Origin of the sequence: Allohoeflea poritis, from assembly GCF_027889715.1 — a bacterium.
In the GTDB taxonomy this organism is placed as follows: Bacteria; Pseudomonadota; Alphaproteobacteria; order Rhizobiales; family Rhizobiaceae; genus Hoeflea_A; species Hoeflea_A poritis.
Map to the genome: position 1 here is coordinate 57,672 of NZ_JAPJZH010000016.1, position 53,880 is coordinate 111,551.

51 protein-coding genes and 2 tRNA genes are annotated in these 53,880 nt (G+C 59.5%); 21 read left to right on the forward strand and 32 right to left on the reverse strand.

What is annotated here, in order from left to right; translation table 11 throughout:
* Window positions 1-183: 183 nt before the first annotated feature.
* From dctP to OOZ53_RS21030, 3 genes are all read left to right on the forward strand, one after another.
* Window positions 184-1,215 (forward strand): TRAP transporter substrate-binding protein DctP, encoded by a 1,032-nt coding sequence (gene dctP / locus OOZ53_RS21020; RefSeq protein WP_271091701.1) that lies wholly within the window; start codon window positions 184-186, stop codon window positions 1,213-1,215.
* Window positions 1,216-1,289: 74 nt separating this feature from the next.
* Window positions 1,290-1,784 (forward strand): TRAP transporter small permease, encoded by a 495-nt coding sequence (locus OOZ53_RS21025; RefSeq protein WP_271091702.1) that lies wholly within the window; start codon window positions 1,290-1,292, stop codon window positions 1,782-1,784.
* A 3-nt stretch (window positions 1,785-1,787) separates the two neighbouring features.
* Complete coding sequence (locus OOZ53_RS21030; RefSeq protein WP_271091703.1) at window positions 1,788-3,083, forward strand: TRAP transporter large permease; 1,296 nt, start codon at window positions 1,788-1,790, stop codon at window positions 3,081-3,083.
* 679 nt (window positions 3,084-3,762) lie between these two features.
* Here the strand turns inward: OOZ53_RS21030 and OOZ53_RS21035 are convergent.
* The 6 genes from OOZ53_RS21035 to OOZ53_RS21060 all read right to left on the reverse strand — a co-directional run bounded on the left by OOZ53_RS21035 (window position 3,763) and on the right by OOZ53_RS21060 (window position 9,462).
* Window positions 3,763-4,209, reverse strand: a complete 447-nt coding sequence (locus tag OOZ53_RS21035) for a YchJ family protein (RefSeq protein WP_271091704.1) — start codon at window positions 4,207-4,209, stop codon at window positions 3,763-3,765.
* Window positions 4,210-4,665 (reverse strand): hypothetical protein, encoded by a 456-nt coding sequence (locus OOZ53_RS21040; RefSeq protein ID WP_271091705.1) that lies wholly within the window; start codon window positions 4,663-4,665, stop codon window positions 4,210-4,212.
* 560 nt (window positions 4,666-5,225) lie between these two features.
* The gene (locus OOZ53_RS21045; RefSeq protein WP_271091706.1) at window positions 5,226-5,507 is read right to left on the reverse strand and encodes a helix-turn-helix domain-containing protein; all 282 of its coding nucleotides are present in this window, start codon (window positions 5,505-5,507) and stop codon (window positions 5,226-5,228) included.
* Window positions 5,508-5,515: 8 nt separating this feature from the next.
* The gene (locus OOZ53_RS21050; RefSeq protein ID WP_271091707.1) at window positions 5,516-7,459 is read right to left on the reverse strand and encodes an alpha/beta fold hydrolase; all 1,944 of its coding nucleotides are present in this window, start codon (window positions 7,457-7,459) and stop codon (window positions 5,516-5,518) included.
* On the reverse strand, window positions 7,456-8,421 hold the full coding sequence (locus tag OOZ53_RS21055) for a TIM barrel protein (RefSeq protein ID WP_271091708.1): 966 nt from the start codon (window positions 8,419-8,421) through the stop codon (window positions 7,456-7,458). The genes OOZ53_RS21050 and OOZ53_RS21055 overlap by 4 nt, the downstream gene beginning before the upstream one ends.
* 210 nt (window positions 8,422-8,631) lie before the next feature.
* A complete protein-coding gene (locus tag OOZ53_RS21060) occupies window positions 8,632-9,462 on the reverse strand; it encodes an aldo/keto reductase (protein WP_271091709.1) in 831 nt (276 codons plus the stop codon).
* 109 nt (window positions 9,463-9,571) lie between these two features.
* On the opposite strand from OOZ53_RS21060, the gene OOZ53_RS21065 reads away from it, so the two are divergent.
* Window positions 9,572-10,492: a LysR family transcriptional regulator gene (locus tag OOZ53_RS21065; protein ID WP_271091710.1), complete on the forward strand. Its 921-nt coding sequence runs from the start codon at window positions 9,572-9,574 to the stop codon at window positions 10,490-10,492.
* A 126-nt stretch (window positions 10,493-10,618) separates the two neighbouring features.
* Here the strand turns inward: OOZ53_RS21065 and OOZ53_RS21070 are convergent.
* A tRNA-Arg gene (locus OOZ53_RS21070) sits at window positions 10,619-10,695 on the reverse strand.
* Window positions 10,696-11,036: 341 nt separating this feature from the next.
* On the opposite strand from OOZ53_RS21070, the gene OOZ53_RS21075 reads away from it, so the two are divergent.
* Window positions 11,037-11,258, forward strand: a complete 222-nt coding sequence (locus OOZ53_RS21075) for a DNA-binding protein (RefSeq protein WP_271091711.1) — start codon at window positions 11,037-11,039, stop codon at window positions 11,256-11,258.
* A gap of 15 nt (window positions 11,259-11,273) precedes the next feature.
* Window positions 11,274-12,437: a tyrosine-type recombinase/integrase gene (locus OOZ53_RS21080; RefSeq protein WP_271091712.1), complete on the forward strand. Its 1,164-nt coding sequence runs from the start codon at window positions 11,274-11,276 to the stop codon at window positions 12,435-12,437.
* A 195-nt stretch (window positions 12,438-12,632) separates the two neighbouring features.
* On the opposite strand, the gene OOZ53_RS21085 is transcribed toward OOZ53_RS21080, so the two are convergent.
* A tRNA-Met gene (locus OOZ53_RS21085) sits at window positions 12,633-12,709 on the reverse strand.
* 146 nt (window positions 12,710-12,855) lie between these two features.
* Between OOZ53_RS21085 and OOZ53_RS21090 the strand changes: the two genes are divergently transcribed.
* Together OOZ53_RS21090 and OOZ53_RS21095 are read left to right on the forward strand one after the other, a co-directional pair.
* On the forward strand, window positions 12,856-13,815 hold the full coding sequence (locus OOZ53_RS21090; RefSeq protein ID WP_271091713.1) for a Gfo/Idh/MocA family protein: 960 nt from the start codon (window positions 12,856-12,858) through the stop codon (window positions 13,813-13,815).
* A 261-nt stretch (window positions 13,816-14,076) separates the two neighbouring features.
* Complete coding sequence (locus tag OOZ53_RS21095; RefSeq protein ID WP_271091714.1) at window positions 14,077-15,216, forward strand: DegT/DnrJ/EryC1/StrS family aminotransferase; 1,140 nt, start codon at window positions 14,077-14,079, stop codon at window positions 15,214-15,216.
* A gap of 62 nt (window positions 15,217-15,278) precedes the next feature.
* On the opposite strand, the gene mnmA is transcribed toward OOZ53_RS21095, so the two are convergent.
* The gene (gene mnmA, locus OOZ53_RS21100) at window positions 15,279-16,493 is read right to left on the reverse strand and encodes a tRNA 2-thiouridine(34) synthase MnmA (protein WP_271091715.1); all 1,215 of its coding nucleotides are present in this window, start codon (window positions 16,491-16,493) and stop codon (window positions 15,279-15,281) included.
* A 218-nt stretch (window positions 16,494-16,711) separates the two neighbouring features.
* Here mnmA and sciP point away from each other — a divergent pair, with 218 nt between their 5' ends.
* Entirely contained in the window at window positions 16,712-16,987 is a 276-nt protein-coding gene (sciP, locus tag OOZ53_RS21105) for a CtrA inhibitor SciP (protein WP_136660948.1), read from the forward strand.
* Window positions 16,988-17,036: 49 nt separating this feature from the next.
* Here sciP and OOZ53_RS21110 read toward each other — a convergent pair whose 3' ends face one another.
* Both OOZ53_RS21110 and OOZ53_RS21115 read right to left on the reverse strand, forming a co-directional pair.
* Window positions 17,037-17,528, reverse strand: coding sequence for a paraquat-inducible protein A (locus OOZ53_RS21110; RefSeq protein ID WP_271091716.1), 492 nt, complete (start codon window positions 17,526-17,528; stop codon window positions 17,037-17,039).
* Between the two features lie 171 nt (window positions 17,529-17,699).
* Window positions 17,700-18,056 (reverse strand): flagellar export protein FliJ, encoded by a 357-nt coding sequence (locus OOZ53_RS21115; protein WP_271091717.1) that lies wholly within the window; start codon window positions 18,054-18,056, stop codon window positions 17,700-17,702.
* Window positions 18,057-18,487: 431 nt separating this feature from the next.
* Between OOZ53_RS21115 and ctrA the strand changes: the two genes are divergently transcribed.
* The gene (ctrA, locus tag OOZ53_RS21120) at window positions 18,488-19,189 is read left to right on the forward strand and encodes a response regulator transcription factor CtrA (protein ID WP_136660945.1); all 702 of its coding nucleotides are present in this window, start codon (window positions 18,488-18,490) and stop codon (window positions 19,187-19,189) included.
* Between the two features lie 327 nt (window positions 19,190-19,516).
* Here the strand turns inward: ctrA and OOZ53_RS21125 are convergent, their stop codons facing one another.
* Together OOZ53_RS21125 and chpT are read right to left on the reverse strand one after the other, a co-directional pair.
* Window positions 19,517-19,882, reverse strand: coding sequence for a response regulator (locus OOZ53_RS21125; protein ID WP_271091718.1), 366 nt, complete (start codon window positions 19,880-19,882; stop codon window positions 19,517-19,519).
* Between the two features lie 175 nt (window positions 19,883-20,057).
* Window positions 20,058-20,693: a histidine phosphotransferase ChpT gene (gene chpT, locus OOZ53_RS21130; RefSeq protein WP_271091719.1), complete on the reverse strand. Its 636-nt coding sequence runs from the start codon at window positions 20,691-20,693 to the stop codon at window positions 20,058-20,060.
* 174 nt (window positions 20,694-20,867) lie between these two features.
* On the opposite strand from chpT, the gene OOZ53_RS21135 reads away from it, so the two are divergent.
* Together OOZ53_RS21135 and OOZ53_RS21140 are read left to right on the forward strand one after the other, a co-directional pair.
* Entirely contained in the window at window positions 20,868-21,467 is a 600-nt protein-coding gene (locus tag OOZ53_RS21135; protein WP_271091720.1) for a DUF1134 domain-containing protein, read from the forward strand.
* 264 nt (window positions 21,468-21,731) lie between these two features.
* A complete protein-coding gene (locus OOZ53_RS21140) occupies window positions 21,732-23,801 on the forward strand; it encodes a coiled-coil domain-containing protein (protein ID WP_271091721.1) in 2,070 nt (689 codons plus the stop codon).
* A 25-nt stretch (window positions 23,802-23,826) separates the two neighbouring features.
* Here the strand turns inward: OOZ53_RS21140 and OOZ53_RS21145 are convergent, their stop codons facing one another.
* Both OOZ53_RS21145 and OOZ53_RS21150 read right to left on the reverse strand, forming a co-directional pair.
* Entirely contained in the window at window positions 23,827-24,654 is an 828-nt protein-coding gene (locus OOZ53_RS21145) for a TrmH family RNA methyltransferase (RefSeq protein ID WP_271091722.1), read from the reverse strand.
* Window positions 24,651-25,031: a hypothetical protein gene (locus OOZ53_RS21150; protein WP_271091723.1), complete on the reverse strand. Its 381-nt coding sequence runs from the start codon at window positions 25,029-25,031 to the stop codon at window positions 24,651-24,653. Before OOZ53_RS21150 ends, OOZ53_RS21145 begins: the two co-directional genes overlap by 4 nt.
* A gap of 32 nt (window positions 25,032-25,063) precedes the next feature.
* On the opposite strand from OOZ53_RS21150, the gene OOZ53_RS21155 reads away from it, so the two are divergent.
* Together OOZ53_RS21155 and rpoH are read left to right on the forward strand one after the other, a co-directional pair.
* Window positions 25,064-26,092 carry an RluA family pseudouridine synthase gene (locus OOZ53_RS21155; RefSeq protein ID WP_271091724.1) on the forward strand — a complete coding sequence of 343 codons (1,029 nt, stop codon included), beginning with the start codon at window positions 25,064-25,066 and terminating at the stop codon, window positions 26,090-26,092.
* A gap of 213 nt (window positions 26,093-26,305) precedes the next feature.
* Window positions 26,306-27,208, forward strand: a complete 903-nt coding sequence (gene rpoH / locus OOZ53_RS21160) for an RNA polymerase sigma factor RpoH (protein ID WP_271091725.1) — start codon at window positions 26,306-26,308, stop codon at window positions 27,206-27,208.
* A gap of 24 nt (window positions 27,209-27,232) precedes the next feature.
* Here rpoH and OOZ53_RS21165 read toward each other — a convergent pair whose 3' ends face one another.
* Window positions 27,233-28,720, reverse strand: a complete 1,488-nt coding sequence (locus tag OOZ53_RS21165) for a hypothetical protein (protein WP_271091726.1) — start codon at window positions 28,718-28,720, stop codon at window positions 27,233-27,235.
* A 65-nt stretch (window positions 28,721-28,785) separates the two neighbouring features.
* A complete protein-coding gene (locus OOZ53_RS21170) occupies window positions 28,786-30,084 on the reverse strand; it encodes an adenylosuccinate synthase (RefSeq protein ID WP_271091727.1) in 1,299 nt (432 codons plus the stop codon).
* Window positions 30,085-30,310: 226 nt separating this feature from the next.
* Between OOZ53_RS21170 and OOZ53_RS21175 the strand changes: the two genes are divergently transcribed.
* Window positions 30,311-31,204 carry a DMT family transporter gene (locus OOZ53_RS21175; RefSeq protein ID WP_271091728.1) on the forward strand — a complete coding sequence of 298 codons (894 nt, stop codon included), beginning with the start codon at window positions 30,311-30,313 and terminating at the stop codon, window positions 31,202-31,204.
* On the opposite strand, the gene serA is transcribed toward OOZ53_RS21175, so the two are convergent.
* Window positions 31,201-32,796, reverse strand: a complete 1,596-nt coding sequence (gene serA, locus OOZ53_RS21180; protein WP_271091729.1) for a phosphoglycerate dehydrogenase — start codon at window positions 32,794-32,796, stop codon at window positions 31,201-31,203. The genes OOZ53_RS21175 and serA overlap by 4 nt on opposite strands.
* A gap of 67 nt (window positions 32,797-32,863) precedes the next feature.
* Window positions 32,864-34,039: a phosphoserine transaminase gene (locus tag OOZ53_RS21185; protein WP_271091730.1), complete on the reverse strand. Its 1,176-nt coding sequence runs from the start codon at window positions 34,037-34,039 to the stop codon at window positions 32,864-32,866.
* Window positions 34,040-34,251: 212 nt separating this feature from the next.
* Here OOZ53_RS21185 and OOZ53_RS21190 point away from each other — a divergent pair, with 212 nt between their 5' ends.
* Both OOZ53_RS21190 and OOZ53_RS21195 read left to right on the forward strand, forming a co-directional pair.
* Window positions 34,252-35,448 carry a hypothetical protein gene (locus OOZ53_RS21190; protein ID WP_271091731.1) on the forward strand — a complete coding sequence of 399 codons (1,197 nt, stop codon included), beginning with the start codon at window positions 34,252-34,254 and terminating at the stop codon, window positions 35,446-35,448.
* A gap of 134 nt (window positions 35,449-35,582) precedes the next feature.
* Window positions 35,583-36,194: an SH3 domain-containing protein gene (locus OOZ53_RS21195; protein WP_271091732.1), complete on the forward strand. Its 612-nt coding sequence runs from the start codon at window positions 35,583-35,585 to the stop codon at window positions 36,192-36,194.
* Between the two features lie 135 nt (window positions 36,195-36,329).
* Here OOZ53_RS21195 and OOZ53_RS21200 read toward each other — a convergent pair whose 3' ends face one another.
* From OOZ53_RS21200 to ybgC, 12 genes are all read right to left on the reverse strand, one after another.
* Window positions 36,330-37,172, reverse strand: a complete 843-nt coding sequence (locus OOZ53_RS21200; protein ID WP_271091735.1) for an outer membrane protein — start codon at window positions 37,170-37,172, stop codon at window positions 36,330-36,332.
* A 213-nt stretch (window positions 37,173-37,385) separates the two neighbouring features.
* Complete coding sequence (locus OOZ53_RS21205; protein ID WP_271091736.1) at window positions 37,386-38,246, reverse strand: outer membrane protein; 861 nt, start codon at window positions 38,244-38,246, stop codon at window positions 37,386-37,388.
* A gap of 301 nt (window positions 38,247-38,547) precedes the next feature.
* On the reverse strand, window positions 38,548-39,900 hold the full coding sequence (glmM, locus tag OOZ53_RS21210; RefSeq protein ID WP_271091737.1) for a phosphoglucosamine mutase: 1,353 nt from the start codon (window positions 39,898-39,900) through the stop codon (window positions 38,548-38,550).
* A 143-nt stretch (window positions 39,901-40,043) separates the two neighbouring features.
* Window positions 40,044-41,981, reverse strand: coding sequence for an ATP-dependent zinc metalloprotease FtsH (ftsH, locus tag OOZ53_RS21215; RefSeq protein WP_271091738.1), 1,938 nt, complete (start codon window positions 41,979-41,981; stop codon window positions 40,044-40,046).
* Between the two features lie 149 nt (window positions 41,982-42,130).
* Complete coding sequence (tilS, locus tag OOZ53_RS21220) at window positions 42,131-43,462, reverse strand: tRNA lysidine(34) synthetase TilS (protein WP_271091739.1); 1,332 nt, start codon at window positions 43,460-43,462, stop codon at window positions 42,131-42,133.
* An 11-nt stretch (window positions 43,463-43,473) separates the two neighbouring features.
* The gene (ybgF, locus tag OOZ53_RS21225; protein ID WP_271091740.1) at window positions 43,474-44,349 is read right to left on the reverse strand and encodes a tol-pal system protein YbgF; all 876 of its coding nucleotides are present in this window, start codon (window positions 44,347-44,349) and stop codon (window positions 43,474-43,476) included.
* A 55-nt stretch (window positions 44,350-44,404) separates the two neighbouring features.
* Complete coding sequence (gene pal / locus OOZ53_RS21230; RefSeq protein ID WP_271091741.1) at window positions 44,405-44,911, reverse strand: peptidoglycan-associated lipoprotein Pal; 507 nt, start codon at window positions 44,909-44,911, stop codon at window positions 44,405-44,407.
* Between the two features lie 112 nt (window positions 44,912-45,023).
* Window positions 45,024-46,361, reverse strand: a complete 1,338-nt coding sequence (gene tolB / locus OOZ53_RS21235) for a Tol-Pal system beta propeller repeat protein TolB (RefSeq protein ID WP_271091751.1) — start codon at window positions 46,359-46,361, stop codon at window positions 45,024-45,026.
* A gap of 19 nt (window positions 46,362-46,380) precedes the next feature.
* Window positions 46,381-47,436, reverse strand: coding sequence for a hypothetical protein (locus OOZ53_RS21240; RefSeq protein ID WP_271091742.1), 1,056 nt, complete (start codon window positions 47,434-47,436; stop codon window positions 46,381-46,383).
* Window positions 47,437-47,445: 9 nt separating this feature from the next.
* On the reverse strand, window positions 47,446-47,901 hold the full coding sequence (gene tolR / locus OOZ53_RS21245; protein ID WP_271091752.1) for a protein TolR: 456 nt from the start codon (window positions 47,899-47,901) through the stop codon (window positions 47,446-47,448).
* A gap of 17 nt (window positions 47,902-47,918) precedes the next feature.
* Complete coding sequence (gene tolQ, locus OOZ53_RS21250) at window positions 47,919-48,635, reverse strand: protein TolQ (RefSeq protein WP_271091743.1); 717 nt, start codon at window positions 48,633-48,635, stop codon at window positions 47,919-47,921.
* Window positions 48,636-48,923: 288 nt separating this feature from the next.
* Window positions 48,924-49,352: a tol-pal system-associated acyl-CoA thioesterase gene (ybgC, locus tag OOZ53_RS21255; RefSeq protein ID WP_425499207.1), complete on the reverse strand. Its 429-nt coding sequence runs from the start codon at window positions 49,350-49,352 to the stop codon at window positions 48,924-48,926.
* Window positions 49,353-49,521: 169 nt separating this feature from the next.
* Here ybgC and OOZ53_RS21260 point away from each other — a divergent pair, with 169 nt between their 5' ends.
* From OOZ53_RS21260 to OOZ53_RS21275, 4 genes are all read left to right on the forward strand, one after another.
* Window positions 49,522-50,742 carry an NAD-dependent epimerase/dehydratase family protein gene (locus OOZ53_RS21260; protein WP_271091745.1) on the forward strand — a complete coding sequence of 407 codons (1,221 nt, stop codon included), beginning with the start codon at window positions 49,522-49,524 and terminating at the stop codon, window positions 50,740-50,742.
* Window positions 50,743-50,758: 16 nt separating this feature from the next.
* Window positions 50,759-51,613, forward strand: coding sequence for a glycosyltransferase (locus OOZ53_RS21265; protein WP_271091746.1), 855 nt, complete (start codon window positions 50,759-50,761; stop codon window positions 51,611-51,613).
* On the forward strand, window positions 51,610-52,506 hold the full coding sequence (locus OOZ53_RS21270) for an NAD-dependent epimerase/dehydratase family protein (RefSeq protein ID WP_271091747.1): 897 nt from the start codon (window positions 51,610-51,612) through the stop codon (window positions 52,504-52,506). The genes OOZ53_RS21265 and OOZ53_RS21270 overlap by 4 nt, the downstream gene beginning before the upstream one ends.
* A 66-nt stretch (window positions 52,507-52,572) precedes the next feature.
* Window positions 52,573-52,773: a hypothetical protein gene (locus OOZ53_RS21275; protein ID WP_271091748.1), complete on the forward strand. Its 201-nt coding sequence runs from the start codon at window positions 52,573-52,575 to the stop codon at window positions 52,771-52,773.
* A 2-nt stretch (window positions 52,774-52,775) separates the two neighbouring features.
* Here the strand turns inward: OOZ53_RS21275 and OOZ53_RS21280 are convergent, their stop codons facing one another.
* Window positions 52,776-53,492, reverse strand: a complete 717-nt coding sequence (locus OOZ53_RS21280) for an ankyrin repeat domain-containing protein (RefSeq protein WP_271091749.1) — start codon at window positions 53,490-53,492, stop codon at window positions 52,776-52,778.
* Window positions 53,493-53,880 lie beyond the last annotated feature (388 nt).

Here is a 53,880-nt window from a genome sequence, read left to right on the forward strand (position 1 = left end):
CGATCCGCACTTGAACCGCCATTTTAGAGGCTTCAGCATGGTTGACAATAAACATACTACATATAATGTATCTTTTTTATGAGGCGTGACCTTGGCCGAACCCCGTTGCACCAACAAGGTGGCGGCGGGTCCGGCCGGCAGCAAACCAAACAAGACGATCGAAGCAACAAAGGGAGGTCGATCATGAAAGTTGGACGTGTGAGTATGGGCCTGGCGGTGGTGGGTTTGGCCGCCGGAATGGCGTTGTCGCCGCGGCCCGTTTCGGCGGATGAAACCGTTTGGCGCATGCATGCGGCGGCGGCGGAAACCCGCGTAGAAATTCAAAACACCCAATGGTTTGCCGACCGGGTGGGAGAACTCTCCGGCGGCAAGATCAAGATCGATTTCTATCCGGGCGGTGCGCTGGGCGTCAAAGATGCCGACATGCTGCAAACCCTGCCGCCCGGCAATGTGGTCCAGGCCGCATTGCTCTATCCGGGCTATCTTGCCAGAGACGCGGCCGAGTATGCCGTGACACTGCCGCCTGGCGTCCTGTCGCAAGCGTCCATGGTGGAAGACGCGCTCGCCACGCTGAAGACGATCTATGACCGGGTTTACAACGCGTCTGGAATTCGGCTTGTCGGATTTATCGGCCACGCGGCATCGCAGACGCACATCTTCTGCAGCGAACCGATCAATTCACTGGAGGATCTGCGCAGCCGAAAACTTCGGGTCTGGGAAGAGTTCCAGATTGCGACCTTCGGCGAATTGGGCATCGCGGCCCAGATCATCGGGCAAAACGACCTTTATGTGGCCCTGAGTACCGGCGTCGTCGACTGTGCCGTCTACCCGGCACAGGCCGCCGAGACGATTTCGCTTCAGGAAGTGGCTCCTCATGCGAGCTATCTCTTTCCGTTCGTCCTGCATCCACTAACGATCGTCGTGTCGGAAAGCGCCTATGAAAGCCTGGACGATACTCAGAAATCCGCTCTTCAGGACGCGGCGAATGAAGCAACCGAGCGCAGCTTTGAAGCCTATGTCGCCGCGCGCTACGATGCGCCCGCCATCGAACGTCTGAAGGAAAACGGGCTGACAGTTCTGCCCGACTTCAGTGCCAAGGACCAGGCCGCCTTTACCGAAGCGGCGCTGAAGGTCTGGCGCAGGAAGGCAAGCGATATCGGCGATCAGGCGGTTGCCGATGTGTCGGCTGTGACGGAAGCGCTGGGCCTGCAATAATCAACCGAACGCGCCCCGCAATTGTCAAGCTTGCGGGGTGCGCTGCACTGGGGATTCTGGCTGGTAAAACGATAATGACGATTGCATGGAGAATATTATCATTCATCGCGCGCGGGCTTGAACTGGCGGCGGTCGCGATGATGGCGGTAATGGCCGGCTTCGTGGCGCTGAGCGCAATCATGCGGTATGCTTTCAGCGCACCCTTCGCCTTTACCGAAGATATCGTCGGCCTGCTTTTCTGCGGCATTGTCTTTTCCGCGCTGGCCAATGTCGAATTCGAGAATCGCCATATCCGTATCGACCTGCTCGAAGGCGTGTTCGGCGATCGGCTGGCCGTCATCCAGTCGGCATCCCGGCACCTGCTTGCGGCCGGCTTCTATCTTTGGTTCGCAGCGGAAGCGTTGCAATACTTCTCCTTCGTCTACAAGGCCGGCTCGGCGACCGTCATCGGCAATCTGCCGCTCTATCCATGGGTCGGCCTGATCGTCCTTTGCCTGGCCACGACATTCCTGATCGTCGTCGCCAGACTGATTTCCGGAAATGGCGCGCGCGCCAGGGGCGGTGCCTGAAGCATGGTCTGGCTGTTTTTTCTCGGGGGACTGATCGTCACCGCGCTGACCGCGGCGCCTTTGGGCATAGGGCTTGCGCTTTCCGGTCTTCTCGTGCTGCATTTTCTTCTCGGCGGCGCCGGCAATCTCGGTTTCATAGCGGTTTGGAACGTCTTCAACGAATTCACGCTCAGCGCTGTCCCGCTCTACATCCTGATGGGCGAGATCCTGCTGCGCAGCGGCGTCAGCAACAGGGTCTATGAAGCGTTCTCGCCGCTGTTCCGCTTCATTCCTGGAAAATTGCTGCATACCAACATCGCCGTTTGCACGCTGTTCAGCGCGGTCAGCGGCGCCAGCATGTCCACCGCGGCCGCGGTGGGAACAGTCGCCTATCCGGAACTTGCACGCCGCGGCTATCACCGACCCTTCGTCGTTGGAACGCTCGCGGCGGGCGGAACCCTTGGTCTGCTCATTCCGCCGAGCCTGGGCTTCATCATCTATGGGGCCACACAGGGCGTCTCCATCACGGCCCTGTTCATGGCAGGCCTCGTACCCGGTTTGATGCTCGCCTTGATGTTCAGCGTCATCATCGCCGCGACGGCGCTGTTGCAGCCCAGCAAGACGCCGCTGGAGAATGCCGCCGATCTCCCGGTCGGCGTCGCCCTCATCAAGCGGCTGGCCGGCATATGGCCGCTGTTTGCCTTGATCTTCTGTGTGCTCGGCACGATCTATCTGGGTCTTGCCACACCCACGGAGGCTGCCGGCCTCGGGGTCATCGCCGCGATCGCAATCGGCATGTTCTGGGGCGATCTGCGCTGGACGCAGCTCATTGAAGCGCTCTATGGCGCAACGCGCACATTCGGTGCGGTCATGTTCGTGGCGCTTGGTGCCTTGGTGCTCGCACAAGCGTTCAGCGCGCTTGGAATTCCTCGCGACGTCATGCGGTCGCTGACCGGGATGGATCTGTCGGCCACCCAGGTGCTGATCGGCATGGTGCTGATCTACATCGCTCTCGGCTGCTTCTTCGACGGGCTTTCGCTGCTTTTGATGACGGTGCCCGTCGTTTTCCCGGTCATGACCGGATTCGGTTTCGATCCGATTTGGCTCGGCGTCGTCATCGTTATCTGTATCGAGATCGGCATGCTCACGCCGCCCGTCGGCGCCAATCTCTTCGTATTGTGCGGCATCACAAAGGGCGAGGTTTCCATCTCCCGGGCAGCGATCGCCGCCTTGCCGTTCTGGATTGCAATGCTGTGCGGTGTCGCCCTACTCGCCGTCTTCCCGCAGATCGCACTCTTTCTTCCGAACGGCGCAGGTTGAAGCAGCTAGTTAAATGCATGATGCGACGAGGCTATGCTCGGGCCGATGTAGCTTTCCAAGCCGGTGCCCACAGATCGGCCCATTCACCAGATCGGCTTTCCGTAGCCGTTTTGGATCAATAATTTCCAGTTATCGTTACGCCAGTTGCAGCCAGCAGTATCTATTCTCAACGCTCGAATGTTCAGTGCGCCAAATCGGCGACAGCATCCAGGTTCCCAACAACTCTAGCGCGCAAGGGCCTATAACCAAAACGTTTTATCTGCACGGCGTGATTCATAGTGCCTAGTTGGATCTTGTTAAAAGATTCTGTCAGAGGTCCGCAGAACTCTTTGAAGCGTGCGGCTCCATCTGCATGGCAGATGATGTTTGGACTGATCCGACTTAAAGTTTCGGGGCCTTCTACCAGAAAGTGGGCACCCGCAGGAGCCCGAGCCGGCGGCCGACATGTCGGTCAATGTCGCCGGCGATGTGGTGGGACCGAGTGCCAGGCCAACTCGGCGTTAACCGCGCACCCGCAGGAGGTCCGCCGGCGGACCGGGACCGAGCGCGCCGCCGAATTGGTCACCGCAAGGAACGCATAGGGGAAAGATGCTCAACAGGCCGAGATTGCATGGATGGGTTCCAGGTCAATCCGACATAAGCTATCGGACAGCAGATTGCCAAATTCGCGCGAGGGCGTTCATCCCTCTGGCAAGGCCTCCACGTAAAACCACCGGCCGGCCTTCTTTCTGAATAAGCTTAGTTCCCTGTGCGTATGCAGTTGGCCGCCCGCCAGGTACTTTGCCTCGAACAGCACCGTACCTTCGCGGTCGGAAGGGCCGCCGTTGCGGGCATCAACCACCTTCAGACCAGTCCAGTGGTTGTCAGACGCCCAACGGGCAACACCGTGCTCATCAAAGAACGGCTGTTTTTTGGGCCAGAGCGTGTCGCAGAGATAATCAATGCGCTTTTGTACATAAGCAGTATAGCGTGAGCGCATCAGCTCTTCGGCGGTTCGAGACTGCTGCTCTCCGTCCAGGAACCGGTTGCAACAATCAGAAAACGGCAATCCGCTTCCACAGGGACATGGATTACTCATGATGTCCTCTTGGCTGTGTCTCGGCTTCGCAAAATTGTCCTTGCTCATTCAGAGCCCGTGCCTGCCAAAATAATCATCCCAATACGCGACTGCGGCATGAAGGACATCATCCATCCATGCGGTCGACCCGCCATCAATCTCGAGTTTCAGGCCCGAGACATCAAAATCACGACTGAAGTCTTTGGAAAATGCCCCTCGATGACGTTTCGCAGCTCTCAGCCGCGGCTTGTACATGGTGATCGTCTTGTGCTTGTAGGAAACAGCCAGATCCTGCAGATAGGCCAACTCAACACAATTCACCCGGACATCCTCCTGAAAATCGCCAAGCCTCGTAAACCCAGTCGCCGTCCCGAGTTCCTTGAACACCCAATCGCAGATCAACCAGCCGGCATTGGCACATTCAAGCGCAGGTTCTCCATTCAGATCATCTCCAGCAAATGCCAATACCTTCCGCCGGAAATGCTCCAGATGAGCCCATGAATCCATGTCGAAGGTGAGTGACATTTCGGTCCTCCACTGTTGTGCTCATCCATGCGTCACACCGGTCGGTCATGTCGCTTGAATTGCCGTAACTGTTCATGACCGACCGCCGGTCACCGCGTCCGCGAATATCTGGGTCTGATTAAGCAGATCTTCACGCGAAAAAAACTAACTAACAGCGGCTTTTATACGACACACATTGCCGTCGGTAGGCCGCCATCAACGGTGTTAGTCCCGTGATCCAAGCAAGAAATCTGTTGAAAAGGTCCACACAGAACTCTCGTCGAAATTGGCTCAAACTTGATTTCATGTGGTGACCAGGTGGTGACCAACCGAATTGCTTGAGGTCCGCCTAAATTTCTGACGACTTAACTTATTGAAATTCTTTTCAAATTTGGTGCACCCGGCACGATTCGAACGTGCGACCTCTGCCTTCGGAGGATTTAATACCACCTTTCCGAAATACACGATAGAGCGCGACGCAGTACGATAAAGCCATGATTTACATTGCTTTATCCAAAAAGCGGACCGAAGTCTCTATCCAACCACAGGCCGCGATTTCCGTCCAGCTGCTTACGTAGTGCTTACACGGAGACAGGCCGGAAAGGTCTGCCGTCCGATGCCGAAGCTCTCCCAGCCTGCGTTAGTTGCGCTCCCGAAGCATGCCGTTCAAAAAGCGAAACGCCTAAGTAATCTTCGAGTTTCTGAATACGTCGGCTTACCGCAGATTGACCGACTCCAATTCTGTTTGCAGCTCGTCGAATGCTGCCACTCTCGGCAACCGTGACGACATCCAACAACTGCTTCGTCTGAAGCTTCGTTAGATCGGACAATTCCAATCGCAGCGAATCGATATCGATTGCCATGGGCTGCCTCACCGGTCTGCATTATCGGCAACCGATCGAATAGCCTCGGACACCATATCTGCGTGTTCAGTTTGCGGCCAATGGCCCGCGCTTTCGATCACTTGCAGACGCGCATTTGGAAGCAGGTCTACGAGATTTTTCGAGCTTTCGAGTGGAACGATGCCGTCTTGTGCGCCTTGCAAAACTAGCGTCGGGAGGTCGATGGCGCTCAGACGTTCGTCTGTGAAGATGCCTTTTTCATCTTTGATTGATCTCGCAAGTGAACCGATCACATATTCTCTGTTTAGAGTTGCATGTGCGTCGAGCAGCTCTCTGATCTCACCTTCGTCTGTAGGCGGCTCGAACAATACCCGACCGAGATAACGACGCATCCCGTCTAGGTTTGTCGGCAATGCGCCAGCGGCCAAATCCACCGCAGACACCTTTGCGGGCAAGCCCTTAAAGAAGGCCGGTGCGATTAGCACGAGTCCGTCCACCCGTTCAGGAAACTGTTCTGCAAATGCCAGTGATACCCAGCCGCCCATCGAATTGCCGACGAGCGTTGCCCGCTCGACGCCCCGGCGATCCATGTGCGCCACGACCTGATCGACGAAGACGTCGACATGATAGTCCATGGCGGGTTTGTCCGATGCGCCAAAGCCTAAAAGGTCCAGAGCAATCACCCGGTGATCTTCCGACAATGCTTCGAGGTTCTGCTCGAAGCGGCTCATGTCGGCGCCAAGGCCGTGGATCAGAATGATCGCATCGCCTTCGCCTTGATCAGTAAATGCTGTGCGGTGGCCAAGGGTCGGAGCGAGTTGCAGAGACCCGGTCTGCGATAGCGTCTTTTCAATGCGAAAGACATCATAAGGCGGTCGGGAAACGTCCGAACCGTCGTTGAAGACGTCCAGACGATGGAACTGCGCTTCGGTAGTATAGATCGAGCCATCGGGGCCAAAAGCAATCGCATCGGGCCATGACAGATCCGGCCCGCGCGCAACGATGGTTATGGTTCCATCGGGTTCTAGCCGACTGATCGCGTTGCGTTCCAAATCGGTAAAATGCACACGGCCTTGCGGTCCCATCGCAATGCCGTCCGCGATTACTGCCGACGCTTCGAGCCGAACTGCAGCGAGGATCTCATCATCATCCTTGTCGAAATCGCGAAGCGTTGCGGCGGGGATCGATAGCAAAGATCGGCTCCCGGCCAGCGGACGATACATCACGAAAACCGTCTCGCCGTCATGGCTAAGCGCGATGCCGTCTGTCGCCGGAGCACGCGGGGCGCCGGTCTTGTCGCCAAGATTAATGCCCTCAACGACGGGTGTGATCAGGCCGTTCTCGTCCAGGAACGGCGTACCGTTCATCACTCTGCGATGTTTACCGGTCGCGAGGTCCATAACGATGACGCCGCCGCGCACCGAGTCCGTTATGTAAGCAAAATTCGTACGCGCATCGACGCGCACATCGTTTACATAATCGGAACCTGAGACAACCTCAGGACTGAGGGGATAGCTGCGAACGACATTGCGGGTCGCGATATCGATCTCGATCAGTTTCGCGCCGCTTTTCACCACGCCTTTGCGGCGTGGTGAACCGGTGTCGAGAAGCCAGAGACGGTCTCGGCCGTCGATAGTAAGGCTCTGTATGTTCACGAAGCGGATTTGCGCGGGTCGGGTTTTCTCGTTCCAGCTGTCCGCGAGAAGTATCGTGGTCGTTCCATCGGATGCTATTTCGACGACAGCAGCTCCATGGCGCTCATCCGAGAATCCGGAATAAGGGAAGTTTACGAAGACCCGACCCGTCGAGGACACGGCAACTCCGGTGGGACGGTTGTCCTGGAAGCTGGCGATTGCTTGGAGTGCCTTATCCTCTTTTGGAGCATCAGCGAAAGTTAATTCTTGGGCAGCGAGCGATGTTCCGAAGATCAGCGCCGCGAAACTAGCAAGAGCGTGTTTCCAGAAAGATGTCATCGGCTTGCCTCCACTCCGACAGGGTCGAGACGGCGCAAGGTCTCGATGACAGCCAACTCCCCTTTCTTGCCTTCGATGGAATTCGCGAACTCGAGTCCGATATGTCCCGCAAAGCCTTTGCGCTTCAAAGCCGCGAAGATGCTGCCATAATTGATCTCGCCAACGCCGGGTTCGACGCGTCCGGGATTGTCCGCGACCTGCACATAACCCATCCGGCTCTCGACCGTATCGAGCGTATCTAGAAGATCGCCGCCATCGATCTGTTGATGATAGAAATCGTAGATCAAGCTGACGCTGTCCATGTCGACTGCATCGACGATCATGAATCCGTGCGGCACATTGGTGACGAAGGTGCCGGGCCAGCCTTTAGCATTGATCGGCTCAACCGCGAGGATCAGCCCTTCTTGTGCAGCGACATCACCGGCCCACTTCAGATTCTCGATCATGTTGCGGGTCTGGATATCGCGCGGGATCGACGGATGCGCGGTGCCGGACAGAGTGGTGACATAGGTCGAGCCTACGCGCCGCGCGACCTCGGCCGTATCGTGCACCTCCTGCATCAGGCGTTGCCGTTCGGCTTCATCGTCGAGGACAAAGGTCGGGCGATCATAAACCATCGTGTTGACCACGACGCCCATCTCCAGTCCTTGACGTTCGATCTCTCGGCCGATGCGGCGCTGCGTATCGACATCGCGGATCTTCATGAAATTGTCTTCGATCGCACGGAAGCCGACCTCGGCCATGAACGCGACCTGTCCAACGGGATCGTCGCCGCCGTGGTGCCGGAACATGCCATCGGTTGTGCTGTTGAGCCCCAGATGCGGGGCGAACTTGAGGGAGAACGCGTTTCCAGCCGGCGCGGTGGCGTTCTGAGCGCCTGCCATGCCGGGCATTGCTAGGCTTGCAGCGCCAATGGCGGCAACGCCACCGGATGCTATGAATGTCCGTCTATCCAAGGTCATTATACTGTCTCCTTTGTATGGTCATTCGCGAGCCATGATTTGAGTGCCCGGGTTGCCAATGGCATCGCGATGTAAACCATCACGGGCACCAGCATGGCGGTCAGAAGCAGGGTGCGAAGGTAAATTGGTAAACCGGTCAGGACCGGGTCGAGTATTGTGAGAAGGGCGGTAATCAGAGGATAGACGACCGCCCATGTGAGGAGCGCCTGCCTATGCATCGTCGCCTCCGATCAATTCCAAGACGCGGGCGTTCTCTTCGGCGTGCGTCGCCGAGGTTGTGCCGGGGATCGGCAAGATATTCGGCGCTCTTTCAAGCAAGTCGCGTATGGCGCGCTGCGCCGGCGTGAAGCCGTTTTGCGCGTTACCCTCGGCCAGGGGCGCGCCGTGTATCATCGGATTCGCGCCCAGCGGACCCCAGGGAATGAAGGCGATGCCGTTCCCGGCGGTGAAATCGATTACGGCCTCATCGCCGCCGTCCGCCGGGTTGTAGCGGTTCTGGACCGCGTCGATCCGGGCGACCGCCATGGAGCGCTTCAGTTGATGGAGATCGACATTCGAGACGCCGATCCGTGCAATCTTGCCTGCCGCCTGAGCCGCGGCGAGCGCGCCTATGCTATCCTCGATCGGCACATTGGGATCGACCGAATGCAGATAGTAGAGATCGATCCGCTCGACCGCCAAGCTGGCAAGGCTCTCGTCGACATGCCGGGCGAGCGCTTCGGGGCGTCCGTCGCGCTTGATGAACTCCACGCCTGGTCCGGCTTTTTCGATGCCGCCTTTGGAGGCGATGAAGACACCGCCGGCGTGCGATCCCAATGCCTCGCCGACAAGGCGTTCGGAATGATGCGGACCATAGGCCCTCGCCGAGTCAAAATGCCGAACGCCAATATCGGCGGCGCGGCGCAGGAGCGCGACGCCCGCGTCCCAGTCCTCATAGGGCCCGAAGTTCCCCGGTTGACCGGTCAGACGCATCGTCCCGAAGCCGATGCGGGGAATTGTGGTTCCGTCCTTGAAGGTGAAGTCCTTGGCGATGTTGGTCATGTCTCGTTCTCCGCATTCGAGTTGTCGCTTCGTTTCTGAGGACGAATATGACCCACCCGTATGATTTGCGGTAGGCGAGTAATGCAATTTACTGTTATACGTCTAAAGTATGAGCAAAAGCCTTGATCGCCTGACGCTGCTGCACACCTTCGTGCGCATTGCCGAGCGCGGCGCGATCAGCGCCGCGGCGCGGGATCTCGGCCTCAGCCAGGCGTCGGCCAGCCGCCAACTGGCTGAGCTGGAAGAAAGACTTGGCGTGCAGCTCGCCTTGCGCACCACCCATAACTTCTCGCTAACGGAAGCCGGGCTGGACTGTCTCGCAGACGCGCGAAACCTGTTGAGCGGCTGGGAAGCGCTGGTGGAGCGCCACGCCGATGACAATGCCTCGCTCTCCGGAAAGCTCAAGGTTGTGGCGCCGGTCGCACTTGGACAACTCGATCTCGGCGATGCTGCGCTCGCCTTTCAGGCAGCGCATCCGGATGTCGAAGTGATCTGGGACCTGCAAGATGGTCCGATCAGGTTCGCGGAGGTCGGCTGCGACCTCTGGGTGAAGATCGGCAAGGTGCCGGATGAAACGTTGATCGTCCGCCCGCTTGGAACGGTCGAGCGCTTGATCGTCGCCGCGCCCGAACTGATCCTGGGACGGGCTATTCAGCACCCCGACGATCTCGCCGATCTGCCATGCGCGGCGCTCTCCCCCTTTGAGGGCGGCACCATCCGACTCGCTGACGCGAATGGCGAACCCGCTTCGATCACTGCGAAAGTGGGCCTTGCCACCAACAACATCTTCTCGGCGAAGAAGGCGGCTCTGACGGGACTCGGTTACGCCATCATGCCACGTTGGTTCGTTGCATCGGAGCTAGTCGACGGCCGGCTCGTGGATATCCTTCCCAACTGGCGCGCCGCAGAACTGACCATCAACGCCGCTTACCTACCCGCGCGTCGGCAGACCCGGCGGCTCAAGGCTTTAATCGACCATCTCTCCGATGCGGTCGCGGCCATGCCCGGAGTGCAAACTGTTTCAGCCTAACCTGCGGTGACAAAGCTATGCCCAATTACACTTAAGAGAAAATGCTTGGGGCTTCACGTAAGCAGCGCGTAAGCAGAAATCCAGCGACGCGCAGAAATCACAAGTTATTGTTTTAAATATAAAAAATGGCGCACCCGAGAGGACTCGAACCTCTGGCCTCCGCCTTCGGAGGGCGGCGCTCTATCCAGCTGAGCTACGGGTGCATACCGTTCGCGAGATGCTTACTCCATGCTTACGCGAGATTTTCGTTGGCATGAAGAGTGAACCCGATATCCACTCAAGCCATTGTTTAGTCAGTTCCTTTTTCCAGCATCCACTAACTTCGCCAGACTTGACATCCGCCTTCGGAGGGCAGGGCTGCAAGCCCAGTTTCCAGAGTAAAGAAATGCAATCTAGCGTAAGCAATTTCACAGACGAGTCGAGTAACCGCTTGTTGGACAATCTTTCTGCGAAAGCAATTGAGTTCACGTAGCGAATGCACCTAATACTGCCGCTCAACAGCAGTCTCTGCCCCCAGATTGGCCGATCGGACAACAGCAGAAAATTGACGGAAACCAAGACAAGTCTTGAAACAGATCTTCTCTATGGAGCCAAAGCAATTGCAAAGGTATTGGGCTGCCGACCGCGCAAAATCTATCACCTTGCTGAGCGCGGCCAGATGCCAATCTGGAACGAACCCGGTATCGGCCTTGTCGCCCGCAAGTCATCGCTCGAAGCATATTTCAAAAAACGCGAGCAGCAGGCACTTGAACGTGACGGCAAATAGACTCAAACTCCCAACATGGCAAAGATCAGAAAGCGATCCTGGACAACTAAAACGGGCGAGAGACGAACCGCCTGGCAGCTAAACTATGTCGATAGCGATGGCAATCTTCAGCAAAAACAGTTTGGCACCAAACGCGATGCAGACGACGAACGAATTCGCGTCGAGGGTCAAATCGCACGCGGTGTTCATGTGCCCGACAAACGATCAGCAACGGTTGCTGATGCTGCCAAGGCGTTTCTCAGTGATTTTGAGAATCTCGTCGAAACCGGCAAGCGGGCCCGAATTACGCTGAATGGATATGATCAACATGTCCGTTTGCACCTACTGCCTTTCGAAATAGCCAATTCGAAAATCTCCCGCCTGAATGGACCGGACTGCGTCAACTACGCCCGAGAGCTTGAGAGCAACCGCAGCGACGACCTCGCCCAGCGTGTATTCTCAACATTTCGTATGATAATAGATTACTCACTTGGCCAAGGCTGTATTGGCAGCAATCCGGCGAAAGCAGTTTCGGTTCGCACGGCTTCCGGTTGGAACACCGACGATGAACCTCTCGATATCCCGCCGCTTGTGACCTTGAAAAAAGTCCTCCAGGTTTCTAGTACGTTCGACAAAAGAGGCCGCGCAGAGGCGTTCGTCAGCGTACTGCTATTTCAAGCTCTCCGAGCAAGCGAATTGCGAGCACTCACGAGACGGTCCATCGTATTGAGCAACCCGTCGCCTGAAATTCAGGTTCGGCGTAAAGCGGATCGCTGGAACAATATTGAGCGTGTGAAGACGAAAAACAGCATTCGCAACGTGCCAATTGGACCGCGCACCGTAAAAGCACTTCGAAAGTGGATGCTCGCCTGCCCTACCAGCAAAGACGGACTCATTTTTGGAAACGGCATTGGTAAGGTGGAAAGCTACGCCAACTACTACAACCGGCTGTGGGTGCCACTCCTTATTGCATCAGGAATTATTGAGGGGGGCGAACCGCCTCCCTTCGGGATGCACAGCCTGCGCCACGCCGGGATTTCGCTGTGGATCAAGAATGGCGCCACACCGAAACAAGTGAAGACATGGGCAGGTCACGCAAGCATCCAAACCACGTGGGATATTTACGGCCATCTTTGGCGTGAGTATCAGGATGAGCGAAAAGCTGCGAAGGCAGCCGAGCAGGCTCTGTTTTCCCGATAATTCCTACCGCCGGTTTCACACGAAAGCAATCCGGGGATTCATTGAACAAAGCGAGCACAAACGGCCCCTCGCATGTCAAATGCATGTCAAACGGAAAATACGTAATTCCTGACAATCGTTGAAAAATAAGGGTTTTTCGCGTTAGCGCGAAATCGGTCGTTTTTCGGAGAATATCAGCTAAGTTGTTGAAAAGATTGGTAGCGGGAGAGGGACTTGAACCCCCGACACGCGGATTATGATTCCGCTGCTCTAACCACCTGAGCTACCCCGCCATACCGGTAAGGAACGGCGCGATATAATGGCGCACGCTCGCCGGTGTCAAGCAAAAGCTTGCACATTTTGCCGCCCGCCACTTGCGCCCCCGGCCCCGCGCCGATATGGCATCGCGGGAACGACAAGCAAGGTGCAGAACAAAGCAATGAAGACCGATCCCGCCATCGCCGTCATCGGCTGCGGCTACTGGGGCAAGAACCACGTGCGAACGCTGAGCGAACTCGGCGCGCTGGCCGCCGTCGCCGACGCGGATGCCGCCCGTGCCGAGGCGCTTGCCGGGCAGTTCGGCGTTCCGGCGCGCGATATCGAACGGATCCTGGAAGACAGGGATATCGATGCGGTCGTGCTCGCCCTGCCCCCGCAATTCCATGCGCAATTGGCGCTGCAGGCGATTGCCGCCGGCAAGCATGTGCTGGTCGAAAAGCCCATCGCGCTCAATGTCGACGATGCGCAGAAGGTTGTCGATGCCGGCATCGCCACCGGCGTGACGGTCATGACCGGCCACGTGCTGCGCTTCCACCCGGCCTTCGAGGCACTTGCCGACATGGTCGCCGAGGGCGCGCTGGGCACCCTTCAGTATATCCATTCCCACCGGGTCGGCCTCGGCAAGTTTCACGCGCAGAACGATGCGCTTTGGGATATCGCCCCGCACGACCTGTCGCTCATCATTGCGCTCACCGGCGAGGAACCCAGCGACATCCGCGGCGAGGGTTCGGCCGTGCTCAATCATCTGAGCGATTTTGCCCATCTGCATCTCGCCTTTCCGGGCGGCATCCGCAGCCATGTCTTCGCCGCGCGCCTCAACCCTTATCGTGAACGCAGGCTCACCGTCATCGGCGACAAGGCCATGGCGGTTTTCGACGATGTCGCGCCCTGGGCCGAAAAGCTCGCGGTCTATGATCACAAAGTATGGAAAAGTGACGCAGGCCTCGAATTCGAGACCGCCGATCCGCGCTATGTCGCTGTTCCAGACGGCCTGCCGCTGACCCGGGAAATCCAACATTTCATTCACTGTATCCGCACCGGCGCGCCCGCCAGAACCCCCGCCGAGGAGGGGCTGGCGGTGATCCGCATCCTGTCGGCCGGCACCGTCGCCCACGACTGAAACCGTCTTTCGGCCGGCGAAAATTGCCTAAAATGCCGATCACCTGCGGTTACAAACTGCATGTTTGTGTGAATGCGGCGGGGTAGAAATATGTGTAATGACAGCGTATTAGCTAGATTTGAAGGGATTTGGCGTTATTGTTGGCGGGGTTGCAGTTATCCGGCGTGTTGGGGCCCGGATAACTGCAGACATTCCGTCGATCGCTGATTGACATTTCCACGGGCGGCCATCAGTGTTTTCCGCAGGGGGACAGACCAAAGCATGCAATTCATCGATCTTGCCGCGCAAAGGGCGCGCATTGGCGCACGCATCGAACAGGCCGTCTCGAAGGTCCTGACAGAAGGCCGTTACATTCTCGGCCCCGAGGTCTCGGAATTCGAGGCAAGGATCGCCGATTATCTGGGCGTCCGGCATGCCATCGGCTGCGCCAACGGAACCGACGCCCTGCTCGTCCCGCTGATGGCCTGGAAGATCGGCCCCGGCGATGCGGTATTCGTTCCGTCCTTCACATTCGCGGCCACGGCCGAGGTGGTGGCGCTCACCGGCGCGACGCCCGTTTTCGTCGAAATCGCCCATCAGACATACAATATAGACCCGGCGCGTCTGGAAGAGGCCATCATGGCCGTCAAGGCTGAAGGCAAGCTCAAGGCGAAGGCCGTCATTCCGGTCGACCTGTTCGGCACGCCCGCGGACTATCCCTCCATCACGGCGATCTGCGAGAAGCACGGTCTCTATGTGCTCTCGGATGCGGCCCAGAGCATTGGCGGCGCGACCCCGGAAGGCCGCTGCGGCTCGTTCGGTCATGTTTCCGCGACCAGCTTCTATCCGGCCAAGCCGCTCGGCTGCTATGGCGACGGCGGCGCCATGTTCACCAATGACGACACAATGATGGAAAAGCTCCGCTCCTATGCCTTCCACGGCAAGGGCGAGAGCCAGTACGACAATATCCATGTCGGACTCAATTCGCGCCTCGACACGATCCAGGCCGCAATACTTCTGGAAAAGCTCGCCATCTTTGACGAGGAACTGGCATCGCGCCAGAAGGTCGCCGACTACTACCGCGACAGCCTCAAGGACCATGTACGGGTTCCCCATACGCCGGACGGCCACGTCTCGGCCTGGGCGCAGTTCGCCATCGAAACGGTCGACCGCGACGCCCTCAAGGCCCATCTCGGAGAAAACGGCATCCCGTCGGTGATCTACTACGTAAAGCCGCTGCACCAGCAGCCGGCCTATGCGCATTATCCCAAGGGTCCGGGCGAGATGACGGTCACCGAGCAGTTGCCGAATTCCATCCTTTGCCTGCCGATGCATCCCTATCTGCAGCGCGAAGACCAGGATCGCATTATCGAGACGATCATCGCTTTCGTCTCCGCGCGCCAATCGGTGGCCGCCGAGTAGCGCGGTCCCAACGTCAATTGTCCGAAGGCCGGCCATTGCGCCGGCCTTTTGTTTTGAGGGCGTTACGCCGAATGAGCAGCTGCCGCCGGCGTATCCTTGGAAAGCAGCGTCTGCAGCTGACGCTCCGCCGCGTCGGTCCGCTCCGTCCGCTCGATGAAGCCCCCGCCGAAGACGCGTGCATCATCGCCATCGCTCGAATAGAGCACGCAGGCCTGTCCCGGCGCGATGCCCGCCTCGCCGTCCGCCAGCTCGACCATCAGCGTTCCGTTCCGGAACCAGGCGGTCGCCGGGCGCGGCGGGCGTGTCGAACGCACCTTTGCGAAACAGGCGAATCCCTCAGACGGCAGAGCGTCGACCGGGCCGTCGCCGAGCCAGTTGATCTCGCGCAGGAACAGCCGGTGTGTCTCCAGCGCCGAGCGCGGGCCGACAACGACACGCGCCGTTGCCGCATCGAGATGCACGACGTAAAGCGGCTCGCCCACGGCCACGCCGATACCCCGCCGCTGGCCGATCGTGTAGTGCATGATGCCGTCATGCCGGCCAAGCACGCGCCCGTCGATATGCACGATCGCGCCCGCCCGGGCAGCCTCGGGCCGCAACTTGGTGATTACATCGCTATATTTGCCCTGCGGCACGAAGCAGATGTCCTGGCTTTCGGCCTTGTCGGCCACGTTCAGCCCCATGCTCGCGGCCAGATCCCGCGTTTCTGCCTTCGACATGTTGCCGAGCGGGAAACGCAGATAGTCGATCTGTTCCTGGGTCGTGGCGAACAGGAAATAGCTCTGGTCCTTGTCGCAGTCGATCGGCCGGTAGAGCGCCCGGTGCGCCCCATTGGCGCGCGAGCGTATATAGTGGCCTGTCGCCAGCGCATCGGCGCCAAGCTCGCGCGCGGTCTTCAGAAGGTCAGCGAATTTGACGGTCTGATTGCAGGCAACGCAAGGGATCGGCGTCTCGCCTGCCACATAGCTTTCCGCGAAGGGATTGATGACCGCTTCGCGAAACCGCTGCTCATAATCGAGCACATAATGGGGGATTCCGAGCGTCTCGGAGACGCGCCGCGCGTCGTCGATATCCTGTCCCGCGCAACACGATCCTGCCCGGTGCACCGCCGCGCCATGATCGTAGAGCTGCAGCGTCACGCCGACGACGTCATAGCCCTCACGCTTCAGCAGGCCGGCGACAACGGAAGAATCAACGCCGCCCGACATGGCGACGACGACCCGCGTGTCTTCGGGCTTCTTGTCGATATCAAGTGTGTTCACGTTCTTGTTCCGCATTCAAAGGCGTTAAAGGCGCCAATCAAGCATTGGCACTGATATATGCAATTGCCCTGGCCGCGGCAAGTTCCGATGTACTTCGATATTGATTCGATCCATTGGCGGGAACGGCCCCAATTCACCGTTGCATAAAGTTGCGGCGGTTTGTTTAGACAATCTTTAAACCTCAATCTGTATGGTGTGGGGAGTTAGGTCTTTGAGTGTGTATAGAGAGTCCAATGACCGAGATGGTACGACCCAGAATAAAGTACGTGATTGGCCCGGACGGCAGTCCGCTGACAATCGCCGACCTTCCGCCCAGCACCACGCGTCGCTGGGTCATCCGCCGCAAGGCGGAAGTGGTCGCGGCTGTCAGAGGCGGACTGCTCAGCCTCGAAGAGGCTTGTGAGCGCTATACGCTGACCGTCGAGGAATTCCTCTCCTGGCAGGCTTCGATCGATGCGCATGGTCTTGCGGGCCTGCGCACCACACGCATTCAGCAATACCGGCACTGATATTGCAAAGCCGGCCGCCTGCTGGCCGGCTACCCGACTTTCTCCAAAATCAATCGCTTCTTTCGCCCACCGGTGCACTGGCGCTGCGCGCCTGCAGCATCCAGTGCGTCACTGTCACGGCCAGGGCCGAAGCGGCATAGAACCACAGGCCGGGCTGCGTGAACGCATCGGCGACGCCGCCGGTCTTTGCCGCGACGATGACCAGCGCCACGAGCAAAACATCCATCATCGACCATTTTGACAGCAGCGGTATAAAGCCGCTGAGCAGTCCGGGCCGCCGCGCTTCGCCGTTTCCGCGAACCGCCGCCTCGTAGAAAACGACGAGTATCTTGGCAACAGGAAAAACCGCCGAGAAGAGCGCGACAAGCAGCGCCAGCAGAAAGCTGCCGTCACGCCACAGTGTAACGACAATCCCGAACAGCGAAGGGGTTTCTTCGAAGAAATAGAGTTTTTCGAAGCGCACCAAGGGCAGCGTCAGGCCCAGCGCCAGGAAGAACGGTCCGGCAAAAAGCAGGGGAGGCAGCAATAATGGATAGGGCAAGGACCAACCTCGGCCGCATTGGCTGTTTGATCGCAATATGGGCGAATCATTGTGCGCGCGCAACCGAGTGCATCACACGGCCGCTTCGAAACGCGACCGGACGAGCGAAACACACCCGGGCCGTCTCAAGCCTTCGGATGCGTTCGAAATCCCGCAAGGGCGTGGACCGGATCAGCCCACTTTCGTGCTGCGTGTATTGGCGTCGCGGCTTTCAAGGGCCGCGGCCTTTTCAAGCTCGGCTTCCGCCTCTTCGACCGCCAGTTCGGCCGCATCCTGCTGCACCCGCAACTCGCGGATAGACCCCTGCAGATTGTCGGCGCGCTGGCGCGCCGCCTTGGCAAAGGTCGGATAGGCAAAATGAGTCGGATCCGAGATCCCCGCCTTTTTCTCCTCGGCGGCGATCTGATACTCAAGTTCGGCGGCCATGCGCTCGAATTCGGACATCATCAACTGAATCTGATTCAGTTGTCGACGTTTGTCGTTGACCTGAAACTCCTTCAGGCGAACAAGGCTCTCACTAGACTTCATACGCAATACTCCCGTGACGCGAGATCCCGGCATAACTGTTTTTCATCCGCCCCTCCGGCACCCGATCTCTTGCCCAAAAGCCTGGGAATCGGCCTTATTGGCCAATTTGGTAACCTTTCGTTTACGGACATCGTTAATCATAGGGCCAATCGCTTAAAACCGGGTAAATGAAAGACCGCTACAGGAACATTTCTTTCGTGAGTCTACCGAGTCGGTTATAAGCATTTCTTAATGTGATTGATTAACTTTTGGTTTTTCAATTATCATTAAGATTCAATGGGTTGCGCAATGCAACTGACGTGACAATTAAGGGTTGCCTTACTGAATTAGAATTTGTTAACCATTTGATGGCAGGTTTTCGGCAGGCAACGACTCGATCCGCAGGGTGGCATAGGCCGTTGCGGCCTTCTGCGGCGGAAAAGGGGAAATTCATGCGGGTATTATTGATCGAGGACGACAGCGCGACAGCGCAGAGCATCGAGCTGATGCTCAAGTCGGAGAGTTTCAATGTGTATACCACCGACCTCGGTGAAGAAGGCGTCGATCTCGGCAAACTGTATGATTACGACATCATCCTGCTGGATCTGAACCTGCCCGACATGTCGGGTTACGAAGTTCTGCGGACCCTGCGTCTTTCCAAAGTCAAGACACCGATCCTGATCCTGTCCGGCATGGCCGGGATAGAGGACAAGGTCAGAGGCCTCGGTTTCGGTGCCGATGACTATATGACAAAACCCTTCCACAAGGACGAGCTGATCGCCCGCATTCATGCGATTGTCCGCCGTTCGAAGGGCCACGCCCAATCGGTCATCACCACCGGCGACCTGCTGGTCAATCTCGATGCAAAGACCGTTGAAGTCAGCGGCCAGCGCGTTCATTTGACCGGCAAGGAATACCAGATGCTGGAACTGCTTTCCCTGCGCAAGGGTACGACCCTGACCAAGGAAATGTTCCTCAACCATCTCTATGGCGGCATGGATGAGCCGGAACTGAAGATTATCGACGTGTTCATCTGCAAATTGCGCAAGAAACTGGCCACTGCGGCCGGCGGCCGGAACTATATCGAGACGGTCTGGGGCCGCGGTTATGTGTTGCGCGAGCCTGAGGACAGCGAGATTCTCGAAAGCGCCTGAACCGCCAACGGCACTCCACGTCACAGCATGACCTGACCCGCCCGAAGCCCGGCTTCCGGCGGGTTTTCCTTGCCATTGCGATATTAATCCGACCGGTAAACGGCCCGTTAACGTCGATGGCGTGTGACGCTGACACTGATCCGGCGAGGCCTCATGGGCTGTGCTGAGCTTGTTGTCGGAAAAACAGATCCGCCGATATGGCGAATCAACTGATTCAAAAATGAGGGAAGACAATTGGGCAGGCGCTTCAAGGCCTCGCGGAACCGCGGGCCAGGGCTGGCCCGCCTCACCGCCATTCGTTCGGCGTCAAACGGATGATGCCGCCACTCAGGCGGCAGTCTTGGACTGGTCCGAAAAGACCTTCGTCAGGATTTCCCGATCAAAAGGCTTGAGCAGGAAATCATCGGCGCCGGCGCGTTTGCCCTGCATCATGTGCTTGAACTTGCCCTCGATCAGGCAGTAGTAGATCTTCACCTTGTCGCCACCGGGAAGTTCCCGGACCTCGCCGATGAGGTCGGTGGCGCCCGGCAGACAGGCGTCCACGATCATGACCGCCGGTACGCGGCCCTTGCAGATCGAAAGGGCTGTTTGCGCGTCGTCCGCTTCCGAGACCAGAAAACCAAGGTCGGAAAGGATGCGCTTCGCCACCTTGCGAATGATTACCGATTTATCGACCAGTATCAGCCGTTGCATCGTCATATCTCCCCAAAACAGAGACCCTCGGGCGCACGCCGCTTTCAGCCGGCTGGCGCCCACAAAGGCAGACAAATTGCCGCCCCGCCATGGGTATGACTCTAATTGTCAGAGAGTAAGAATTGGTTACCAGAAAGGATTAATTTCCGCTTAACGCACGCCCCGCGCCGACCGCTCATGCGGCAGCGAATACGACCTCATCAGCGCCGGCGGTGGTGTTGATGGTCATACCGGCTGCCTCGGCCAGAAGCACTGTGTAGTAAGGCTGGATCGAGTGGGCATCGATGGGTTCGCTGCTTTCGCCGCTGTGAATTTCCAGGAATTTCGGCGGCACGCGAACCATCTTGCCGGTCGCCTTGAGCGTAAACTTCGGCGCGGTTTCCAGATCTTCCAGGATAATGGAAATCGCGCCGCCCCGCGGGATCGAGCCATAGGCGACCAGGAACAGGTTCAGAAGGAGTTTCACCTTGTTCTTGGCGATAATGGCCCTGCTGCCCTGCCAGTCTATTTCGGTCTTGTTGTCGGCGCTGGCAAAGTCCATGACCGCTTTTTCGGCCTCGCCGGTGTCGATCGAAGCCCCGACCGAGCCGGAGGCGCCGAACGCCAGACGCGCGAATTTCAGCCGTACGGACGCATTGTGGGCACTGGTGCGAATCAGATCCATGGCGTCATCGTCGGCCCCGCCTTCATCAAGCAGTTCGAGACCGTTGTTGATGGCGCCGACCGGAGAAATAATGTCATGACACACGCGGCTGCAGAGCAAAGCCGCCAGGTCGGGTCCCGATAGCGTCAAATTGGGATTTGATGACATTGTTTGCTCCTTCTTTGGCCCGCCGGCCACATGCCAGAAATCGGTTGTTTGTGGCACTCTATATGCACGAAACGCCACAAAGACACCACAGTTGGTAAACCGACTGTTAACGTCCTCACGCGATGATACGCACGCATTATGAGCGCCGGGTTAATTCCGGGATGGAGATATAGGATGAACCGCACATCTGGTGCAATTGCCAACGCCGTCCGTCAGTTTCTGGTTGTCGTTTTTGTGATCGTGATTGGACATTCGCCCGCCATGGCACAACAGGCCCAGCCAGTGGGCTCGGAACCCTACACGATGCAGGAAATCGTCGACCAGGGGCACAATTATTTCGGTCAGGCGACCGATGGCCTGGCGCGGGTCGTGGAACGCTCGTTCGAACAATATGGCCTGCCGAATGGCTATGTGCTCGGCGAGGAAGGCTCCGGCGCCATCGTCGGAGGGCTGACCTATGGCGAAGGCCAGCTCTACACCAAGAATGCCGGCGAACACCCGGTTTTCTGGCAGGGGCCGTCGCTCGGCTTCGACTATGGCGGCCAGGGCAGCCGGGTAATGATGCTCGTCTACGAGCTTCAGAGCATCGAGGACATCTACGGTCGTTTCGCCGGTGTCAGCGGGCAGGCCTATGCGGTCGCCGGTGTCGGCATGACGGTGCTACAGGGCAGCCGCGTGGTGATTGTTCCGATCCGTACCGGTATCGGCGCTCGCATCGGTATCAATATCGGCTATCTGAAGCTGACGCCCCGCCCCACGTGGAACCCGTTCTGAGACCCGTCGGCAGGCTCTCCTGAGCAACGAACAATTGTAGATATGGCACACCCGGGCGGGAATTCGCTCCGGGTGCGTCTTGTATCGCGCATTCTTTACCCTTTTCTGATACCATAATTCATGAATTTTGGGGGTGTAATCCGAAGGCGTGTATTATTGACCTGCGATCTCGGTCGTGCAGGCCGTAACGGCGGGGGGTCGAAATACAGTTTCTTCGGCATTACCTGTATCTGGTAACGAAAAAGAAGTCCGCGGAATTATCGGGTGATTGAGTTTCTTCTCATATTCGCATTGGGGTTCCTTGCGGCGGCGATATTGGCAATGCTGATAACGCCGACCATCTATGGCCGCGTCGTCAAACTCACTGAAAAGCGGATCGAGGCCACCGTTCCTCTCAGCCTTGCCGAAATCAAGGGCAAGGCGGACCAGATGCGGGCCGGCTTTGCCAGCGAATCCGCCAAGCTCTCGACCCAGTTGCGACATGCGCAGGATCAGCTTGCGCAGAGCAATGTGCGTTCCGACAAGCTGCAGAGCGACCTTGCCACACTGGCCGGCGACAAGCAGCTCGCCGACCAGAAGATCGAGGAACTGGTCAATCATGCCGGCGAGATGCGCTCAGACACGCGCAAGAAAGAGCAGCTGATCGACAAACTCTCCGAGACGGTGCGCGAATTCGAGCGCATGAAGAAGATGGACAATTCGGAGATTGCGCGCCTGCACAACGATCTGATCACCATTTCCACCGAAGTGGAAAGCATGCGGATCGATCTGGCCGCGAGCCACACCGAAACAGTGAACCTGCGCTCGCAGATCGATCAGGTCAGTATCGAGCGCGATCAGCTTCTGAACGATATCCAGACCATTGCCGATGCCGCCCAGACAATGGAGCAGAACCTCCAGCAGGAGCAGGAGAACCACAATCAGGCCCGCATAGACCTTGCCGCCGTTCAGACCTCGCTTGCCGACCGCGATGCGCAGCTGCAGGAGACGCTGGATCTGCTCGAGCTGCAGAAGCAGCAGCTGGATGGCGAAATAAGGACCCTGGAAGGCCAGCTCAGCGTAGCCGCGGATGCGGCGAACGAGCAGGACAGGGTCTTGCATCAGGAAAGACAGGAGCACGAGACGACCCGCATCGAACTGGCGGCGGCCCAGTCAACGATTGCCGACCGGGATTCCCAGCTGATCCAGGCCGATGATGCGATGAGGGATCAGGCACGCGATTTCGGCAAACGGATCGAAGTGCAGAACAAGGAAAAATCGCGCCTGGAGTCTGATCTGGCTACCGCCCATGACAAATCGGATTCCCTGCAGAACGACCTGCAGCAGGAAAAGAAATCCCACAAGGAAACGCGGATCGAGCTGTCGGCGGGTCAGTCGCTGCTCAACGACAGAAACCGGCAGTTGGCGGAAACAAACGAACTCGTCGAGCGACATGTACAGGAATTGCGTGAGGCCAGCGAAGCAAACCGGGTCAGCCTGCAGGAATTGCGCAAGGCGCAGCGGCGCATCGACGCCTTGGAAGGCCGGGTTGAAAACACGAAGGCCGCCCTTGAAAAAAGCAAGAGCATGGAAAGGCAGGCGCGCGAGAAGATCAGCGAGCTGAAATCCGAAGCACGGGACCTTCACAAGACCTTCAAGGCCGTTACGTCGCAGGCCGACGAACTTGAACGCCGGCTCGGTCTCGAGCAGGAGCAGTCCACCCGCATCGCCGAGTCCCTCAAGACAAAGGAACAGGAGCTTGCATCGCGCGGAAAACAACTGGAGGAAGCGCTCGGCAACGCATCGCGGCGCGAAAGCCAGCTCGAACTGGTCCGCGCCGAACAGCAGGACAAGGATCGCGCCAGAGAGCATGCCGAAAAGCGTGAGCTGGAGCTGATAGACCAGATCAACCTGTTGAAGACCGAACTCAAGCAAAGCCATGCGACGTCACGGCAGTTCAAAGAACAGCTGAACAAGATGCGCAAGGATGTAAAGCAACTGCACAAGGGCGCAGAGGTCGGTGGAAACGGAGCAGCCATGTCCGCACAGGAAATCCACCCGAAAAACGGCGAGGCGGTTGAACGCAACGGCGCCGTCAACGGCCGCGTTGAAAACCTGAAGCAGCGCCATGCCGAACTGATTGACAAGATCAAGGAAGCATCCGATCCGAATGCCGATTCCGGCGTGCGCGAGGAGATCGCGGAGATCGCGGCGGCGGTGGTCGGCATTTCCGGACAGCGCGAGGGCGAAGCGTCTCCGATACACCGCATCATCTCCGACGCGCCGGCATCCGCCAACGCGCCATCAGGCCGCGTCAGCCTTGCAAGCAGGGCGAAATCAGAGCTCGAGAACTAGCGCAGACCTGAATTGCGCCCTCTCGCTAACGCACGCGGCCCAGTGCGGAAGCGATGGAAAACAAGGCGATCGCCGCTGCTGTCCCGACATTGAGACTGTCAAGACCCGGTGCCTGCGGGATTCGCGCCGTATCGATCCTTTTCAGCAGCGACTCCGGGAGCCCCTCGCCTTCCGTTCCGACCACAAGCGCGGTTCGCCGCTTCGGCTTCACATCATCGATGGCACGCACGCCTTTTGGCGAAAGCGCCAGGAGCTGAAAGCCCGCGCCATCGAGCGTATCGGCCATCTCTCCAATCCCCCCGCCCCGCGCGTAAGGCACGGTCAAAGCGGCGCCAACGGACACGCGAATGGATTTGCGGTAGAGCGGATCGCAGCATTGCCCGTCAAGGCATATGAGATCGACACCGAAGGCTGCAGCGTTGCGAAACAGACCGCCCATATTGTCGTGATTGGAGATGCCGCTGCAAACGAGTACCAGAGCGTCGTCTTTCAGACCGGCGAGCGCCTGCGCAATGTCTTGCGGTGGGTCGCTGCGGCCGATCGCCAACACACCGCGATGCATCGGAAATCCGGCAATGGCATCGATTACCTTGCGATCGCAAACCATGATGGGCGTGTCGGGATCGAATGCTTCGAGAATGTGCTCGATCCCGCTGACCCGGTTTTCGAGCACCAGGATCTTCTCGGCGCCGAACCGTCTTGATCGCGCCAGCATGCGCAGCACCACCGTTCCCTCGGCGATGAACCGGCCGGAACGCCCCACGAGATCGCGCTCGCGGATATTCCTGAAATCGGCGATCCGCTCGTCCTTGGCATCGGTAATGCGGATGAGGCGATCGGCCGGGTTGCTCATTTCAAGGAGATGTCCGCAACCGTGCGGCCAGTGGTGATGTCGATGATCAGTGCCCCAGGAGAACCATCGGCCTTACGGCCATAAAGCAGCATCCGCGCGCCATCGAGCGCCACCGTGTCGACGCTGAATCCGGATGGCAAAGACGCCGTGACGTCCAGCGGCGCGCCGGAAGGCACGGTCAAGGGCTGGGCCGCAATGGTTTCCGCTTCCGTTTCGGGTGTCATCACCTTGTAGACAACGCCGGCAAGGACGGCCATAACTCCGAGAATCATGATGCCGATGGAAACGACAAGAAGCCGGACCATCTTCTGCCGCACCCTTTCCATTTCCGGATCGAGCGGCTTTTCCTCGTCCTGCTCCAGTTCCACCTTGGTCATCACGGCCCCTGTTTTGCGCGGATTGCAGTTTTATGACTGAACCCTTTACCCAAGCGCCGGGCGAGAGGAAAGTGCTCATCGCCGATGAATCCGCATCGGGCCGGCTCGACGCATGGCTGGCGGCCGCCCTTGCCGGGGCCGTTTCCCGCAGCCGTATCCAGGCCCTGATCAAGGAAGGATCGGTGTCGGTCAATGGCAGCCCCGTGCGCGAAGCCCGCCACAAGATATCACCTGGTGACAGTGTGGAGTTGCGGCTGCCGGAGCCCGAAGATGCAACTCCGGAGCCCGAAAATATTCCGCTCGACATATTTTTCGAGGATGACGATGTCATCGTGATCGCGAAGCCGGCCGGGCTCGTGGTGCATCCGGGCGCGGGCAACCATTCCGGAACCCTGGTCAATGCGCTGCTTTATCACTGCCGGCAATCCCTGTCGGGCATCGGCGGCGTCAGGCGTCCCGGCATCGTTCACCGCCTCGACAAAAACACCAGCGGCGTCATGGTCGTCGCAAAGAACGATTTTGCCCACAACCGGCTGGCGGAGCAGTTTGCCGATCACGGCCGTAACGGCCCGCTTCGGCGTGCCTACCTCGCGCTTGTCTGGGGACGACCGGAACAGCTCAAGGGCACGATCGACGCGCCCATGGGGCGTTCGGGGTCGGACCGCACGAAACGATCCGTCCACCATGCCGGCCGGACAGACAGCCGCCATGCCGTCACCCATTATGAAGTGCGCCGGCGCTACGGCGAATCCGGCGACAGACAAGCCCTCGCCTCGCTGGTCGAATGCAGCCTGGAGACCGGCCGGACCCATCAGATCCGCGTTCACATGCAGCATATCGGGCACCCGCTGATCGGCGATCCGGAATATGGCGGCGCCTTTCGCACAAAGGTCAACAAACTGCCGGATCAGGCCGCCGCTGCCGTCACGGCCCTCAGGCGTCAGGCGCTGCACGCCTATCTCCTTCAGTTCGCTCATCCACGCGACGGGCGAACCCTTCGATTCGAAGCACCGGCTCCATCTGACATGGCGTCGGTTATCGATGCGTTATCAATGCTTTAGGCGGAATTCTCAGCTGCGCCAAATTGTCGCAGATCGGGCGCACAAATTTGACCGAATAGCCCATAGAATCAAGACCATAAAGCGATATACGCCCGACTGGCTTGATCTCGCCTTCAATCGTAACTATCTCAAACGTAAATGTGCCCGCACGACAAGGGGCATGGCGGGCTTGCCTCGAAGAGGGAGCCGAAAAAGCGAAAGAGGGGTGCTGTAATGGCCCGAAACACCTTACCGACGGTGACCGCTGGCGAAGGCGGTCTGAACCGTTATCTCGAAGAAATACGCCGTTTTCCGATGCTGGAACCGCAGCAGGAATACATGCTTGCCAAGCGGTATCACGAGCATCACGACACCGATGCAGCCCATACGCTGGTAACCAGCCATCTGCGGTTGGTGGCAAAGATCGCCATGGGGTATCGCGGCTATGGCCTGCCGATCGGGGAAGTCATTTCCGAGGGCAATGTCGGCCTGATGCAGGCGGTCAAGAAATTCGATCCGGAACGCGGTTTCCGTCTCGCCACCTACGCCATGTGGTGGATCAAGGCATCGATACAGGAATACATCCTGCGGTCCTGGTCACTGGTGAAGATGGGCACCACCGCCAATCAGAAGCGGCTCTTCTTCAACCTGCGCAAGCTGAAGGGCAAGATCCAGGCGCTGGACGACGGCGACCTGAGACCGGATCAGGTCGCGGAGATCGCCAACAAGCTCAATGTCAGCGAGGACGAGGTCGTTTCCATGAACCGCCGCCTTTCCGGCGACGCCTCGCTGAACGCGCCGATCAAGGCCGCCGAGGGCGAATCCGGCCAGTGGCAGGACTGGCTGGTCGACGACAGTGAGGACCAGGAAACATTGCTCATTCAGCAGGATGAGCTCGAAGATCGCCGTGCCATGCTGGCTTCGGCGCTCAACGTTCTCAATGACCGCGAAAAGCGGATATTCGAGGCGCGACGCTTGTCGGAAACGCCGCTGACGCTTGAAGAGCTCTCCGGCGAATTTGACATCAGCCGCGAACGGGTCCGCCAGATCGAGGTCCGTGCCTTCGAAAAGGTACAGAATGCGGTCCGCAAGGCAGCCCTGGAGCGTGCCAGCAGTCTTCAGCCTGTCGCTGAGTAAGAAAAATGCATCGCCGGCAGCGCGCTATTGCGTGCTGCTGGCGGTGCGCGCTTCCCAAGCCCGGATCACCTGATCGAACACCTCGGCGCCCGTTGTGCCCTTTTCCAGAGTCAGCAGTGCCCGGCGACCATTGCCGTAGCTGACCGGCAGGTCAATCCACCGGCGTTCCCGCAGCAGTTTCAGATTGAGCTGCACCGCCTCGACATAGTCATTCAACGCGATCATGAAGAAGCTGTCGGTGATTTTGGCCGGCACGGCGATCAGCGAATCGCCGGTGTCCTGTTCGGTCTGCTTCAGTGCGAAGTTCTGGATTGCACCTATACCATTGCCGTCGAATTCTTCCGTCAAGGCGAACACGATCTCGATCAGGTGACTGGCCGGCAGCGACTGATCCGCATTGCGCTTGATGGTCATGATCGCGCTGAGGCCCTTTCCCGGGACCGTGATCTGCGCTTCGATCGCCGGCTCCGGCGGCAGGTTATCGCCCGGCGATTCACGCACAATGCTCCAGATTACATTGCCTTGCTCCGCCGTCGGTGCCTGCTGGCCGAGACGTTCCTCGTAAAGAAACATCTTCTGGCTGACCCTGAGCGGCTCGGCGAGTGATTCGGTGTTCTGCTGCTGGGGCTCAGCAGATGCGGCAGGTGCCGGCTCGCCCGCTGGTGCGGGTTCGGGCTCCGAAAGGTCAAGCGCGGCGACGGATTTGCCTTCAGCGTCGCTCGCAAGGCTGGAGCCGGCCGCCGGCCCCTCGTCGGTCTCGGAACCGTCCGGCATAAGCCGCTGGGTGAATTTCGGCGGTCCATCCACGGCGGTACCGCCTTGTGTCTGCCCGTCCTGTCCGGATGCACCGTCGGATTGATCCTGTCCGGCATTACCCGAATCTGTCTGCACTGATGTCGTCTGCACATTGGAGGAAGATCCGCCGAATAGCGCCGACAGGCTGTCGCCGAACATCCAGATGCCGATCCCGGCGGCGACGAAGACGACAAGCGTGAGAACACCACCAAGGACAACGCCCATCGAGCTGCGGCGCCGGGGCTGCAGATAATCCGCGACCGGGCTCTCGCCCATACGGCGGGGCTCCGGTTCAATCGAATCGTCGAAGCCGCCGCCGTATTCGTCATCGTCTTCCTCATCGTCGTCATCGTCCATTTCCGGCCCGAGCGCCGGCGCTGGCCTGGCAGCAGTCCGATGGGCAGGTCTTGGCGCGGCAACCGGCTCCTCCTCGCCGATATCGTCCTCGTCGATCTGTCCGTCCGAGAGGATGTCGGCAAAGGCATCTTCATCGATGTCGGGGAATGCATCCGCATGGCGGTCCTCGATTTCAAGGATCGCTTCCTCGAGTCTCGCAAGCTGTTTGTCGCGAACCGCATCGCTGACTGGTGGGTCGATATTGTCCAGTTGGCGACGGATCGCGCCGCGGGCCTTTTCATAGACCTTCTCACGCATTTGCGGCGTGTTGTCGCTCAACCCGTCGACAGCTTTTTCAATAACCGCTACAAAATCCACCATATAACTGCTCTGTACAAATCGTCCCGGCGGGACTTAACACGTATTCTTGTCGTTCTTTCCTAAGCCTAGTCTTCAAACGGATCGGTCACAAGGATTGTGTCATCGCGTTCAGGACTTGTTGACAAAAGAGCGACCGGTGCGCCGATAAGCTCTTCGATGTGTCGCACATACTTGACCGCCTGCGCCGGCAGCTCGTTCCAGCTGCGCGCGCCGACCGTCGAGCCCTTCCAGCCCTCCAGCGTCTCGTAGATCGGCTCGACCCGCGCCTGCTGGCCCTGGCTTGCCGGCAGGAAGTCCACTTCCTGACCGTCAAGTCGGTATCCGACACAGATCTTGAGCTCGTCCAGCCCGTCCAGCACATCGAGTTTCGTCAGCGCGATGCCGGTAATCCCGTTGGTCGCCACCGCCTGGCGCACCAGAACCGCGTCGAACCACCCGCAGCGTCGCTTTCTGCCCGTTACCGTACCGAATTCATTGCCACGCTCGCCCAGGAACTGGCCGACATCATTGTTCTGCTCGGTGGGGAACGGCCCCTCCCCGACACGCGTTGTATAGGCTTTGGTTATTCCCAGAACATAGCCGACCGAACCAGGTCCCATACCCGAACCCGCGGCCGCCTGCCCCGCCACCGTGTTCGACGAGGTCACGAACGGATAAGTGCCGTGATCAATGTCAAGCAGCGTGCCCTGGGCGCCCTCGAACAGGATGCGCTTGCCGCGCCGGCGCTTCTTGTCGAGCAGCCGCCAGACGGTCTCCCTGAACGGAAGAATGCGGCCGGCAACCTCCTTGAGCTCGTTCATGATGGTGTCATGCCCGACTTCCTCCTGGCCGAGGCCGCGTCGCAGAGCATTGTGGTGCGTCAGCAGCCGGTCCACTTTCGCCGGCAACGTCTCCATATTCGCCAGGTCCATGACACGCACCGCGCGCCGGCCGACCTTGTCTTCATAGGCAGGCCCTATACCGCGCCGCGTTGTACCGATCTTGGTTCCGGAATTGGACGCGGCATCCTCGCGGATGCCGTCGAGTTCCCGGTGCAACGACAGGATAAGGGTCGCGTTGTCGGCGATGCGCAGGTTTTCCGGCGAAATGCTGACGCCCTGCTCGCCAAGCCGGTCGATTTCCGCCACAAGCGCATGCGGGTCGATAACGACGCCGTTGCCGATCACCGCCAGCTTGCCTTCCCGCACGACACCCGACGGCAAAAGCGAGAGCTTGTAGCTGATCCCGTCGATAACCAGAGTATGGCCGGCATTGTGACCGCCCTGAAACCGCACGACGACATCGGCGCGCTCCGACAGCCAGTCAACGATCTTGCCCTTGCCTTCGTCGCCCCACTGCGAGCCGACCACCACGACATTCGTCATGAATTCCCCTTGTCTGGCCGGCAGCCTGTCGCTGCCTTCGATTCAAACCGGCGCATCTATAGCGCATGTTGAATCCAAGGGAAATCTCCCGGCTGAATTAAGCTTGAACAACAGACACATGTTCGGGCGAAATTAACGGTTGTTTCTCAGCGCTTTGCCAATTGAGTGTTGACATCGCGTACCGGTTGCCAGATGTGTGCGCCTTCTTTTCCCGATGAGATTGTCCATGGCGATCAGGGCCTACATTCTGCTGACGATCACGATGCTTGGCTGGGGCGGCAACGCCATTGCCGGCAAGCTGGCGGCCGGCCATATCAGTCCGGCCCTTCTGACCAGCGGGCGCTGGCTGATCGCGCTTGCCATTCTGCTGCCCTTCGCGCTTCCGCAGATGCGCCGGGAGTGGCCGACGATCCGCCGCCATTTCTTGCTTCTGCTTGTGCTCGGCGTGGTCGGCTTCGCGCTGTTCAACAATTTCTACTATCTGGCGCTGAACTATACCAGCGCAATCAACGGCGCGATCGAACAGGCCTCCATGCCGCTGCTCGTCTTCATCGCCAACTTTCTTCTGTTCGGCCAGCGCGTCAGCGCAGGCCAGATGGTCGGCTTCTTCATTTCGCTCATCGGCGTCACCCTGGTGGCGACCCACGGCAATCTGGCCGGCATCCTGCGTCTGGATGTCGGCTATGGCGACGCACTGCTGATCCTGTCGATCGCGTTTTACGGCGCCTATACCGTGTCACTGCGCTGGATGCCGAAGCTGCATTGGTTGAGCGCCATGACGGCGCTGTCCGTCGGCGCCATTCTCGGCGGCATGCCCTTTACCGCCTGGGAGGCCTATTCCGGCAGCCTGGTCCTGCCTGATCTGCAGGGCTGGCTTGTGCTCGCTTATGCGGCGGTCTTTCCGTCCATCGTTTCACAGGCCTGCTTCATCCGGGGGGTCGAATTGATCGGCGCCAACCGGGGCGGCCTGTTCATCAACCTGGTGCCCATTTTCGGCACGTTCTTCGCCGTCACGCTGCTCGGCGAAGAACTCTTTGCCTACCACATCATCGCGCTGGTTCTCGTGCTCGGCGGCATCGCGCTCGCCGAGCACAAACCAAGCCAGACGCAGACCGGCTAGCCGATATCGAAGACCAGCGGCTTGGCGGACTCGATTTCCTCGTGGCCGCGCACCATGTCCAGCACATCCTCGCTGACCGGCTCGTCCACATAAAGCAGCGCGATGGCATCGCCGCCGGGCCGGTTTCTTCCCAGCGAGAAGTTGGCGATATTGACGCCGGCCTTGCCGAAGACCGTGCCGAGCAGGCCTATAATGCCGGGCGCATCGGCATTCGTCGTATAGACCATGTTCGCACCGACCTCGGCATCCAGATTGATGCCCTTGATCTGGATGAACCGCGGCTTGCCGTCGGAAAAGCAGGTTCCGGCGATCGAGCGGGTTTTGTTGGCGGTCCTTACAGTCAGCATAATGTAGCCGTCAAACACACCCGACTTGTCGCGCCGTGCTTCCGACAGGATGATGCCGCGTTCCTTCACCATGACCGGCGCCGATACCATGTTGACGTCCGCAACCTGCGGGCGGATGAGCCCGGCAAGCACGGCACTTGTCAATGCGTTTGTGTTCATCTGGGCAGTGGAGCCATCATAGAGGATGTCCACTTCCTTGATGGCGCTTTCCGTCACCTGCCCCACAAAGGCGCCGAGCACCTCGGCCAGCTTGACGAACGGCTTGAGACGCGGCGCCTCCTCGGCGCTGATCGACGGCATGTTGATGGCATTGGTCACCGCGCCTTTTAGAAGGTAATCGGACATCTGCTCCGCCACCTGCAGGGCGACATTTTCCTGTGCCTCGCTGGTCGATGCACCCAGATGCGGCGTGCACACGACATTCGGCAGGCCGAAAAGCGGGCTGTCCGTCGCCGGCTCGGTCTCGAACACATCGAAGCCGGCGCCCGCCACCTTGCCCGACTTCAGGGCTTCGGCGAGATCGGCTTCCATCACAAGCCCACCACGCGCGCAGTTGATGATGCGCACACCGTCCTTCATTTGGGCGATGGCTTCGGCATTGATAATGTTGCGTGTCTTGTCGGTCAGCGGCACATGCAGCGTGATGAAGTCGGCGCGCGTGAAAAGCTCGTCGAGTTCGACCTTCTCGACGCCGATTTCCTCGGCCCGCTCGACGGAAAGGAACGGATCGTAGGCGACGACCCGCATCTTGAGGCCGATGCCCCGCGCAGCGGCGATCGAACCGATATTGCCGCAACCGACGACACCCAGCGTCTTGCCGGTGAGCTCGACACCCATGAAACGGGACTTCTCCCATTTTCCCGCCTGTGTGGAAACGTCAGCGGCCGGAATCTGGCGCGCGACGGCCATCAGCAGCGCGATGGCGTGCTCGGCGGTCGTGATCGAATTACCGAAGGGTGTGTTCATGACGATGATGCCGCGACGCGACGCGGCCGGAATGTCGACATTGTCGACGCCGATGCCGGCGCGTCCGACAACCTTCAGATTGTCCGCCGCCGCGATCAGCTTCGATGTGACCTTGGTTGCCGAACGGATCGCAAGACCATCATACTGGCCGATGATCTCGAGCATTTTCTCTTTGTCCTTGCCCACATCGGGCAGGAAATCGACGTCGATGCCGCGGTCCTTGAAGATCTGGACGGCGGTTTCTGAAAGCTTGTCTGAGACAAGTACGCGCGGTGCCATGGAAGGCCTCCCTTTAAATTCGCAAACGTATATGAAAAAGGCCGCAACCGTGCGGCCCAAAACTAAGTCAGGCAGCTGACTCAAGAACCGCGATCTGCGTTTTGAAGGCCCAGTCGAGCCAGGGCATCAGCGCTTCGAGGTCCGATTTCTCGACGGTTGCGCCGGTCCAGATCCGCAGACCGGCCGGAGCATCGCGGTAGGCGCCGATATCGAGCGCAACCCCTTCGGCCTCCACAACTGCCACCAGTTCCTTGGCGAAAGCCGCCTGCCGGTCTTCGGAAAGCGCTTTGAAGCGCGGATCGACGATTGTCAGGCAGACCGAGGTATTGGACCTTGTTTCCGGCCTTTCCGCCAGAAAGTCGATCCAGGCCGTCCGCGCGACGAAATCGGCGACAACGCCGGCATTCTCGTCGGCGCGCTGCAAAAGCGCTGGCAGACCGCCGATCTGTTCGGCCCATCCGAGCGCATCCAGATAATCCTCGACGCACAACATCGAGGGCGTATTGATTGTCGCCCCCTCGAAAATGCCCTCGATCAGCCTGCCGCCCTTGGTCATGCGGAAGATCTTGGGCAGCGGCCAGGGCGGCGTGTAGGTTTCGAGGCGTTCAACGGCACGCGGGCTTAGGACAAGAACACCGTGACCGCCCTCGCCGCCGAGCACTTTCTGCCAGGAGAATGTGACCACGTCGAGCTTGTCGAAGGGCAGGTCCTGCGCGAAGGCGGCGGAGGTCGCATCGCAGATGGTCAGGCCGGCACGGTCGGACGGAATGAAATCGCCATTGGGGACCCGCACGCCCGAGGTCGTGCCGTTCCAGGTGAAGACGACGTCGCGGTTGAACTCGACCTGGTCGAGATCCGGCAGTTGGCCGTAATCGGCCTCAAGAACCTCGACATCGTCGAGCTTGAGTTGCTTGACGACGTCGCTGACCCAGCCGGAACCGAAGGATTCCCAGGCGAGCATATGGACGCCGCGGGCGCCGAGCAGCGACCAGAGTGCCATCTCGACGGCGCCGGTATCGGATGCCGGAACGATGCCGATGCGGTAGCCGTCCGGCACGCCGAGCAATGCGCGGGTCTTGTCGATGGCCTGTTTGAGCTTACCCTTGCCGACCTTGGCGCGATGGGAGCGGCCGAGGGCCGCATCACGCAACGCGTCGGGCGTCCAGCCAGGGCGCTTGGTGCAGGGTCCGGATGAAAAACGGGGATTGGCCGGACGCAGGTCCGGCTTGGCAGTCTCAGTCATGTGGCTATCCTTCCAGATAGTTGCCCCTCGTTGGGGAGGGGTGTCCCACGGACGGAGATAGCCAAAAGCGCCTTGCGGTGCAAGCTTCAATTCGGAATCGATTGTCGCAGCGCAAGATGTGCATAAGATCAGCGGTGAATTGACGCCGCCGATCCGTTCAAAAACTATTGGCCTGGTTTCAACGGCAAGCTTGGCATCTGGGAACAGGTAACGTGAACGACGACCGGTTCAAGTTAATAGACCTCAATCCGATGATCTCTCCCGATCCGGCCGTGTTGAGGCGTCAGGCGCGAAGGCCGATGAACTTCCGCGATGCCGATTTCGACGAGAAGTTTGACGACACCACCATATTCTACGATGTCTTCGAGGAACGGCCAGGATCGCTGTGCCTGATCGGCCCTCCGCTCTGGAACCTTTCCGAAACCGTTTTGAAGGGACGGTTCAGCGTTGGCGGAGAAGCGGTATCGGCCGCGCCGGAAGCCAGGGCACTGGACCGGTGCTGCGCGGTCGAACTGGCGGCCGGGCCGAACGGGCACCCCATCCTTGAGATCGAAACCGACACCGCAGCATTGCAAAGTACGATCGGCAAGTCCCACAATGATACGTTTCGCGGCTCCCGCGCGATGGTTACAATGTCAAGGGACAACGAACTGTCCTGGATCGACGAGTGGGTCCGATACCATGTCAGGATGCAGCGGGCGGACAGCTTCCTTTTCTTTGACAATCAATCGACCAAATATGACGCCCGTGAGATAGTTGATCTTGCCCGCCGGATCGACGGAATCCGGAACTTCTGGGTGGTCGACTGGCCTTTCAAGTTCGGGCCGAGTTTCGGACAGCTTCGCTTTCGAGGCCTTTTCCGTCCGGGCATCCTGACATTGCCCTTCGATCTTTGGCGCCATGGCCGCAAATACCAGCTATGGGACTCCAACTTCAGCAAATACGCGGCTTTGGAACTTGCGCGCCGCCGCTTTCTTCGCAATGCGTCATCCGTGCTCAACGCCGACATAGATGAACTGGTTCTGCCGGCATCGTCCGGGCAAACCGTGTTTGAAGCCGCCGAACAGTCGGCCAACGGCTATCTTCAATACGCCGGCACCTGGATATCATCGGCAATCGATGGTTATACACCTGGACAGGGCTTCAGACATCGCGACTTTAAATACAAGAAGCCGCAAGCCGGTCCCAGCGCCCTAAAATGGTGCGCGGTGCCGCAAAAAATCCCGCCGCAAAGCCAGTGGAAAATCCACTGCGTGACCGGCATGCAGCCCGGCACAGACGCCGGGATCGATTATCTGCATTTCACCGGCATCAACACGAACTGGAAATATGAACGATCCGTTTTCGCAACGCCGCCAGACGCCGGATACGAGGTCGACGACCGGTTGAGCGGCTTGTTCGCAGCCTGACGCTTACAACCGGTACCACTGACCTATCTCCGGCGTTGCGCGACACCCGCCGTCTTCATCAATCATTAACTTGACCGGTTACCCGCCCGGCTATCTAATATTTCCGTGCTCAACCAGTTGAACAGGACAAACCCATGAGGAAGCTATTTCTAGGGGCAGTGGTGGCCCTGATAATGCCTCTGATCGCCACGGCGGCGCTTGCACAGACGACCGGCTATACGACCGCGACCGTGCATCTTCGCGCCGGCCCGGGAACCAACTATCCGGTCATCGCAACCCTGCCCCAGAATGCAACCATCGAGGTTTATGGCTGCCAGTCCGGCTATGACTGGTGCGACATATCCTGGAATGCGGCGCGCGGCTGGATCGCGTCGTCATACATCCTTACCGTCAACAACGGTCAGAGAACCGTTCTGACACCGCAGGTTGCAGTCGCGGTGGGCATTGGCATTGTTGTCTTCAACCAGGCCTATTGGCACGCGCATTACCAGAACTATCCCTGGTACCCCTACTGGAACCGGTACTATCATCCCTACGCGCCCTATCATCCGTACCACCCGTACGGACCCTATGGACCATACGGACCGTATCATCCCTATCATCCGTACCATCCATATCATCCATATCATCCATATCACCCGTACCATCCGTACCACCCCTACGGGCCTTACGGACCGCTCTACAGCCCGCATCACGGCGGCGGACATCCCGCCCCCCATCACGGCGGTGTTTGGCACCGGCGCTGACGGATAGCCCAATAGTTGTGGCGGCACGATGCGTGCCGCCACGTCCGCGGGTGCGGTCAGAGCATTTCTGATTTTGATTGACGCAACAAAAAAGGCGGGCCGATGGGCCCGCCTGTCTTTGATACGGTCCGGTTCCTACCAGAGGGCGTAGCGCAGCGAGGCCGTTACGGCATGGGTCGAATAGCCGTTGTCGGAGCTCTGAACGCCGGTGGCGCCGGCCGCTGCCGAAACACTGTCGAAGCCATAGATGTCGCCGCTGCCGACATTGGTATATCTGTAGCCCAGATCCGCCTTCAGATTGCGGACGAACTCATAGGAAACACCGGCCATAAGCGCGTAGGTAAAGCGCCAGTCGGCCTGTCCCGCATGCGAAACCGTAACCGGCGTCGTTCCGCCGGGGCATGCGCCCACGCAGGTTTCCGACGCGACATAACTGTCGTAATCCACCAGCGTCAAACCTGCTCCGGCACCGACATAGGGCGTAAAGCCGGAATAGGTGCCGAGGTCGACATAGCCGTTTGCCATCAGGCCATAGGACTCGAAATCCGCAGCACCGCTGGTGTCACAACCGTCAGCCAACAGACCCGTACAGGGAACAGCCGCCGAACTGCTGGTCGCGCTGAAAGTGCCGCGCTGATAATTCAGCATTGCTTCACCGCGCAGCCAGTTGGTGAACTGGTAGCCGAGGCCGAGGCCGACACCCCAATCCGTCTCGAACGAGGAAGATGAATAACCAACCGCCGGACCTTCGGTGCTGGTGTTGAAATCCCAGGACCTGAAGGACGTGGCGTCGCCGCTCGTTGAAAAATCGTAGCTGACGTCACCGCGCAGATACCACCCGTTTCCCACTTCCACGGGCACGGTCCTCGGCAGTTCCGGCGCATAGATGATGTTGTCCAGATCCGCCGCAAGCGCCGCGTTCGACGCGCCCACGAGCAGCGCGGCAATCAGTGAACGGGACAATACACTTTTGATCATTAAACCAGTTCCTCTGCCAGGCTCGGAGTGTGAATCGCCACCGCGAGCTACGTCCATGAGATGACTATCGGGCAAACTGGTTAAGTTGCGGTTAAGCATGTTTGTTCACCACGTTCATTTACGGGTGATTATCCATGAACACGAAGAAAATCCTCCACAACGCAAAACCGCCCGGCTGGGCCGGGCGGTTTCATAAAAGCGTGATTGCCGGATTTACTTGTAGACCGGCGGAACGACCGGCGGCTCGTAAGGCGGCTCGCAGTCGCGGCCCGGATAGTAGCGCAGGCCGACATTGACCATGTGCGCGCTGAAACCGGAGTCCCAGCCAGGTCCTGCACCGAGCGCGTTGCCGAAGAAGTTTCCGCCCTCGATACGGCGATACTTGTATCCGGCTTCCCCGGCGAAGTCGCAGCGGAAGTAGTAGGAACCACCGGCACCGACTTCCCAGGCAAATCGCCAGGAGCCGCCGCCCTCATGGGTGACCGTCGGATCACAGTTTGTCGGATCGCCCACTTCACAGGAGGTGTTCTGCAGATCGTCCCAATTGACGTAGGAACCACCGATACCGCCGCCGACATATGGGACGAAGTGACCCCAGGCGGAGCCGTGACCCCAGAAATCAAGATCGACATAGACGCTGGCAATCAACGAGTAGGCATTCCAGCTCGACAGGTCGGTCGATACGCAATCTGCCGCGACGCCGCAGCTGCCATAGGTTGAACCGGTGAAATCGGAATCGAACAGATAGTCGAACATCAGTTCCGTTCTCAGATACCGGTTGATCTGATAACCGGCGCCGACGCCTGCGAACCAGGTGTTGTCGACGGAATGCGTGGCGAAAATGTTGGTACCGCCACCAACTGCATAGGTCGCGCCGCGGATCGCCGGCCAGGCATAGCCGACCTGCCCCTTGACATAGGCGCCCGACCAGTCGCCATCGGCAACATGGGTCGTGCCACGCATCTCGGAATGATAAACCGGTACCGGCTCCGGCGTCGGTGTTGGAATCGTGTCGGCAGCCCATGCCGGTGCGGCAACGAGTGCCGTTGTGGCTGCAATCAGGTAAACTCTCATTTTACTACTCCGCGCCCACCAAACAGGACGGACCCCCAATGCCCGCGCCGTGGCGATGTTTGAATTGCACGCTAGGAAGTGTCGCGTAAAAAGGTTAAGAGCCTGTTATCTATGTCCGTTTACCGAGGAATCGAATTTTCTGTAATAATTACAATAAGTAACAGCAAATAAAAATCGCATATTGCTGTTTCTTGGAAGCACGTTGATCAAAAAAAGATCCCCGCCGAACGCGTCACGGTCGGAGGAAGCACCGGGCGTGATGTACGTGAAGAGAGAGCCGGAAACCGGCCCTTTTTGGGTCTCAGGCGGCGCTGCGGACGCCTGAGATAACGTCGACGATCTGGTCGACAATCCGCTCGATCATGTCCTTGTCATCGCCCTCCGCCATCACGCGGATCAGCGGTTCTGTGCCCGACGGCCGGATGACTAGGCGGCCGCTTTCGGCCAGCTCTTCCTCGGCGGACCGGATGGCCTGCTGCACATGTTTGTTCTCCAGCGGCTTGCCGCCGGATATCCGGACATTCTTCAAAAGCTGCGGCACCGGCTCGAACCGGCGGCAGACCTCGCTGACGGGACGGTCCATGCGTTTGACGCAGGCGAGGATCTGCAGAGCCGCGACAAGCCCGTCACCGGTTGTCGCGAAATCAGACAGGACGATATGGCCGGACTGTTCGCCGCCGACATTAAAGCCGTTGGCGCGCATATGTTCCACCACATATCGGTCGCCCACCTTGGTGCGGGCGAGTTGCAGGTCGTGGTCCGTCAGGAACCTTTCCAGACCGAGATTGGACATGACCGTCGCGACGATGCCGCCGCCCGACAGCCTGCTGTCGCCCGACCAGGACTCGGCGATGACCGCCATCAACTGATCGCCATCGACGACGGCGCCTTTCTCGTCGACGATCAGCACACGATCGGCATCGCCATCGAGGGCGATACCGATATCGGCGCGCACCTCGTGGACCTTCTTGGCAAGCGCCACCGGATGCGTCGAGCCGCAGTCCAGATTGATATTGTGGCCGTTCGGCTCGTTTCCGAGCGTGATGACCTCGGCGCCGAGCTCCCACAGCGCCGCCGGCGCAACCTTGTAGGCGGCGCCGTTCGCGCAGTCGATGGCCACCCGCAGCCCGCTGAGCGAAACGTCGCGGGGCATCGTCCGCTTGGCAAATTCGATATAGCGGTCGTGCACGCCGTCGATACGCTTGGCCCGGCCGATGCTCTCGGACTTCGCCAGAAGCCGCGACATATCCGCCTCGATAAGCCGTTCGATCTGTATCTCGATCTCGTCGGACAGTTTGAAGCCGTCCGGCCCGAACAGCTTGATGCCGTTGTCCACATAAGGATTATGCGATGCCGAGATCATCACCCCGATGTCGGAACGCAACGAGCGTGTCAGCATGGCGACAGCCGGTGTCGGGATCGGGCCAAGAAGGAATACATCCATGCCCGAGGCGGTAAATCCCGCGACAAGCGCATTCTCCAGCATATAGCCCGAAAGGCGGGTGTCCTTGCCGATCACGACGCGATGGCGGTGGTCGCCCCTGCGGAACAGCTTGCCCGCCGCCAGCCCAACGCGCATGGCGACATCCGGCGTCATCGGAAACGTGTTAGACTTGCCGCGAATACCGTCTGTTCCGAAATACTGACGTGACATGGGTCCCTCGATTCGATCTCAATACGTGCGGCAGGTCACTACCATTCTGACCGGCCAAAGTGGATCAGATATCGTTTGCAAGTCTTTCAAACAAAAACGGCCGCATCAAGCGGCCATTTTCGCAACTTTTTCTTGACGGTCCGTTACTGGGGCTGTGGCTCCATTCCCGTATCCGGATTGTCGGGTTCTTCCTTGCCGTCCTGGCTTTTTGCGCCGGTCTTGGGCACCGCCGAACCGCGCGAAGGCGGCGTATCGTCGCCCATGTCGCGGGAAGGCTTCTCGCCGCGCAGCAGAGCGGTGATTTCGTCGCCGGACAGGGTTTCGTATTCGAGCAGGCCCTCGGCCAGTGTTTTGAAATCGTTGTTCTTCTCGGTCAGGATCCTGCGCGCCGTCGCATAGGCATCATCGATCAGGCGATGGATTTCGCTGTCGATCTTCTGCGCCGTCGACTCCGAAACGTTCTTCTGCTGCGCAACGGAATGTCCGAGGAAGACCTCCTGCTGGTTCTCGCCATAGGCGACCTGCCCGAGCTCGTCGGAAAAGCCCCATTGCGTCACCATGGCGCGGGCAAGCTTCGTCGCCTGCTCGATATCCGAAGCGGCACCGGAGGTGATGTTGTCCTTGCCGAAGGTGATTTCCTCCGCGACACGACCGCCCATCATGATGGCAAGACGCGACACCATGTATTTATAGCTCATGGAGTAGCGGTCGCCTTCGGGCAGTTGCATGACCATGCCAAGCGCCCGGCCGCGCGGAATGATGGTCGCCTTGTGGACCGGATCGGCCGATTCGACATTGAGCGCGACAATGGCATGCCCGGATTCATGATAGGCCGTGAGCTTCTTTTCCTCCTGCGTCATCGCGCTGGAGCGTCGCTCCGCACCCATCATCACCTTGTCCTTGGCATCCTCGAATTCGAGCATGGTGACAAGACGCTTGTTGCGCCGGGCGGCCATGAGAGCCGCCTCGTTGACGAGGTTCATCAGGTCGGCGCCCGAAAAGCCCGGCGTGCCGCGCGCGATCACCTTCAGATCGACATTCGGCGCCAGCGGAACATTGCGCACATGAACCTTCAGAATGCGCTCGCGGCCGATGATGTCCGGATTCGGCACCACCACCTGACGGTCGAAACGACCGGGACGCAGCAGCGCCGGATCGAGAACGTCGGGACGGTTGGTCGCGGCAATCAGGATGATGCCCTCATTGGCCTCGAAACCGTCCATTTCGACGAGCAACTGGTTGAGCGTCTGTTCGCGCTCGTCATTGCCGCCGCCGAGGCCGGCGCCGCGATGGCGTCCAACGGCGTCGATTTCGTCGATGAAGATGATGCAGGGTGCATTCTTCTTCGCCTGTTCGAACATGTCGCGCACGCGGCTGGCGCCAACGCCGACGAACATCTCGACAAAATCGGAACCCGATATGGTGAAGAACGGCACAGCCGCCTCGCCGGCCACCGAACGGGCCAGCAGCGTTTTACCGGTTCCGGGCGGTCCGACCAGAAGCACGCCGCGCGGGATGCGCCCGCCGAGCCGCTGGAACTTTTGCGGATCTCTCAGGAATTCGACGATCTCCTCGAGGTCTTCCTTGGCCTCGTCGACACCGGCGACATCGTCAAACGTCACGCGTCCGTGCGATTCGGTCAGGAGCTTCGCCTTCGACTTGCCGAAACCCATGGCGCCGCGCGACCCGCCCTGCATCTGGCGCATGAAGAAAATCCAGACACCCAGAATAAGCAGGATCGGCAGCCATGAGATCAGATAGCCGAAGAATGTGTTCGATCCGTCGACTTCCGGCTTTGCCGTTATGCCAACGCCACGGTCCTCGAGACGCTGCACGAGGCCCGAATCGCCCGGCGAATAGGTCTGGAACGATTTGTTGCCATCGGCATAGACGCCCGTAATGGTGTCGCCAACGATGGTGACATTGCGAATCTGCCCATTGTCGACGTCCTGCAGGAACTCGGAATAGCTGATTTCACGCGACGCGCTGCGCTCATTCGGCCCCTGAAACATATTGAAAAGGGCGATAAGCAACAGCGCTATGATTGCCCAGAGGGCAAAATTCCTGAAATTTGGGTTCATGCGGTACCCCGAAACAACCGGCGGCCCGCCATTTGGCGGGCATTTTCATGTGGCAATAACATAGGTCCCCGACGGTCCGTTGCCAAGACCACCCGGAGCGCAGATGCGACAAGTGCGGCAATTAATAGCCACCTGCACTGAACGCTTTGTTACAAAGGCGGTTCCGGATAGGGCGGCAAACCGAACAAAGCGGCGCATTCATCGGCCACGCTACGCTCGAAATCGGGCAGAAACAGGTCGAAATGCGTGAAGTATCGGATCATCTCAAGATAACGCGACCCGAATGCTGCCTGCCGCGTTTCCGGCGACTTTGCAGCGGCCGGCACAATCAACGCAGGCCGGGCACGGGCTGCCCTTGAAACAACCCCCGGCGGCAATTGATCCGACAGGTCCGGCGGAACAAACCCGCCGGCATCGTCCGCGGGCCCGATCAACACCGATCGCCGCTTGTAGCGACTGACCAGCCGATAGCGCCCGTCCCAGATGATCTGCCCACCCGCCGGCAACCGCATCGTCGGTATAGATCGCCGCTCGCGATAGACGAATACGCGCCGTGCCCGCCTGTCGATCACCGAGCGGCTCAGATTGACGCGCGGCGGCCCGCCGCCGGCGACCAGCCGCGCAATCTGGTCCTGCGAGCGCGAGCCCGGAAGATAGGCGCGCCCGCCGAGCAGCGCCGCCATGAGCGCCACAGCCTGCTGCAGCACGTCGGACAGGCCTTCCGGAACCAGCGGCAGTTCGGCAAGCATATCGCCATGCACGACCACATCGTCATGGAGGAACCGCGCCAGCCGCTCGCCGTCCTTGCGCCGCGCTGCGGCCATCGCATCGACCATCGACAGCAACCCGCTGTCGATTTCGGGACTGCCGCCCTCCTGCCGCACGCGCACCCGCTCGAAGCGCCGGTCATCATTGCTCGGATCGTCGATCCAGCCGATGCCGTCGCGCTCCAGCGCGGCGCGAAGATCGCCCCTGGAAACCGTCAGCAAGGGCCGCAATATCCAGCAATCGCGCCGGAAAAGCACCGCTTCGGCCATCCCCGAAAGCCCCCGGCCCATACCCCGCCTTTGCCGCATCCGTATGGTTTCGAGCTGATCGTCGCGCGTGTGCGCGCTGATCACGGCGGCTGCGCCGACGGATAAAGCCGCCTCGCGCAGCAATTCATAGCGGGCATTGCGGGCCGCGTCCTGCAGGCCGCTTTCCGGTTTTTTTCCGGTCCACTGCTTGGTGATGTGCCTTATGCCGCGCGATTTGCAGAAATCGGCGACCTGCTTCGCCTCCACGGCGGAGGCCGCTCTCAGGCCGTGATCGACGGTGACCGCGACAAGCCGCGGCCCGCCAGCGTGTCTTACATATTTGTCGAGGAGGTGCAGCAGCGCCGTCGAATCGCTGCCTCCGGAAACGGCGACGCACAGGGTCTTGGACGGCCGCAGCCTGGAAATGAATGTCTCAATCGCGACTTCCGGCTGGACCCCAGACACCTCACCCCATTCTAGCAGCTCATGCGGCTTTGCTCGACGGCGACCTTGCTTTTCACAGCATCCGATGCACTCGGATAGCGCGTAAGCACTTCGCGATAAGTGGCGCAGGCCGTATCGCGATTGTCAAGCGCCGCAAGCGACATGCCGAGCTTCAGCAACATCTCCGGGGCCTTTTGCGCGCTCGGAAACTGCTTGTGCGCAGTCAGCAACGTCTTGGCCGCTTCATGATAGGTGCCCTGCGAATACTGGGCTTCACCCAGCCAGAAATAGGCATCGGCCATTTTCGGCTCGCCCGGATGCTGGTCGATATAGTTCCGGAAGGCCGCTTCCGCCTGGGGATAATCGCCCGACAGGATGAACCCATAGGCCACGCGGTAGAGTTCCTCGGAATCGGACGCTGGCAAAGCCGCCGTCTGCGTCTGATCCTGGCCGGTTTGCCGGTCATCGACCATTTCACCGTTCTGATCGAATGTGATTGTTCCGAGATCTTGCGTGCCGTCCGACTGTTTCGCCGGATCGAGAACGACAACGTTTCGTTCGCCCTGCGGCTGCGGAGGCTCCGCCTCGGTGCGCTCGCCGCTGACATTCTCCAATTCCTGGAACCGGAACTCGTTGTCCTCCTGCATCTGGCGCATCTGCTCCTGCATCTGCAACAGCTGGAAGTTCATTTCCTCGATGCGCCCGTTGAGAATTCGGACCTGCTCCTCGAGCTGGCCGATGCGGAAGGTGGCGTCGCCCGCCTGCACCAGAACAATCGGCGCCTCGGGCACGGTTTCCGGAACCGCGATGCCGGCGGTTGCGGACATCGCTGCCCCGGCCGCATGAGCGAGCCCCGGTGCGATCGCCAGCGACAGGCAGGCGGCGAATATGCGGGAAGTTGCGATCATTGTTCTTTACCCTTGCTTTGACAGCGCTACCCCGATGCCCCTTACCATGCCTGTTCTAGCTGCCTACGCCGGAGACGACTGTTACGGCGCGGCGGTTCTGCGACCAGCAGGAAATGTCGTCGCACACGGCAACCGGCCGTTCCTTGCCGTAGGAGATCGTCTTGATCCTGTTCGACGAAATGCCCTTGGAGATCAGATAGGACCGGGTCGCCGCAGCCCGCCTTGCACCCAGCGCAAGGTTGTATTCGCGCGTACCGCGCTCGTCGGCGTGACCTTCGATCGTTACCGACTTGTCCGGATATTTCTTCAGCCATTGGGCCTGCCGGTCGAGGGTTGTTGCCGAGTCCGGCCTGATAGCCGCCGAATCGGTGTCGAAAAAGATCCGGTCGCCGACATTCAGCGTCAGGTCCTGCTGCGATCCGGGCACGGCGCCGCTGCCCCCCAGACCAAGTTCGCCCGGACTGTTCGGAAGCGTCCTCTTGGACGAGCAGCCTGCCAGGGCAAGCACGGCAACCAGCGCCAGCACAGCCGGACTGCGCGCTATGCTCATCATCAGGTTCATGGTCGTTCTCCTCGTTATGACGACACTGGAATTGTTCGGTGCCCGACTGACAGGCAAAGCGCCGCGTGACCCTTATACAGTACATTGCGGCATCGATGCGACTGGTCTGTGCCTATTTCAACAGCGGCGACCAGGCCGGATCGGAACCGTAATTGGGCGTTTCCACCCTCTGCTCGTTATAGCCGGTCAGATCGATCGAATAGAGCTGCGGCCCGGAAGCGCCCGCCGGCTGACGGAAAAACATGATCACCCGACCGTTCGGCGACCAGGTCGGTCCCTCATTGTGGAAACCCGTCGTCAGGATGCGCTCGCCGGAACCGTCCGGTCGCATGACGCCGATCGAGAATTTGCCGCCGGACTGTTTGGTGAAGGCGATCAGGTCGCCGCGCGGCGACCAGACGGGCGTCGAATAGGACCCGTCGCCGAAGGAAATCCGCTGCTGGTTGCTGCCGTCGGCATTCATGACATAGAGCTGCTGGCGTCCGCCCCGGTCGGATTCGAACACGATGCGGTTGCCGTCCGGCGAATAGGATGGCGACGTGTCGATGGCTGCCGTATCGGTCAGGCGGGTTGTTGCCCGCGTGCGCAGGTCCATGGTGTAGATATTGGCGTTTCCGCCCTGCTGCAGGCTCATGATCACTTTCTGGCCGTCCGGCGAAAAGCGGGGCGAGAATGTCATTCCCGGAAAGTTGCCGACAATCTCGCGCTGGCCGGTTTCGAGCTGCAGCAGATAGACGCGCGGCTCGCCGTCGGCGAACGACATATAGGTGACCTCCTGGCGGCTCGGCGAGAAACGGGGCGTCAGCACGAGGTCGTTGCCCTGCGTCAGAAAGCGCAGATTGGCGCCGTCCTGATCCATGATGGCAAGCTGCTTCTGGCGTTCATTGCGCGGCCCTGTTTCCGAAACGAAAACGACGCGGGTGTCGAAATAGCCGCGCTCGCCCGTCAATTCCTCATAGATCGCATCGGCAATGATATGCGCAACGCGCCGCCAGTTTTCCGGCTGCGTGAAAAATTGCTGTCCGATCAGCTGCTCACCGGCAAATGTGTCCCAGAGGCGAAACTCGGCCCGCAGCCGTCCGTCGGCCTCCTTGCTCACGCGGCCGACCACCAGCGCCTGCGCATTGATGACACGCCAGTCCTCGAACCGGGGCGCAAGATCCGGATTGGAGATCTTCTGGATGAACGCTGCCTTCTGTATCGGCGCGAACAGACCGGACCGGCGCAGATCATCGGCGATCACGCCGGATATTTTCGGCCCGAGGTCATCTTCGGAAACAAAATCGGTGACCGCCATTGGCAGCGGTTCGACATTGCCCTGGTTGATATCGATTTCGACAAGCGCGCTGGCCGGCAGGGCCGTTGCGGCAAGGCCGCAAATGATGACCAAGCTCCTCAGGAGGAAACCGCTCAGCACGGCAATTGGCGTCGGAAGAAGTGCGGTAGGCATCGTGCTCAAGGAATTTCCCTCAAAACAGCTGTGACGGGTCGAAGTTAACCACAACATCGGCCCATGTCTCGTATTTTTCAGTCGGAAGGTTGTAGGGCGCGCAGCGCAGGACGGCCCTGCGGGCATCGCCCGAAAGAACCCGTCTCACATTGGCCGTCCCGCCCGAAGCTTCAACGGCGGGTGCGCCCTCGATTTCGCCGTTGCGGTCGAGGCGCATCGTGACCCGCACGCGGATGTCATCCCCATCCGCCATGCCTGGCCGGATGGTCCAGCAGCGCTGGATCTGCCCGCGCAGCGCATCCATCTCGGATTGCGACAATTGCAGGCCCGAGGTGGTTCGCTGACCGCCGAGCGCGGCCTCCTGCTGGCTGCGCCGCGCCCCGCCGCCGGCCGGATCCTCGCGGTTCAGAAGCGCGGCGATCTCGTCCGCATTGAAATCGCTGTCGCGGGTCGAGGCCACCTTGGATGTCTGCTGGCGGTCTTCGTTGATCTTGCGTTCCGGCGTCTTGGCGGTCTGCGCCTTGGGCGGCTGCGGACGCAGTTTCGGCGTCGGCACCTTTTCCGGCAGCGGCTCGAACTCCGGCTTCGCCGTCTCGGCGCGGGAAATAGCTTCCGCCACCGGATCGGGTGCGACCTCACGCTGCGGCTCCGGCAGGGCCGCGACTTCCGTCGCCGCCACCGGTTCAGGCTTCTCGGCCGGCCTCGGCACCGCTTCGGGCTCCGTGGACGGAAGCGGTTCGGCAATATCGGCCCTTTGCGGCTCCGCTGCTGCTTCGACAACCCTTTCGGACGGCTGCTCGGCGGGCGTCGGTTTCAAGTCTACCGTATTGTCGCCGACATTCACCGCATCCTCGACCGGCTTCGGACGGCTTGTAGGCCGCGGCGCTGCCCGCTCCGCCGCCGATGCGGAACGGTCGCCCTCCTGAATCTCCGTGATCGAGGAAACGGGAATGATGTCGACGGGCACGGCCTCGATTTCCACGGCCTCGTGCGAATCAGGCGCGGAGAGCCAGAACAGACCCCAGCCTAAAAGCATCGCATGAGCAAAAGCGGATATGAGGACGCCGAGTTTCATCGCCGATGATCAGCCATCCTGCTCCTGCAGGGTGACCAGGCCTAGATTCTTGTACCCTGCGGAGGAGATGCGCGCCATCACGCGCATGACGGTGCCGTAGTCGGCATTGCGGTCGCCGCGCACATAAATGCGCTCCTGATACCCGGTCGTTGCAATCGCCTGGAGTTTCGGAACCACTTCATCGAGCGGAATGGAGGTTTCCTGCAGGAAAATCTCGCCGGCCTCGTTGACCGACACGGTGATCGGCTGGGTCTCGGAATTGAGCGCGCTGGCTTCCGTCTCCGGAAGATCGATCGGCACGCCGACGGTCAATAGCGGCGCCGCGACCATGAAGATGATGAGCAGCACCAGCATCACGTCGACAAACGGCGTCACGTTGATTTCGCTCATCGGCTTGCGCCGCCTGCCCTGCCGGTGTGCGCCACCGCGACGGCGGACACCGGAGGTTGATGTATCTGTCCCCATAACCATTGATGCAAACCCTACTCGGCTGCCTGGCGCGGCTGCAGCTTTTCGTCGATCTGGCGCGACAGGATGCCGGAGAACTCGTCCGCGAAACCTTCCATGCGCGCGGTCAGCTTGCCGGCATCGGAGGAGAATTTGTTGTAGGCGATCACAGCGGGAATGGCGGCGAGAAGACCGATTGCGGTGGCCAGCAGCGCTTCGGCGATACCGGGCGCAACAACCGCGAGATTGGTCGATTTGGATCCGGCGATGGCCTGGAAGGAGGTCATGATGCCGACCACGGTGCCGAACAGGCCGATGAACGGCGCCGACGATCCGATCGAGGCGAGCGAACCCAAGCGCGCCTCCAGCTTCTCGCTTTCCCGTGCCAGGGTCACGTCCATCGACTTGTCGATGCGCATCTGCAGGCCCATGGGCGAGCGCGCCCCGCGCTCGAAGGACTTTTTCCATTCCCGCATGGCGGAAACGAAGATCGAGCTCATGCCGCTCGTTTTCCGGTCGGAGAGCATCTGATAGAGATCTTCAAGCGACTGGCCGGACCAGAACACCTGTTCGAAGCGGTCGAATTGACGCCGCGCGCGGCCGAAATTGATCGTCTTGTCGATGATAATTGCCCAGGTCCAGATCGACGCGGCGACCAGTCCCACCATCACCAGCTTGACCACGAAGCTGGCTTCAATGAAGAGTGCCCAAAGCGTAACCTCGTTAGTGGCAGCCAGACCTACCTGTTCCATACCGTCCGATCCTAGAATTAGAATGTTGCGCCGCCGCACGCTTGCAGGATCCGCGTCGATAGACGCTTGATGCGGTCCGGTTTCGCTTTTACTGCTCGCACCGTCTCACTCACCCGGGCCTGCCTTGTCGCGGCAAATTTTGGTCAAAGGAAGGCGCAAGAAATGCGCAATCCCTCAAATTCCATTAAGGCACGGTTATGGTTAATGACAGGTTAGGAAATAAGGCAAGTGTTAATTCCGTACAATGACGGGAACGTGAAATTATCAAGTATTTCCGGGGCACAAGGGTCAAAGGCAAAACAATTGGGCGGTCTCCTTCGGCATCCGCGAAAGCCGGCCTTGCCGATCGACCGTCGCCACGGTGACCGTTGCGGCAATTAACTGCTTGTCATTGCACGCTATTTTCTGTTTGAGCACGAGCCGCACGCCGGTCAGACGCTCCGGCTCGGTGGTGATCTCCAAAATGTCGTCCATTCTCGCCGCGGCGCGAAACGCGATATCCATGTGGTAGACGACGAATGCCAGCCCGTCCTGCCCATCGGCCAGGGCGCTCTGATTGACGCCGAGGCAGCGCAGGTAGTCGGTGCGGCCGCGTTCGAGGAAATTCAGGTAGCGCGCGTGGTAGACGACACCGGAAAAGTCGGTGTCCTCGTAATAGACCCGCTGCAGAAGCCGGTGGCCGTTTCCGACAAGTTCTCCGGCAAGCGCCTCTTTCAACATGGCCTCCATCAACAACTATGGGTGTTCGCGCGGTTGACCGAACACAATTTCATTGCCAGAGCAATGCCCGATTGACACACAAGTGACATATGGGCCCGCTGGTCATTGTATTCCTGTCATAATTGCGGTCTAACGCTCGCCAAAGATGCGAATGGAGGATATTCCCATGAAAATTGCGGTTCTCGGTGGTGACGGATTTGTCGGATGGCCGACATCGCTTCACCTTTCGGAACAGGGACATGACGTTCACATCGTCGATAACCTCTCCCGCCGCTGGATTGACACGGAGCTCGGTGTGCAGTCGCTCACCCCGATGGATTCCATTCAGGAACGCACCCGCATCTGGCATCACGAGACAGGGCGGCGCATCCACTTCCACCTGATCGACGTCGCGCGCGACTACGATGTCTTCAAGTCCTGGCTGGCGGCCGAGAAGCCGGACGCCATCGTCCACTTCGCCGAACAGCGGGCCGCGCCATACTCGATGAAGTCCGACCGGCACAAGAACTACACGGTCAACAACAATGTCAACGCGACGCACAATCTGCTCAACGCCCTGGTGGAGACCGGCGTCGATTCGCATCTGGTCCATCTCGGCACGATGGGCGTTTACGGCTATTCGACCGTCGGCGCGGCCATTCCGGAGGGATATCTGGAAGTGGGCATCGACACCATGGCTGGCGATACGGTCCGGCAGGACATCCTCTATCCGGCCAATCCCGGCTCGATCTACCACATGACGAAATGCCTGGATCAGCTCCTGTTCCAGTTCTACGCCAAGAATGACGCGGTGCGGATCACCGACCTGCATCAGGGCATCGTCTGGGGCACCCACACGGAGCAAACGCGCCGCCACGAGCAGCTCATCAACCGGTTCGACTATGACGGCGACTACGGCACCGTGCTCAACCGCTTCCTGATCCAGGCGGCGATCGGCTATCCGCTGACGGTCCACGGCACCGGCGGCCAGACCCGGGCATTCATTCACATCCAGGATTCCGTGCGTTGCATCGAGCTTGCCTTGCAAAACCCGCCTCAGGCCGGCGACAAGGTCAAGATCTTCAACCAGATGACCGAAACCCACCGGGTCAAGGATCTTGCGGAGCTGATTTCGCGGCTGACCGGCGTCGACATCGCCTACCTGCCCAACCCGCGCAAGGAAGCGCCGGAAAACGATCTCGTCGTACACAATGAGCAATTCCTCGAACTCGGCCTCGATCCGATCACGCTGGAAGAAGGCCTGCTCGAAGAGGTTGTCGAGGTGGCCAGGAAATACTCCTACCGCGTCGACCGCAGCCGCATTCCGGCCGTATCGGCCTGGACCAAGGACATCGAGCCGACGATCAACCGCGACCCCGAAGGCAAATCGCTGAAATCGGCGTCGTAACCGGGACAATCGCGCCGTGGATGAGCATCCGGAGCTGATCGCGTCGAAACCGACGGGCAGCAAGACCGCCTATGTAACGCTTGTCACCAACAGCGACTATGCGGCGGGCGCGCTTGCGCTGGTCCGGTCCATCGTGCTCACCCGAACACGGGCCGACATTGTCGTGCTGCACACCGGCGCCGTGCCGGCCTCCGACCTGCATGCGGTTGAGGCTTTAGGCGCGCGGCTGATCAGGGCCGAATTGCTGCCCACCTCGGACGGCTTCAATCAGCGCCACGCCCGCGCCCGTCTGCATGCCGATGCCCCCTTCACCAAAGGCCGCAAGCCGGACTTTCACACGCCGCTCGACAATTTCGTCAAGCTGCGGCTGTGGCAGTTGGAGGAATACGAACGCTGCGTGTTCATCGACGCCGACGCCATTGTCCTGCGCAACATCGATCGCCTCTTCGGTTATCCGCAGTTTTCCGCTGCGCCCAATGTCTATGAATCGCTCGCCGATTTTCACAGGCTGAATTCCGGCGTCTTCGTCGCCGAACCGTCCGCAGCGACGTTCGGCGACATGCTGGCCGCTTTGGACAAGCCGGACATCTTCTGGAAACGGACCGACCAGACCTTCCTGCAAGACTACTTTCCGGACTGGCACGGGCTGCCGGTCTTCTACAACATGCTGCAATATGTCTGGTTCAACATGCCCGCGCTTTGGGACTGGCCGTCCATCGGCATCCTTCATTTCCAGTATGAGAAACCCTGGGAGAAGGATCACCCGAAGGCCGGGCGACTGGCACCGCTCATTGCGCTGTGGCAGGCCTATCTGACCGGTGACACCATTCCCGATATCCGATCGCTGAAAAACCCGTCGAGCGGCGCATGACACATGTTCTGGTGACCGGCGGCAGCGGAACGGTCGGCCGCTTCATCGTCGACGACCTGCTCGAACACGGATACGAGGTCACGATTGCCGGCAGGAACGCCCCGGAGCCGGACGTGTTCCGCGCGCCCGTGCGCTTCATCCCCCTGTCGCTCGATCCGAAAGCGCATTTCAGCCAGGTCCTGGCCGGTTGCGACATGCTCGTCCACGCCGCCTTCTCGCATGAAAAGGGCCGCTATCGGGGCGGTGAAGGCGATGATGTTCCCGGCTTCTGGCGCAGCAACTTCCTGGCGACATTGCTTTTGTTCAATACGGCGGCACAGGCGGGCATAAAACGCGGCGTGTTTCTTTCAAGCCGCGCAGCTTATGGGAGGCAAGCTCCGGGTGCGAGGCTTGTCGAAGCGATGCCGTCGCATCCCGACACCCATTACGGCGCCGTGAAACTGGCCTGCGAACGCCATCTGCGGAAACTGAACCGCGAAAGCGGGCTTGTCGTCGCCAGCTTGCGTATCACCGGCGTTTACGGATCGTCGGCACTAGGCGCGGCACATAAATGGCAATCACTTTTTGCCAATTACCTGGATGGGCGACCGGTTGAGCCCCGCTGCGGCACCGAGGTCCATGGCCGCGATGTCGCGAGCGCAGTCCGGCAAGTGCTGGAGGCCGATGAAATCGAAGTGGCCGGAAAGGTCTTCAATGTCTCCGACCTGCTCGTCGACCATCATGACCTGCTGGAAATCGTTGCTGCCAACACCGGCTGCAACAATCCGCTGCCGGCGAAAGCCGACAGCGCGTCCTGCAATGTCATGGATACAACCAGGCTGCGGAGACTCGGCTGGCGGCCGGGCGGTGTGGACTTGTTGAAATCCGAAGTCGCCCGTCTTGTGGAGAACTAGAGCAATTCTGAGTTAGATTGGAACTGGTTCCGCGCGGCGCTCGCTGACAGAAGCACTGAAGCCTTCATGCCCTCGTCGAAGAACCGCAAGATCGAAATCTCGCAGGACGGGGAACTCTGCCGCCAGCGCCACCAGATCGACTACATGTTTGGCAAGCTCAAGGACTGGTGGCGCATCGCAACAAGCTACGACCGATACGCCCACACCTTCTCTCAGCTTTTGCATCGCCGCAACCGTCGCGTTCTGGTTGTTATCAATGAGCCCTGAGCTTAGTTTCCCTCCAGAAGCGCCCGAAACCTTTCTTGCATTTCTTGCGAGTTATATTCCACAGCAATTTCAAGCGGAGAAAGTCCGCTGTCCGATTGCGCATCGAGTACAAGGCCGTGCTCAAAGAGAACATCCAGCACATCGGGATTTCTACCAAATCGGGCGACAAGGTGCGCTGCGGTCCAACCGAGACCGTCTCGGGCGTTTGGATCGGCTCCCGCATCGAGCAGTATCAGATAGGTTTCGATATTTTGGCTGTGGGCGATCGCTGCCATGAGCGGCGTAGCGTATTTGTCGTCCGTCCAGTGAGGTGAGAGACCCTTTTCGAGCAGCAGTTTCAACATGCCTGTGTGATCATTTCTTGCCGCGTGATGCAGGGCCGTGTTCCAGATGCTATTGGGTGCTTTGCCCTCCACAAGGACAAGAGGCTCTTGCAGCCTTTCCGCCTCCTCGAAAAAAACCTCCAAGGTTGCCGGGTCCGGGTTCTTGTAGGCAATCAAAAAAGACAATCGCCCACCTGACCATGAGCGGCCATTGGGAGAAACACCGGTGGCAAAGAGCCGCCGAACATCGTCGACCTTTGCAGATTCGGCCCAATCCAGATCACAGGTCGGACAGTCCTGCGCCATCACACTTTTCGATGCAATGGCGCACAAAATGAAAATGGCGACACAAAGTCCAGTTCCTGCTTTTGCGCAAATCGCAACCGAAGGATACATCGTATGCTCTCCTTGGCACGGTCATTGATCTTTGTTCTCGAGCTCTCCACAGCGCCGTGCAAGTATTCCCATTAGCGAATTGGAATGCCATTTTCGGAAAAAATGACACCATCATTTTCTGACTTAATGCCATACTCCAGCTTTTTGCGACCTGCCAATGCGGATGGTCTTGACCTTCTCACTGAAAGCGGTCGGTGGAGCGCTTCCGGCAAACGATGGTAGAACCCGCAACTGAGACATCACCACCTGCATCGCAAGTATCCGGTGACGACTGGTTGTGGTGTACTCCGTATTTGTGAGTACGCCGCCTGGCTAGGCTCAGGACTCATTGATCAGAGCCAGAATGCGACGGTTGCGGCGATACAGATGGCCGAGAAGAAGGTGTGGG

Coding starts and splice junctions, on each gene's coding strand:
- OOZ53_RS21155 (WP_271091724.1), top strand. CDS start 25,064: ATGACTGAACCCTTTACCCAAGCGCCGGGCGAGAGGAAAGTGCTCATC.
- OOZ53_RS21090 (WP_271091713.1), top strand. CDS start 12,856: ATGAAGACCGATCCCGCCATCGCCGTCATCGGCTGCGGCTACTGGGGC.
- OOZ53_RS21040 (WP_271091705.1), bottom strand. CDS start 4,665: ATGTCACTCACCTTCGACATGGATTCATGGGCTCATCTGGAGCATTTC.
- OOZ53_RS21165 (WP_271091726.1), bottom strand. CDS start 28,720: ATGGTGGATTTTGTAGCGGTTATTGAAAAAGCTGTCGACGGGTTGAGC.
- ftsH (WP_271091738.1), bottom strand. CDS start 41,981: ATGAACCCAAATTTCAGGAATTTTGCCCTCTGGGCAATCATAGCGCTG.
- OOZ53_RS21135 (WP_271091720.1), top strand. CDS start 20,868: ATGAACCGCACATCTGGTGCAATTGCCAACGCCGTCCGTCAGTTTCTG.
- OOZ53_RS21080 (WP_271091712.1), top strand. CDS start 11,274: ATGGCAAAGATCAGAAAGCGATCCTGGACAACTAAAACGGGCGAGAGA.
- OOZ53_RS21150 (WP_271091723.1), bottom strand. CDS start 25,031: ATGACCAAGGTGGAACTGGAGCAGGACGAGGAAAAGCCGCTCGATCCG.
- OOZ53_RS21145 (WP_271091722.1), bottom strand. CDS start 24,654: ATGAGCAACCCGGCCGATCGCCTCATCCGCATTACCGATGCCAAGGAC.
- tolQ (WP_271091743.1), bottom strand. CDS start 48,635: ATGGAACAGGTAGGTCTGGCTGCCACTAACGAGGTTACGCTTTGGGCA.
- dctP (WP_271091701.1), top strand. CDS start 184: ATGAAAGTTGGACGTGTGAGTATGGGCCTGGCGGTGGTGGGTTTGGCC.
- ctrA (WP_136660945.1), top strand. CDS start 18,488: ATGCGGGTATTATTGATCGAGGACGACAGCGCGACAGCGCAGAGCATC.
- tolR (WP_271091752.1), bottom strand. CDS start 47,901: ATGGGGACAGATACATCAACCTCCGGTGTCCGCCGTCGCGGTGGCGCA.
- OOZ53_RS21050 (WP_271091707.1), bottom strand. CDS start 7,459: ATGACATCTTTCTGGAAACACGCTCTTGCTAGTTTCGCGGCGCTGATC.
- pal (WP_271091741.1), bottom strand. CDS start 44,911: ATGAACCTGATGATGAGCATAGCGCGCAGTCCGGCTGTGCTGGCGCTG.
- OOZ53_RS21170 (WP_271091727.1), bottom strand. CDS start 30,084: ATGACGAATGTCGTGGTGGTCGGCTCGCAGTGGGGCGACGAAGGCAAG.
- OOZ53_RS21030 (WP_271091703.1), top strand. CDS start 1,788: ATGGTCTGGCTGTTTTTTCTCGGGGGACTGATCGTCACCGCGCTGACC.
- ybgF (WP_271091740.1), bottom strand. CDS start 44,349: ATGATCGCAACTTCCCGCATATTCGCCGCCTGCCTGTCGCTGGCGATC.
- tolB (WP_271091751.1), bottom strand. CDS start 46,361: ATGCCTACCGCACTTCTTCCGACGCCAATTGCCGTGCTGAGCGGTTTC.
- OOZ53_RS21055 (WP_271091708.1), bottom strand. CDS start 8,421: ATGACCTTGGATAGACGGACATTCATAGCATCCGGTGGCGTTGCCGCC.
- glmM (WP_271091737.1), bottom strand. CDS start 39,900: ATGTCACGTCAGTATTTCGGAACAGACGGTATTCGCGGCAAGTCTAAC.
- OOZ53_RS21060 (WP_271091709.1), bottom strand. CDS start 9,462: ATGACCAACATCGCCAAGGACTTCACCTTCAAGGACGGAACCACAATT.
- rpoH (WP_271091725.1), top strand. CDS start 26,306: ATGGCCCGAAACACCTTACCGACGGTGACCGCTGGCGAAGGCGGTCTG.
- sciP (WP_136660948.1), top strand. CDS start 16,712: ATGACCGAGATGGTACGACCCAGAATAAAGTACGTGATTGGCCCGGAC.
- OOZ53_RS21045 (WP_271091706.1), bottom strand. CDS start 5,507: ATGGCAATCGATATCGATTCGCTGCGATTGGAATTGTCCGATCTAACG.
- OOZ53_RS21095 (WP_271091714.1), top strand. CDS start 14,077: ATGCAATTCATCGATCTTGCCGCGCAAAGGGCGCGCATTGGCGCACGC.
- OOZ53_RS21275 (WP_271091748.1), top strand. CDS start 52,573: ATGCCCTCGTCGAAGAACCGCAAGATCGAAATCTCGCAGGACGGGGAA.
- OOZ53_RS21240 (WP_271091742.1), bottom strand. CDS start 47,436: ATGAAACTCGGCGTCCTCATATCCGCTTTTGCTCATGCGATGCTTTTA.
- OOZ53_RS21065 (WP_271091710.1), top strand. CDS start 9,572: ATGAGCAAAAGCCTTGATCGCCTGACGCTGCTGCACACCTTCGTGCGC.
- OOZ53_RS21280 (WP_271091749.1), bottom strand. CDS start 53,492: ATGTATCCTTCGGTTGCGATTTGCGCAAAAGCAGGAACTGGACTTTGT.
- OOZ53_RS21025 (WP_271091702.1), top strand. CDS start 1,290: ATGACGATTGCATGGAGAATATTATCATTCATCGCGCGCGGGCTTGAA.
- OOZ53_RS21175 (WP_271091728.1), top strand. CDS start 30,311: ATGGCGATCAGGGCCTACATTCTGCTGACGATCACGATGCTTGGCTGG.
- OOZ53_RS21115 (WP_271091717.1), bottom strand. CDS start 18,056: ATGAAGTCTAGTGAGAGCCTTGTTCGCCTGAAGGAGTTTCAGGTCAAC.
- mnmA (WP_271091715.1), bottom strand. CDS start 16,493: ATGCGGAACAAGAACGTGAACACACTTGATATCGACAAGAAGCCCGAA.
- chpT (WP_271091719.1), bottom strand. CDS start 20,693: ATGTCATCAAATCCCAATTTGACGCTATCGGGACCCGACCTGGCGGCT.
- OOZ53_RS21260 (WP_271091745.1), top strand. CDS start 49,522: ATGAAAATTGCGGTTCTCGGTGGTGACGGATTTGTCGGATGGCCGACA.
- OOZ53_RS21195 (WP_271091732.1), top strand. CDS start 35,583: ATGAGGAAGCTATTTCTAGGGGCAGTGGTGGCCCTGATAATGCCTCTG.
- OOZ53_RS21035 (WP_271091704.1), bottom strand. CDS start 4,209: ATGAGCAAGGACAATTTTGCGAAGCCGAGACACAGCCAAGAGGACATC.
- OOZ53_RS21205 (WP_271091736.1), bottom strand. CDS start 38,246: ATGAGAGTTTACCTGATTGCAGCCACAACGGCACTCGTTGCCGCACCG.
- OOZ53_RS21200 (WP_271091735.1), bottom strand. CDS start 37,172: ATGATCAAAAGTGTATTGTCCCGTTCACTGATTGCCGCGCTGCTCGTG.
- OOZ53_RS21125 (WP_271091718.1), bottom strand. CDS start 19,882: ATGCAACGGCTGATACTGGTCGATAAATCGGTAATCATTCGCAAGGTG.
- OOZ53_RS21270 (WP_271091747.1), top strand. CDS start 51,610: ATGACACATGTTCTGGTGACCGGCGGCAGCGGAACGGTCGGCCGCTTC.
- OOZ53_RS21185 (WP_271091730.1), bottom strand. CDS start 34,039: ATGACTGAGACTGCCAAGCCGGACCTGCGTCCGGCCAATCCCCGTTTT.
- serA (WP_271091729.1), bottom strand. CDS start 32,796: ATGGCACCGCGCGTACTTGTCTCAGACAAGCTTTCAGAAACCGCCGTC.